This is a genomic window from Pseudoalteromonas sp. Z9A6 (assembly GCF_011378805.1).
GTDB classification, from domain to species: Bacteria; Pseudomonadota; Gammaproteobacteria; order Enterobacterales; family Alteromonadaceae; genus Pseudoalteromonas; species Pseudoalteromonas distincta.
Map to the genome: position 1 here is coordinate 1 of NZ_WTKZ01000011.1, position 57,671 is coordinate 57,671.

At 39.9% G+C, this 57,671-nt stretch carries 43 protein-coding genes and 3 pseudogenes (1 of these 46 running past the window's edge); 18 read left to right on the forward strand and 28 right to left on the reverse strand.

Going from position 1 to position 57,671, the window contains the following annotated elements:
- Window positions 1-78 precede the first annotated feature (78 nt).
- From GQR53_RS06380 to GQR53_RS06390, 3 genes and pseudogenes are all read right to left on the reverse strand, one after another.
- The gene (locus GQR53_RS06380) at window positions 79-288 is read right to left on the reverse strand and encodes a cold-shock protein (protein ID WP_024595869.1); all 210 of its coding nucleotides are present in this window, start codon (window positions 286-288) and stop codon (window positions 79-81) included.
- 426 nt (window positions 289-714) lie between these two features.
- Window positions 715-831: pseudogene (locus tag GQR53_RS06385) on the reverse strand (putative sulfate exporter family transporter); the annotation flags it as partial.
- Window positions 832-1,071: 240 nt separating this feature from the next.
- Window positions 1,072-1,821: a GntR family transcriptional regulator gene (locus tag GQR53_RS06390; RefSeq protein ID WP_165743225.1), complete on the reverse strand. Its 750-nt coding sequence runs from the start codon at window positions 1,819-1,821 to the stop codon at window positions 1,072-1,074.
- Between the two features lie 582 nt (window positions 1,822-2,403).
- Here GQR53_RS06390 and GQR53_RS06395 point away from each other — a divergent pair.
- From GQR53_RS06395 to GQR53_RS06410, 4 genes are all read left to right on the forward strand, one after another.
- Window positions 2,404-3,993: an alkaline phosphatase gene (locus GQR53_RS06395; protein ID WP_007580433.1), complete on the forward strand. Its 1,590-nt coding sequence runs from the start codon at window positions 2,404-2,406 to the stop codon at window positions 3,991-3,993.
- An 11-nt stretch (window positions 3,994-4,004) separates the two neighbouring features.
- Window positions 4,005-5,795 carry an alkaline phosphatase gene (locus GQR53_RS06400; RefSeq protein WP_165743226.1) on the forward strand — a complete coding sequence of 597 codons (1,791 nt, stop codon included), beginning with the start codon at window positions 4,005-4,007 and terminating at the stop codon, window positions 5,793-5,795.
- A 139-nt stretch (window positions 5,796-5,934) separates the two neighbouring features.
- Window positions 5,935-6,648, forward strand: a complete 714-nt coding sequence (locus GQR53_RS06405; protein ID WP_165743227.1) for a hypothetical protein — start codon at window positions 5,935-5,937, stop codon at window positions 6,646-6,648.
- Between the two features lie 315 nt (window positions 6,649-6,963).
- On the forward strand, window positions 6,964-8,022 hold the full coding sequence (locus tag GQR53_RS06410) for a hypothetical protein (RefSeq protein ID WP_165743228.1): 1,059 nt from the start codon (window positions 6,964-6,966) through the stop codon (window positions 8,020-8,022).
- A 128-nt stretch (window positions 8,023-8,150) separates the two neighbouring features.
- Here GQR53_RS06410 and GQR53_RS06415 read toward each other — a convergent pair whose 3' ends face one another.
- From GQR53_RS06415 to GQR53_RS06460, 10 genes are all read right to left on the reverse strand, one after another.
- Window positions 8,151-10,040 carry a monovalent cation:proton antiporter-2 (CPA2) family protein gene (locus GQR53_RS06415; protein ID WP_165743229.1) on the reverse strand — a complete coding sequence of 630 codons (1,890 nt, stop codon included), beginning with the start codon at window positions 10,038-10,040 and terminating at the stop codon, window positions 8,151-8,153.
- Window positions 10,041-10,203: 163 nt separating this feature from the next.
- A complete protein-coding gene (locus GQR53_RS06420; RefSeq protein ID WP_165743230.1) occupies window positions 10,204-12,600 on the reverse strand; it encodes a PKD domain-containing protein in 2,397 nt (798 codons plus the stop codon).
- A gap of 383 nt (window positions 12,601-12,983) precedes the next feature.
- Window positions 12,984-13,877, reverse strand: coding sequence for a DUF4097 domain-containing protein (locus tag GQR53_RS06425; RefSeq protein ID WP_165743231.1), 894 nt, complete (start codon window positions 13,875-13,877; stop codon window positions 12,984-12,986).
- 206 nt (window positions 13,878-14,083) lie between these two features.
- Complete coding sequence (locus tag GQR53_RS06430) at window positions 14,084-16,615, reverse strand: TonB-dependent receptor (RefSeq protein WP_165743278.1); 2,532 nt, start codon at window positions 16,613-16,615, stop codon at window positions 14,084-14,086.
- 279 nt (window positions 16,616-16,894) lie between these two features.
- Entirely contained in the window at window positions 16,895-17,740 is an 846-nt protein-coding gene (locus tag GQR53_RS06435; RefSeq protein ID WP_165743232.1) for a DUF4198 domain-containing protein, read from the reverse strand.
- Between the two features lie 34 nt (window positions 17,741-17,774).
- Window positions 17,775-18,284, reverse strand: coding sequence for a DUF2271 domain-containing protein (locus tag GQR53_RS06440; RefSeq protein WP_024596098.1), 510 nt, complete (start codon window positions 18,282-18,284; stop codon window positions 17,775-17,777).
- Complete coding sequence (locus GQR53_RS06445; RefSeq protein ID WP_024596097.1) at window positions 18,284-18,916, reverse strand: PepSY-associated TM helix domain-containing protein; 633 nt, start codon at window positions 18,914-18,916, stop codon at window positions 18,284-18,286. Before GQR53_RS06445 ends, GQR53_RS06440 begins: the two co-directional genes overlap by 1 nt.
- 124 nt (window positions 18,917-19,040) lie before the next feature.
- Complete coding sequence (locus GQR53_RS06450; protein ID WP_002960192.1) at window positions 19,041-19,436, reverse strand: YbaN family protein; 396 nt, start codon at window positions 19,434-19,436, stop codon at window positions 19,041-19,043.
- 128 nt (window positions 19,437-19,564) lie between these two features.
- Complete coding sequence (locus GQR53_RS06455) at window positions 19,565-20,887, reverse strand: carbohydrate porin (RefSeq protein ID WP_165743233.1); 1,323 nt, start codon at window positions 20,885-20,887, stop codon at window positions 19,565-19,567.
- A gap of 100 nt (window positions 20,888-20,987) precedes the next feature.
- Window positions 20,988-21,470 carry a MarR family transcriptional regulator gene (locus GQR53_RS06460; RefSeq protein ID WP_165743234.1) on the reverse strand — a complete coding sequence of 161 codons (483 nt, stop codon included), beginning with the start codon at window positions 21,468-21,470 and terminating at the stop codon, window positions 20,988-20,990.
- Between the two features lie 427 nt (window positions 21,471-21,897).
- Here GQR53_RS06460 and GQR53_RS06465 point away from each other — a divergent pair, with 427 nt between their 5' ends.
- The 4 genes from GQR53_RS06465 (at window position 21,898) to GQR53_RS06480 (ending at window position 27,794) form a co-directional block, all read left to right on the forward strand.
- A complete protein-coding gene (locus GQR53_RS06465) occupies window positions 21,898-22,746 on the forward strand; it encodes a D-hexose-6-phosphate mutarotase (protein ID WP_165743235.1) in 849 nt (282 codons plus the stop codon).
- A 35-nt stretch (window positions 22,747-22,781) separates the two neighbouring features.
- On the forward strand, window positions 22,782-23,315 hold the full coding sequence (locus tag GQR53_RS06470) for a PH domain-containing protein (RefSeq protein WP_165743236.1): 534 nt from the start codon (window positions 22,782-22,784) through the stop codon (window positions 23,313-23,315).
- Window positions 23,308-24,855: a PH domain-containing protein gene (locus tag GQR53_RS06475; protein WP_165743237.1), complete on the forward strand. Its 1,548-nt coding sequence runs from the start codon at window positions 23,308-23,310 to the stop codon at window positions 24,853-24,855. Before GQR53_RS06470 ends, GQR53_RS06475 begins: the two co-directional genes overlap by 8 nt.
- Window positions 24,856-24,977: 122 nt before the next feature.
- Window positions 24,978-27,794 (forward strand): hypothetical protein, encoded by a 2,817-nt coding sequence (locus GQR53_RS06480; protein WP_165743238.1) that lies wholly within the window; start codon window positions 24,978-24,980, stop codon window positions 27,792-27,794.
- Window positions 27,795-27,810: 16 nt separating this feature from the next.
- Here the strand turns inward: GQR53_RS06480 and GQR53_RS06485 are convergent, their stop codons facing one another.
- Window positions 27,811-28,971 (reverse strand): tetratricopeptide repeat protein, encoded by a 1,161-nt coding sequence (locus GQR53_RS06485; RefSeq protein WP_165743239.1) that lies wholly within the window; start codon window positions 28,969-28,971, stop codon window positions 27,811-27,813.
- Between the two features lie 49 nt (window positions 28,972-29,020).
- A complete protein-coding gene (locus GQR53_RS06490) occupies window positions 29,021-30,154 on the reverse strand; it encodes a PepSY-associated TM helix domain-containing protein (protein ID WP_165743240.1) in 1,134 nt (377 codons plus the stop codon).
- A 290-nt stretch (window positions 30,155-30,444) separates the two neighbouring features.
- Between GQR53_RS06490 and GQR53_RS06495 the strand changes: the two genes are divergently transcribed.
- The 4 genes from GQR53_RS06495 to GQR53_RS06510 all read left to right on the forward strand — a co-directional run bounded on the left by GQR53_RS06495 (window position 30,445) and on the right by GQR53_RS06510 (window position 36,460).
- Window positions 30,445-31,059 carry a PQ-loop repeat-containing protein gene (locus GQR53_RS06495; protein ID WP_165743241.1) on the forward strand — a complete coding sequence of 205 codons (615 nt, stop codon included), beginning with the start codon at window positions 30,445-30,447 and terminating at the stop codon, window positions 31,057-31,059.
- A gap of 72 nt (window positions 31,060-31,131) precedes the next feature.
- Window positions 31,132-31,920, forward strand: coding sequence for a PhzF family phenazine biosynthesis protein (locus GQR53_RS06500; protein ID WP_165743242.1), 789 nt, complete (start codon window positions 31,132-31,134; stop codon window positions 31,918-31,920).
- Between the two features lie 217 nt (window positions 31,921-32,137).
- Window positions 32,138-33,313, forward strand: a complete 1,176-nt coding sequence (locus GQR53_RS06505; protein WP_165743243.1) for an efflux RND transporter periplasmic adaptor subunit — start codon at window positions 32,138-32,140, stop codon at window positions 33,311-33,313.
- A gap of 12 nt (window positions 33,314-33,325) precedes the next feature.
- On the forward strand, window positions 33,326-36,460 hold the full coding sequence (locus tag GQR53_RS06510) for an efflux RND transporter permease subunit (protein ID WP_165743244.1): 3,135 nt from the start codon (window positions 33,326-33,328) through the stop codon (window positions 36,458-36,460).
- 90 nt (window positions 36,461-36,550) lie between these two features.
- Here the strand turns inward: GQR53_RS06510 and GQR53_RS06515 are convergent, their stop codons facing one another.
- Window positions 36,551-37,003: a cytochrome c gene (locus tag GQR53_RS06515; protein ID WP_165743245.1), complete on the reverse strand. Its 453-nt coding sequence runs from the start codon at window positions 37,001-37,003 to the stop codon at window positions 36,551-36,553.
- 92 nt (window positions 37,004-37,095) lie between these two features.
- On the reverse strand, window positions 37,096-37,566 hold the full coding sequence (locus GQR53_RS06520) for a DUF2721 domain-containing protein (RefSeq protein WP_024605414.1): 471 nt from the start codon (window positions 37,564-37,566) through the stop codon (window positions 37,096-37,098).
- A gap of 189 nt (window positions 37,567-37,755) precedes the next feature.
- On the opposite strand from GQR53_RS06520, the gene GQR53_RS06525 reads away from it, so the two are divergent.
- Window positions 37,756-39,930 carry a S9 family peptidase gene (locus GQR53_RS06525; protein WP_165743246.1) on the forward strand — a complete coding sequence of 725 codons (2,175 nt, stop codon included), beginning with the start codon at window positions 37,756-37,758 and terminating at the stop codon, window positions 39,928-39,930.
- 43 nt (window positions 39,931-39,973) lie between these two features.
- Here GQR53_RS06525 and GQR53_RS06530 read toward each other — a convergent pair.
- The 4 genes and pseudogenes from GQR53_RS06530 to GQR53_RS06545 form a co-directional block, all read right to left on the reverse strand.
- Window positions 39,974-41,462: pseudogene (locus GQR53_RS06530) on the reverse strand (HAMP domain-containing sensor histidine kinase).
- A 34-nt stretch (window positions 41,463-41,496) separates the two neighbouring features.
- Window positions 41,497-42,198 carry a response regulator transcription factor gene (locus GQR53_RS06535; protein ID WP_165743247.1) on the reverse strand — a complete coding sequence of 234 codons (702 nt, stop codon included), beginning with the start codon at window positions 42,196-42,198 and terminating at the stop codon, window positions 41,497-41,499.
- Between the two features lie 62 nt (window positions 42,199-42,260).
- Entirely contained in the window at window positions 42,261-42,998 is a 738-nt protein-coding gene (locus GQR53_RS06540; protein WP_165743248.1) for a spondin domain-containing protein, read from the reverse strand.
- Between the two features lie 10 nt (window positions 42,999-43,008).
- Entirely contained in the window at window positions 43,009-43,710 is a 702-nt protein-coding gene (locus GQR53_RS06545) for a spondin domain-containing protein (RefSeq protein ID WP_165743249.1), read from the reverse strand.
- A gap of 185 nt (window positions 43,711-43,895) precedes the next feature.
- Between GQR53_RS06545 and GQR53_RS06550 the strand changes: the two genes are divergently transcribed.
- Window positions 43,896-44,261: a DUF4870 domain-containing protein gene (locus tag GQR53_RS06550; RefSeq protein WP_165743250.1), complete on the forward strand. Its 366-nt coding sequence runs from the start codon at window positions 43,896-43,898 to the stop codon at window positions 44,259-44,261.
- Window positions 44,262-44,489: 228 nt separating this feature from the next.
- Window positions 44,490-44,927, forward strand: coding sequence for a YqaA family protein (locus GQR53_RS06555; RefSeq protein WP_149594638.1), 438 nt, complete (start codon window positions 44,490-44,492; stop codon window positions 44,925-44,927).
- Window positions 44,928-44,939: 12 nt separating this feature from the next.
- Here the strand turns inward: GQR53_RS06555 and folX are convergent, their stop codons facing one another.
- The 7 genes from folX to ycaO all read right to left on the reverse strand — a co-directional run bounded on the left by folX (window position 44,940) and on the right by ycaO (window position 53,630).
- Window positions 44,940-45,296, reverse strand: a complete 357-nt coding sequence (folX, locus tag GQR53_RS06560; RefSeq protein WP_002962340.1) for a dihydroneopterin triphosphate 2'-epimerase — start codon at window positions 45,294-45,296, stop codon at window positions 44,940-44,942.
- Window positions 45,297-45,300: 4 nt separating this feature from the next.
- The gene (gene folE, locus GQR53_RS06565; RefSeq protein ID WP_002962341.1) at window positions 45,301-45,855 is read right to left on the reverse strand and encodes a GTP cyclohydrolase I FolE; all 555 of its coding nucleotides are present in this window, start codon (window positions 45,853-45,855) and stop codon (window positions 45,301-45,303) included.
- A gap of 22 nt (window positions 45,856-45,877) precedes the next feature.
- Window positions 45,878-46,597, reverse strand: coding sequence for a dihydromonapterin reductase (gene folM, locus GQR53_RS06570; protein ID WP_165743251.1), 720 nt, complete (start codon window positions 46,595-46,597; stop codon window positions 45,878-45,880).
- 222 nt (window positions 46,598-46,819) lie between these two features.
- Window positions 46,820-47,650: an ammonia-dependent NAD(+) synthetase gene (gene nadE, locus GQR53_RS06575; protein WP_165743252.1), complete on the reverse strand. Its 831-nt coding sequence runs from the start codon at window positions 47,648-47,650 to the stop codon at window positions 46,820-46,822.
- Window positions 47,651-47,718: 68 nt separating this feature from the next.
- Window positions 47,719-48,348 (reverse strand): YceH family protein, encoded by a 630-nt coding sequence (locus tag GQR53_RS06580; RefSeq protein ID WP_002962344.1) that lies wholly within the window; start codon window positions 48,346-48,348, stop codon window positions 47,719-47,721.
- A 43-nt stretch (window positions 48,349-48,391) separates the two neighbouring features.
- Window positions 48,392-51,754 (reverse strand): ATP-binding protein, encoded by a 3,363-nt coding sequence (locus GQR53_RS06585; RefSeq protein WP_165743253.1) that lies wholly within the window; start codon window positions 51,752-51,754, stop codon window positions 48,392-48,394.
- 115 nt (window positions 51,755-51,869) lie between these two features.
- Window positions 51,870-53,630: a 30S ribosomal protein S12 methylthiotransferase accessory factor YcaO gene (gene ycaO / locus GQR53_RS06590; RefSeq protein WP_165743254.1), complete on the reverse strand. Its 1,761-nt coding sequence runs from the start codon at window positions 53,628-53,630 to the stop codon at window positions 51,870-51,872.
- A 156-nt stretch (window positions 53,631-53,786) separates the two neighbouring features.
- Between ycaO and GQR53_RS06595 the strand changes: the two are divergent.
- The 3 genes and pseudogenes from GQR53_RS06595 to GQR53_RS06605 form a co-directional block, all read left to right on the forward strand.
- A pseudogene (locus tag GQR53_RS06595) lies at window positions 53,787-56,071 on the forward strand (penicillin acylase family protein).
- 58 nt (window positions 56,072-56,129) lie between these two features.
- Window positions 56,130-56,978 carry an MBL fold metallo-hydrolase gene (locus GQR53_RS06600; RefSeq protein ID WP_039486908.1) on the forward strand — a complete coding sequence of 283 codons (849 nt, stop codon included), beginning with the start codon at window positions 56,130-56,132 and terminating at the stop codon, window positions 56,976-56,978.
- Window positions 56,979-57,066: 88 nt separating this feature from the next.
- Window positions 57,067-57,671, forward strand: partial view of a bifunctional GNAT family N-acetyltransferase/carbon-nitrogen hydrolase family protein gene (locus GQR53_RS06605; RefSeq protein WP_024595458.1) — the beginning only. The gene runs 928 nt beyond the window's last position; the window shows 605 of its 1,533 coding nt (coding positions 1-605); its start codon is at window positions 57,067-57,069; its stop codon lies off the right edge, out of view.

Sequence of the window (57,671 nt, forward strand, 5' to 3'; positions counted from 1 at the left end):
GTACTAACAAATAAAACAGAACTTCTTTCAAACTAGTATTCAAAATGGGTTATTGCTAACCCATTTTAACGAAAGCAATTAGATGCTAACGATGTTTTCAGCTTGTGGACCTTTTTGACCTTGAGTAACAGTAAACTGTACACGTTGGCCTTCAGCTAGAGTTTTGAAACCGTCGCCAGAGATTGCGCTGAAATGTGCGAAAACATCAGGACCAGATTCTTGCTCGATGAAACCAAAACCTTTTGCTTCGTTGAAAAATTTAACTGTACCAGTTGTAGTTGTAGACATAATAGTATCCTAAGGATTAATAAAAGTGCGCCTTAAATTAGGCAATTTAACAGGAAGAAAACATACATTTAACTGAGGATAACGCGAAGGATTATTACTAAAACAACGTGGTACTTACAAATAAATAGGGTTTTCTGTCAACCCGATGCGAGGCAGGATAACAGTAAATTAAAGTATATACCAAGCCCTATTGTAAATTTATTTTAGAGTAAGTACTTTATTTGTTTGTTGTTTTTTTAACTAATTAGTTATGATTAAGATGATATTTTATACTTTTAAAATAAAGGTAAGCTTTGTTTAATCAATACGTTAAGCCTGTTTTTGTGCGTAGTTTTAAAGTAGGCAAAACACAGCTTTTAATTGGTTAAAACATGACCTAATTACCTACTAAATTTTTTTTAGATATACCCTAAATAATGTAATTCTTTAGCTCCAAATTACAAATCCAAGTATTAATAACGCAATCCAAAGTGTTTCAGCCACAATTAAAATAATGGGTTTCATACCTACTTCGGTTAGTTTTCCTAAATTAGTTTTCATACCGTTTGTACACAATATTATTACTCTAAGCTTAATAAATAGACCCTACTGGAAGGTAGGTACTTAATTATTTCAATAGGCATTTATCTCGAAGATGCGTTATGTAATAAGTGAATCATGCTGCGTTTACAGCAAAGCGGCTGATTAGTGGGTGGAAAGCCATCAAGGTAAGGCTTGCTATCTTTAAAAAATATTTAAAGGTTGTGCGCTAAGATTGCTAATTAGTAGTTTAAGTACGTTTAACTAGTCGAGCTCAATTTGGTAATGATAGTGATCGCTACGGCATTTACTTAGGCGGTATTCAATACGCTTACCTTCGATTGATTCGGTAATGCGCGATACTAACAGCAGTGGATCGCCTGCTTTTATAGCAAGCATTTTTGCATCATCTATTGTAGCAAGTACGGCTTTAATACTGTCTTGGGTTTTGTGTACCGTTTGGTTAAATTTACTCTGATAGTAATGATATAGAGTGTGCGGTATATCACTACTTTTATGTATATCAGGAAAGTAGCTTTGCGGTAGGTATATAGTTTCGCTCATGCAAAATTCGTTATCGAGAGTACGTCTGCGAACTAGCTTAGTAACCTTGTCTTTTTTATTTAGCTGCAAAGCCTTTATAGCTTCAGCAGGCGCTGCACAAAGCTCAACCGATAGCAGTTCTGCCTTTGGTGAGTTGTCACTTTTACCGTCGGCTTGTAAAGGAAAAAACCTGAATAAGGCATCTTGCGAGGTATGCTCAGATACAAATGTACCAACGCCTTGGCGACGAGTTACTATTTTATTGTCGGTTAATAAATTAAGCGCTTTACGAACAGTACCTTGGCTTACGTTAAATTCTTCAGCAAGGCGAAATTCGCTTGGTAAAGCCTCGCCGGGCAACCAATGCCGTTTAACAATGAGTTGTTTTATACTATCAGACACTTGTAAGTAGAGTGGTTGAAAATCCAAGCTTGGGCTACTTAATTTGTGATCAAACATAGAGTTACTCATTGTTATTTACCATTAAATTTAATCCACTTGTAGTTATATCATAGGTGAAGCCTTTTACGCATATTTGCGTTTCTTGATTAAACGTGAGCTACCGCAGTAATTTCTTATTGAGGCAAACTGCATATTATGTTTAAAAATCGTCCTCATTCATTTTAATCTCAGGTGGAGTAACCACATTACTTGAAGGATTGTTTGTTCACTGGGTTTGCCACTTGTTTTTCAGTGTTATAAATACAATTACTCGATTAAATTTACCCGTAGTACCGGTGATACCACTTACACTAAAGCTGAAGTTGACGAATTTAACTCTCCGGCAAAGGTAGTAGTGGTTTCATGTACAGGGGCTCTGGGTTAGATATAGCATTTTCGCCAGATTTTAAATAACTCCCTCAATAATTTCCCTTAAAAGCGCAACGTTTAACACGTTGCGCTTTTTTTGTGACTTATTTTTGTAATAGTTTAGTCATCTTACTTTCATCAAAATTACCTTTATCAGTCACATCTGTTTTCTATAGTGCAGCGGTTGATCTTTTTTGTGTTTACACATTTCAAAAAATAACCACTAAACAATGGGAATTACGGATGAAAATTAAAAAAGTCGCTGCGGCAATCGCGCTAACATTTGCGTTTAGCGCAGTTAGCCATGCTGATGTACTACCGCAAAGCCAAAAAGACAGCAGCTGGTATAGCGCTGCGCAAACTAAACTAACAACAAAAACAGCACAAGCGCAGGCTACACAAGCCACTAAAGCTAAAAATGTCATTTTATTTGTGGGCGATGGCATGGGTATTTCTACTCTTACCGCCGCGCGCATTTTGCAAGGGCAGCGTAATAACCAATCTGGCGAAGAAGGTTATTTAAGCTTTGAAGAGTTCCCATATTCTGCACAAGTTAAAACGTATAACGTAGATGCGCAAACTCCCGATTCAGCAGGCACGATGACGGCTATTATTTCGGGTGTGAAAACCGATGTGGGCGTTATTGGTGTAGATGAAGATATTGAACGCGGCGTGTGTTCAACAGTAGCTGGTAACGAGCTAATAACCGCAACTGAATTGGCTGAAATTAAAGGGCTATCTACCGGTATTATTTCTACAGCACGTATTACTCATGCTACCCCTGCTGCCACATATGCTAAATCGGCTGACCGTAACTGGGAAGACGTATCCGATATGCCAGAAGATGCAGTAACAGGTGGCTGTGAAGACATTGCATCGCAACTGGTTAACTTTGAAAAAAACCTAGAAGCACGATTTGTAGGGACCGACGTAGACGGTCTTGATTTTGTAATGGGTGGCGGTCGTCGTCACTTTTTACCAAAAGACGAAACAGCTAACTCAACAGATGCAGTAAGTGCTATAGAAGGCGACCGCACTGACGAGCGCAACTTAGTAACTGAGTGGCAAACACAATACCCAGATGCTACGTACGTAATGGATCAAACAGGCTTTGATGCAATAGCAGATGACGCCACTAAAGTATTTGGTTTATTTAACGAATCCCATATGCAATACGAAGCTGACCGCGCAAACGATGTAGCGGGCGAGCCTTCACTTACCGATATGACCACTAAAGCAATTGAAGTGCTTGGTAAAAACGATAATGGATTTTTCTTAACGGTTGAGTCGGGAAGAATTGACCACGCGCACCACGCGGGTAATGCATACAACGCGCTTAACGACACCATTGAGTTTGCTAAAGCCGTGCAAGCAGCGGTAGATAACACCAACCCAGAAGAAACCCTTATTTTAGTAACCGCCGATCACAGCCATGTATTTACTATTGCAGGCTACCCTAAGCGTGGTAATCCAATTTTAGGTCAAGTAGTTGCAGTAGGTGCAACTACTCCAAGCCTAGCCGCCGACGATATGCCGTACACCACAGTCGGTTACGCAAATGGCTTAGGTTTTAGAAATCTAGGCGACGAGACTGATGCTGATGCAAGTTACACAAGTGCTGCTGTAGCAGGGCGTGTTGAGCTAAATGGGGTTGATACAACAACCCCAGGTTTTCACCAAGAAGCAACCGTACCAATGGGATCAGAAACACACGCAGGTGAAGACATATCTTTGCATGCTAAAGGTCCTGGTGCTCAGCTAGCACAGGGTGTAATTGAACAAAACGTTGTATTTCATTTAATTAATCAAGCTCTTGAACTAACTCAGCAATAATGGCGGCTAACATGAACAAATTAACGGTACTTTCTTTGGCAGTAATGGTCGCGCTAGCAGGTTGCTCGAGTGACGATAACAAAAATGAAAATAATATTATCGCAGTAGATAACGCTATTGCAGTGGGCTCTGAGCAGTGTATTAACGGCGGTGTAGAGACGCAAGTAGGCGCAGATACCAATAATAACGACGTGCTAGATAGCGACGAAGTTAACTCAACTAATTTAGTGTGTAATGCACCTGCAACGTCGTTAACAAGCGAGCAGTTAGCCTCGCTCACTAGTAATACTTGGTTTAGTGAAGCACAAACAAAATTGGGTGCTGCACAAACAGCCAGTAGCAACATTGTTACTGAATCAGGCAAAGCTAAAAACGTTATTTTATTTGTGGGCGATGGTATGGGTATTTCTACCATAACCGCAGCACGTATTTTAGCGGGTCAGTTAGAGGGTGAAATGGGTGAAGATCACCAGTTAAGCTTTGAAACCATGCCTTTTTCGGGCTTTGTAAAAACATACAACGTAGATGCGCAAACGCCAGATTCGGCAGGCACTATGACCGCAATGGCATCGGGCGTTAAAACCGATGCGGGCGTTATTGGTATTGATGAAGTGGTTGAACGTGGTAATTGTGCATCAGGCAAAGGGCACGAACTTGTTACCTCGTTAGAGCTTGCTGAAATTGCAGGCAAAGCAACAGGGATTATTTCGACAGCGCGTATTACTCACGCAACACCCGCTGCAACGTATGCTAAATCGGCAGAGCGTAACTGGGAAGATATCTCCGATACGCCAGAAAGTGCCGCAACGTGTGAAGACATTGCATCGCAACTGGTTAACTTTGAAGCCAACCTAGAAGCACGCTTTAGTGGTGTTGATGTAGACGGTATTGACGTAGTAATGGGCGGCGGTCGTCGTCACTTTTTACCAAAAGATGCCGCGTTTAATTCAGCCGATGCAGTAAGTGCTGTTGAAGGGGATCGTACAGATAACCGCGACTTAACCGCAGAGTGGAAAACGCAATATCCAAATGGCACTTACGTAATGGATCAAACCGGTTTTGATGCAATAAGTGACGACGCCACTAAAGTGTTTGGCTTATTTAACGAATCCCACATGCAGTACGAAGCTGACCGCGTAAACGATGTTGCAGGCGAGCCTTCGCTTTCACAAATGACCGAAAAAGCAATAAACGTACTTGATAACAACGAGCAAGGTTTTTTCTTAACGGTTGAGTCGGGTCGAATTGACCACGCGCATCATGCGGGTAACGCTTATAACGCGTTAAACGACACTATTGAGCTTGCCAAAGCCGTTAAAGTGGCAATGGAAAACACCAACCCAGAAGAAACATTAATAGTTGTAACTGCCGATCACAGCCATGTATTTACCATTGCTGGTTACCCTAAACGCGGTAACCCAATTTTAGGTAAAGTGGTTGCAGTAGGCGCTACTGAGCCAAGCTTAGCTGCCGACGATATGCCTTATACAACGGTTGGTTACACCAATGGTGGTGGCTTTAGAAACCTAGGTAGCGAGACCGATGCCGATGCAGGTTACGCCTTTGCACCGGTTACAGGGCGTGTTGATTTAACAGATGTTGATACAACAACACCTGGTTTTCATCAAGAAGCACTGGTACCAATGGGCTCAGAAACACATGCCGGTGAAGACGTAGGCGTTTATGCAATGGGGCCCGGTGCACACTTGGTAACAGGCACAAACGAGCAAAGCTTTTTATTCCATGTAATGGACTTTGCCGCTGACTTTGTAAAAGCAGCAGACGAAAAACTAGCGCAATAAATACCGCCTAGTTATAAATTTAGTTAAATATATCTAAATAAAAAACCCCGCATACTTTGCGGGGTTTTTGTCATTAAACTGACATTTATAATCGTTATGTTATTGCCATAAACTTGAAATATAAATAAGAGATAGCTAAATGAAAAAAGCGTTATTAATAATTGCCACGCTTGTAAGTACAAGTAGCTTTGCCTCGCAATGTGATATTGATGCCAAGCATTTAAAAGCCGATTATAAAATTACCAACAGCCATAAAGCGCAGCAAAGTAGCGAGTCACTTACCCTTTGGCGAAACAATCAGCAAGTAGCGCATCAAAGTGAAGTAATAACCGAGCTTTGGCAGCACTTAGCCAATAATCAAATACGCCCAATACGTTACTTTAATGCCCAGCAACGCGGCATTGAATACCAACCATCTGAGGTACGCGGCGTACAAAATTGGAGTGCTAAAAGTCAGCTGGTGGATAACCACTTAATCGAAAAAATGACCTTAGTAAGCACACAAGGCACAGGCTGTGATGAAGTAAAAAACTATACACTGAGCGAAAATGGCAACGACTTTAACCTCGCCTTTTTTACGCATTCAAAATTAGTTAAAACATTTAGTATTAGTAATAAAAAAAGCCAAACAACTACATTGCTAAGCCTTAATAATGTAAGCACTGATGTGCCATTAATTACCGCTCAATTTGCACAGTGGGATCGCTTTCAAACCACCGATTACGCCGACATTGGCGATAACGAAGGCGACCCATTTTTAGCTAAAATGATAAACCTTGGTTTTATAGAACACAGCGCAACAGGTTTTTACAACCAGCAGGGCGAGGCTATTCAAGGCGGACATCACCACTAGGTCTTTAAATGTTGAAGTTCATAGCTGACTTACTGTGTTGGGTTAACCTTAACCTTTAGATAGTGGCAGCTACGGGCTACAAACCATTTTTTAAAAATTAATTTGAAAATACTTCCGTCCAAATAATACCTCGGAGAGCCGCCTCTTTTTATAAATAAAAACCACCTGCGGACAATTATTTATAGTTGGCAATAACTTACGCTATTTGATATTAATAGAAGTTCACACTATAGGGACATTTTCGTGAAAAGAAGAAAATGCCCTCTAATAGTTCTATTAGTCGTTATTGTTGGATTTTAAACTGGAGGGATCGAATTGAGTTCGCCAATATTAGAAGCTCTTCCCGGATTACATGTCACTGTGATTGGTGTTATTGCAGCTTTCTTTTCAGCTTTCGCTATTTATGCGTATCAAAAAGTGAATGATGCGAAAGAAAAGCTAGATGAAGCTTTACATCACAGTATGTCCATTAGTATACCCAATTCAATGATGTTCAGTGGTAACAATGTTTTCTTGAGTCAAGATGGAACTTTAAACTGGGACGATAGAGGAAAGGAAGCGTTACGTAGGGCAGTAATGTTGTATTCATACCTAGACTATGAAGAAAAGTATGGAGTACCACCGAGCCCTTATCAAAGAGAACCTAATCCAGAGGAAGTAATTGCAGCATGCAATGATCTTTTTTCTCTATTTACAACAATCTTCACGACCTACCCATTTTGGAATAACAACGTTGTGCACATTATGGGGCAGACAGATAAGGTAACTCAGTTGTGTTCTAAGGAGTTTGATACTAACCGCATTCATGAAATGCAAAGAATCGTCGGATATTTGAATTGGACCTGGAGTACGAGTAATCGCTCTCTTATGACACTAGCGAGCCGAGGTATAGAGTTTACCCGTCAGAAACAATTAAAAGAACAAACCGAAATGTTTGAAGAGCAAGTACTTAATATGCAACACCAAATGCCTAAAAGTGAACAAGAGCGAATTTGGAAACAGTTTTATTTACCTCAGGTAGATAGAGTTAGCGATTTTCAAGAGGTATTTGCCAGTTACTTTGAAAAAGCGCATGTTGTTGAAAGGGATGTAATTCCATTGCTTTCTTCTTCTATTTCTAGTTTCAACACTTACAATGAGACTTTTAGAGTTAAAGAAACAACGCTCAAGGTTATTACCCTGATTATGTTTAATATGGTGTTTGGTGTACTACTGCCTTTAGTGACTTTAAATTTACTCGTCGGAGTTAATGTTGATTGGTCAAACTTATGGTTTAGTGCGTTTGAATACTTTGTTTTATTTTCAACAATATTTCCTTATTTATGGGCCTGTAATTTCTTGTTTAAAAAGGTTAAGAAGCTGAACTTCGCATAAATGACTAATAATGTATTAAACGAAGTAAATGTTACGTCATGCTTTATTTCATATTTAACCCACTATTTTAGTCCGAACAACGATGTGCTATTAACTTTTCGCTAATAGCACATATCAGTTTTTAGACGCTACTCAAGATGAGCATCATCAGGCTTTTTGGGTCTATCAGCTAGCTCTGTTAGGCCATCTTCACAATCACCGCTATCGCAGGTATTTAAATCGCTTTGTGCTTGTTTATCTTGTTGCAGCACTTGTTTTAAATCTTCCATGCGTTGGCGCACTGCTACGCCGTAGCTGGCGTCGTCTCCCCATAATGCAGCAAGTTGCAGTACTGCAGCGCGGTCGTGGTCTCTAAATAGCTTACCAGCGCGCTCTGCATCTTGTTTAGTGTTACCTAGTAACTCGAGTGCTTCTACGGCAAGGTTAATAGCTGAGTCGACTGTTTCGCGGTTAAACGCATCTACTTTTAAATTAAGTAACTGATACGCATGGCGGCGGTCGATTGCGCGAGCAACTATTTTAAGTTGCGGGTAGTTTTTATGCGCGAGCTTAATTATCTCAATAGTTTTATCGGGGTTATCGATTGCGATTACCAGCATTTGCGCGGTGTGTGCGCCTGCGGCTTCAAGGAGTTCTTGGCGTGCGGCATCGCCATAAAATACGGTATTGCCAAAACGGCGTAGTAATTCTATTTGGCTAGGGCTGTGATCAAGTACGGTAATTTCGTAGCCTTGCGCGTGCAGTAAACGCCCCATAATTTGACCAAAACGTCCGTAGCCCGCAATAATTACGTGCTTAGCGGTGCTAATTTGTTCTGGCTTATCAAACTCAGGTAAAGCACTGCTGCTGCGTTTTTGTATTTGCTCATAAACCATAAGTAATAACGGCGCTATTAGCATTGATACCGCTACAACTAAGGTAACAAGGCTGGTTTGCTCGGGCGTTAAAATACTTAAGGTGGTGGTTACGCTTAAAAGTACAAAGGCAAATTCACCCCCTTGGGCAAGCGCTAGGGCAAATAATAATTGCTGTTTGCTGTTAATTTTACAGGTAACGGCAAGGGCAAATAAAATGCAGGCTTTAACTACAATAAGTAAAACCACTAAGCCAATAACGGTACTAAACTCGTTAAATAGCAGTTCAAAGTTAATTGATGCGCCAACAGTTATAAAAAACAACCCTAAAAGTAAGCCTTTAAAGGGTTCTATATCGGCTTCTAATTCGTGTCTAAATTCGCTCTCGGCAAGTACAACGCCTGCTAAAAAAGTTCCCAATGCAGGCGATAAACCAATACTTTGCATAACCAGTGCAATAGCGACCACTAAAAACAGTGCAAAAATAGTAAATATTTCACGCATGTGCGTTTGGGCAATGTATCTAAATAACGGGGCCGATACGTATTTACCGCCGGCAATAATAGCGGCAATAACCGCAACCGATACACATACTTGTTGCCATACCGGCCAGCTTGCAATAATTGAATCGCTGATTTCTTTTGTGTTAGTTTGCGGGGCAAATGCAAGCAGTGGCAATAGGGCTAAAATAGGAATAATTGCGATGTCTTGAAACAGCAATACCGAAAACGCGTTTTGTCCGGCTTCTTGCTTTAGCCAGCCTTTTTCTTCAAGGCTCTGCAGCACAATAGCAGTAGAGGAGAGCGCCAGCATTAAACCAATGGCGAGTGCGGTTTGCCAATGCATGGCAAAAAACCAATAACAAAATGCAAAAATTGCCGCTGCCGTTAACACAACTTGCAAGCCGCCAAGCCCTAAAATAGAGTGGCGTAATGTCCATAAACGCGAAGGTTGTAGTTCAAGGCCCACTAAAAACAGCATCATTACTACGCCAAATTCAGCGAAGTGCATTACATCGGTTTGATCGCCCACAACACCCAGCGCATAAGGGCCAATGAGTATGCCGGCAATTAAATAACCTAACACTGAGCCAAGTCCGACTCGTTTTGCAATAGGGACAGCTACAATGGCTGCTGCTAAGTAAATTAAAGCAATTTCTAACACGCGTTTATCCTAATAACATCAAGGCTTTTAGAATGGCTTAGCTGCTTATAAAATACAATGGATTATATGGCTCAAAGTTGCTTATTTATCAGTAGCTATAACACTAATGGTTATAACTACTGGGCTAAAAATAGCACTTTATGTTTAAGGGCTTATTTGGGGGCTAAATATTACAAATACTTATAATTGCTGAGCTCGGTTGGCCTGAATCAGAATGGTAAATAGTAATGTTTGAGCTTATTGTATTTTCGACGTTTGTTTCAATTGCTGTTACTTCAAATTCGGCAGATGCAGGTAGGTCGATATCCAATTCGCTATCGAGGTAAGTACTTCCGCTTTTTTGCAAAGTAAGTGGTTTTGTTTGATCAAAGCTAAATTGAAAGCTATCTGACGCTAAAAGTGTATCTACCATGTTAAAGCGTAGGTTAACTGTGTCGGGGCCTGAAAACTCAGCACACACAAATACCGAAACCTCAACAGCTTGTAAAACGGGCATGCTATTTTGGCCTATATCCACAGTAAAGTTGCTTTGTGTAATAGCTACAGAGTTGTATTCCCCTGCTGCAATCCTTTGATCTGCTGTTGTTATCGTTATTTTTTCACCTTGCGCTAAATTAACCTCTTCATCAAAAAAGCCATTTGTATTGGTGCTGTACTGCTGTCCATTAATTGTTAGCTGTGCATTGCTTATAGCCGCTTTTTGCACATTAGTGAGTTGCCCTTTAATACGACCGGTAAGTTGTGCAGAGTTAGTTACTGTAATTGAAAATTGCACACTTTTTGAAAAGCCATCAGCATCAGTTGCTATAACGGTTAGCGTGTAACTACCTGTCATATCGGCGATAAATTCGGTAATACTTTGGTTTGTATTGCTTAAGCTGGTGCTCGAGCCTGAAGGGGCTGATAGTGTCCAAGCGTAATCGAGAGAGGTTCCCTCTGGGTCGTAACTTTGGCTTACATCAAATTTAACTGTATTACCCACTACATCGTAGCGCGATTGCTCCCCCGTGAAACTAATTACTGGCAGTGCATTTTGTATTACATCAATTGTTAGGGTTTTTGTGTCAGAGAACTGCACACCATCGTTAGTGCGTAACGAAATAACAACTTGCCCCTCTACTGATGCGCTAAACGTTGGTTTTGGTATTGTATTACTGCTAAGCGTTGCTTGGCCTTGCGACGAAATGATTTCCCATTGGTAACTTAGTGGCTGGCCTTCTGGATCGTAACTATTTGAAGCATCAAGTAAAACTTGTTCATCAACCGTTATAGAGGTTTCATAAGTTACCAAAGTAACAGGCTTTTTATTGCTACTGGCATGCAGTGCTGAGGTTGCTTGGTTTGAACTTAATTGCCCATCAGACACTGTAAGCCTTACAACGTAGTCGCCTTCTTTATCGGCAACAATAGAGGGCGTTGCTGATGTGTTGTTAGTTAGTTGTGATGTACTATTTAAAGGCTTGGCTTGTAACTGCCAGTTATAACTCAGCGTATCTCCGTCTGGGTCGCTACATTGTTGGCACTGCAAAGTGGTTGATTCGTTTAACGTAATATCACGTTCGGATTCAAGTGTTGCAACTGGGGCTTTATTACTTGTGGTAACAGTTAAAATAACTGATGCGGTATCACTTTCGCTTTGTTGATCGGTAACAGTGAGTGAAAGCGAGTAATCTCCAGCTGTTGACGCTGAAAATCCAGCGGTATGATTTTGCATGTTTGAAAGAGCCGGCGTGCTGCCCTGGGGTTTTGATGTAATTGCCCACGCATAACTAAGCGTATCGTTTTTATCGGGATCAGTGCTTTGGTTACCATAAAGTGTAACAACTTCATTTGGGGCAATTGTTTTATTTTCTACGTTAATAACCGCTTGTGGTGATGAGTTAGAATTAAGCGATTCACTTTTTATGAGTACGACAGTGCTTGCTGTATCACCTTGTGAATTAGTAACGGTAAGCTCAACTTTAAACTCGCCTATTTCGTCTGCAACAAACTGGCTTTTTACTTGAGTCGCATTTTCAAGCGTTGCATTACTTGCTACGGGCTTGGTAATAAATTGCCATTTGTATTGATTAATGGCGCCGCTGGTTGTGCTACTTTGCGCGCCATTTAAAAGCACAACATCACCTTGTTTAACGGTTTGTGTGCTACCTGCGTTAGCAATTAGTTGGGTATTTGCAGTAACGGTGAATTGTTTTTGTGCAGGTGTGCTTGAAAGCTTGCCGTCATTCACGGTTAATACTAATTGGTACTCTTGTGCTTCAGATACTGAAAACTCAACGGTACTTTCATTATTAACCGTAATCGGTATTTCTACTTGCGCATTTTTGCTGGTTAATTGCCATTGATAGGTGAGTGCATCGCCATCGGGGTCACTACTTTGTGCTGCGCTAAAAACGAGGGTGGTATTTACTTTAAACCCCGATTGCTCGGTGGTAATAACCGCAATAGGCTTTGTGTTAGTGCTGAGCGGTTTAGTTACTGTTTTGGAGTCTGAACCTCCAGAGCCACAAGCTACGAGGGTGAATAAAGCAGTAATTAAAATTAATAACTTCCATTTCATAATATTAATATGTACCTAAATTAGCTATAAAGCAAAAAAAATAAATCAAATAAGTAAACTTTCATTATTTTAGGAAAGAGTTAACGCGAAACAGTGTTGCTTTTAAATAACTTATACTTTGAGGGGAGTGCTTTATGCCCAGATTGAGAGGGCATAAAGTATATAAAATGGTAGTTAAATAACCTGAACTCTGGATAATAAATCTATCTCGAGCAGCTATTTTCAGCGCTAACTGCGTTGAATTTACTTGCAATAGGCCAGCTATTGACGCGTAAATTCGCCTTGTTTTCACTGAAAACCTCTGGCTAGAGAAAATAAATTTAAATATCATGATGATTCAATATGGTAGTACATCTCTTAACCAGAGTTCAGGTTAAATAAAGTTAGTCAGCTACTTTTACTGAACCGCTAATATTATCGATACTTACATCGCCCGAGCCCGACTCAGTAATAGTCAGGCCCTTTGCATGATTAACGCGAATATCACCCGAACCGTCTTCAATTGTTACGCTTGAACCAATATGCTCAATAAGCAGGTCGCCAGAGTTATCATCAACATTAACTGCACCGCTAATATGGCTTATTACTATATCACCCGATCCATCTTCAACGTTTAGCGAACCGGTTATGTTGCTCACGTGCATTTCGCCAGAACCATCGTCAATAGTTGCATTGCCACTTACGTTGTTTATATGAATACTGCCAGAGCCGTCGGTTAATTCTAAATTACCTGCGATGTTTTCAAAGTTTACTTCACCTGAGCCATCGTCAACAGTTAGGTTTTTAGCACCGCTTATAGTTAAATTTCCTGAGCCGTCTTTTACATCAATATTGCTTTGCATAGCATTTATTAAAATGTCGCCAGAGCCATCATCAATATCTAAATTTAGATTACTTGGCACAGTAACCACTAAATTAATACTTGGAGATTGGCCACTGTAAAAGCTAATACCATTACGACTTTTATTTTGGGCAACAAGCTTTGCCTGTTTACCGTCTTGCTCTAGCGTTAGTTCGTATTCGTCTTCAATGTCGGCTGTGTAAATAGTGGCATCAACACTGATGCTGGTGGCCGTTTTTGAGCCTTTTATTTCAAGGCTACCTGCACCGCTTAATACATTTAAATACTCAAGATTATTGCTTGGCAGTGATAGCTGTTGAGTTTGCTTTACTGAGGCAACGCTTGGCGATATGTGAAATACACAGCCACTTAATAATAAAATGCCGCCAACAAGTGAAAGTGGTTTTGTAATGCTTAATTGTGTTGATGAGCTCATGTTTAGTCCTTTGGTATTTATTGTTTGTATTTATATAAACAATATAGAGCAAAAATGAGGCCGAAATGTAAGCTATTGTTTTATATAGGGTGGTTGTTTTTTATGAAAGTTGAAATACTAATAAGTGGTTAAAATAACTAATTATTAATATAAAAGGATGCGCGATGCATCCTTTTATAATTGCTCAGCTTTTATTAGGGAACTAATTAAAAGCTGTAAGTAATATTACCGTATAAAAAGCGTCCGTCTAATCCGTAAGGTGCATACGGGGTGTACGGGAATATTTGGCCAAAGTCAGAGTAACCAATGTTATCCACAGTTGCTTGTGGGTATTGATCGAATAAGTTGTTTGCACCAACGGCAAATTTCCAATATTCGTCTGGACGGTATGCCACTTCTAGGTCGGTGATCCACTTAGGGTCTAGGTATTCATCGCGATCAGCTGTGGTTGATATATCAGCGACTTCACCATAACGTGTGGCACGAAGCGTTGTTTGCCATTCGTTAAAGTTCCACACTGCTGATAGATTCCATTTGCTATCTGGCGTGCCTTCTTCAAAGCGACCTACTTCACGACGTGCAAACACTACGTAGTCGTCACCTAGTGAGTTAAGTTCGCTTGGGTTGTCGTTTACGTGTGTTACTTCGGTGTCGTTAAAGTTAGCGGCTACGTTTAGGCGTAAGTCACCTAAATCGCTTAAATCTAAGTTGTAAGTAGCAACAATATCAACACCTTGAGTACGTGAGTCGATTGCGTTAGTAAAGTAACGTACGCTTTCTGTATTTAACTCACCAGCATTTTGCAGTATTTCTACTACGGCATCGCCTTCTAGGTTTTCAGACAAACCAATACGGTCATCAATATCAATGCGGTAGGCATCTACTGTTAGGCTAAAGCTGCCTTGCGTGTACATAAAGCCCGCTGTTACGTTTACAGATTCTTCTGCGTCAAGCGGCTGCGCACCAAGTGCTTGCGCTGCGGCTGAATCGGTTGGGAATAAACCAACTTCAAATGGTTGGTTGTTCTCAAGTACAGTAGAGATTTGGCGGTACGAGCTTTGCGCTAAAGATGGCGCACGGAAACCTGTGCTAATTGCACCGCGCAGTGATAGGTTTTCAGTAATGCTGTAACGCGAAGCAAGCTTAGAAGTAAATGTGTCACCAAAGTCGCTGTAATCTTCATAACGACCCGCTAAAACTACGTTCCATTTTTCTGTTAAGTAGGTATCAAACTCAACAAATAAAGCGATGTTATGACGGCTTTCGTCAGTCGCACTTTCTGGTCCAAAACCAGCAAGTACTTGCGCGCCACCGGCTGCAATTGGGTTGCCGTCGCTGTCAAGTGCGGTGATGTAAGACGCTTCTTCGCCTTCTTCAATTTTGTAGCTTTCGTGGCGGTATTCAGTACCTACGGTAAAAAATACGTCATCTGGTAAACCAAAATCTAGAACTGTATTTGCCGTAGCGTTAACTAAAAACTGATCGTAAACCAGTGCGCCGTTGTCAAATTCGGTTGGGCTGTCGGCACCTAGCGATGTATTAATGCTATTTACAACGCCAAAGCCAAAGTCGTTACGGCCGTAGTTGGTACTTACATCCCAAGTCCACTCGCCTGTTTCGCCTTTTAAACCTAGTGCAAATGAGTAATCTTGTACATCGGTTTCAATTTGCGGCAAAAAGCCGTCTGGGTATACTTCTAACACGTTGCGGTCGTCTTTTGCACGGCGGTAAAAACCACCTGAATTACCTTCGCGTTTTGAGTAACTACCAAACGAGTATAGGTTTAAGCCATTATCTAAATCGTAACCCATGTTGTAAAACAAAGCGTAGTCTTCAAGGTCGGCTTTACCAAAGCGGTGGTTGTAACGGTCGATAGTAAACTCGCGTGGGTCTAAGCTGCCGTCATCAAGTTTGGCGTATTGTGGGCGCGGGTCAAAGCCAGAGCGTTGAGTTGAGTCGTTATCGCGGTACTCAATAGATACGTTTACAAAGCCGTTATCAGATAACGCAAAACCAGAGTTTGCACTAACAGTGCGTGTTGCGCCGTCGTTTACTTCTCTATCGCCGCCGGTATTAAATGCAAGGTTACCGTTTGCATCTGCGTAGGTGCTTTCTAGCTGAGATACGCCAGCCATTTGTGTATCGTATTTACCGTACGTTACGCTTACGCTACCGCCTTCTGAGGCATCTTTAAGTACAATGTTAATTACGCCTGCAATGGCGTCTGAGCCGTACTGCGCTGCAGCACCGTCACGCAGTACTTCAACACGTTTAATAGCTGAAGTTGGAATCATGTTTAAATCAACAGCAGTAGAGCCACGGCCAACAACACCCGCTAAGTTTAATAACGCGCCTGCATGGCGGCGTTTGCCATTAATTAGCACTAGGGTGTGATCGGGTGCTAAACCACGTAAAACAGCTGGTTTTGCATGGTCAGTACCATCACCCATAGTGGCACTTGGGTAGTTAAAGCTAGGTACTTGGTTTGCTAGTATTTGGCTTATTTCTAGCTGACCCGTACTTTGCATATCACCGCTGGTAATAATATCTACAGGTACGGTACTTTCGGCAATACTACGTAAACTTCTACGTGTACCAGTAACCGAAATGACTTCAATACTTTCTTGAGCTTGTGTGTCTTGCTCAGCAGCAAACGCTGGTGAATAAGACGCGCTAAGCGCAGAGGTAACGGCCAGACTAAGTGCTACTTTTTTGGCTGATAATTGCTTTAACATGATGTTGATTCCCTTGAGGGCTGCTGACTATTGATTTTTAGAAGGAGCGCATCATATAGAAGCGGCTACCCTAGTGCAAAGATAAAAACTATCTAAGATATTCTAAGTTGTTAACACATAAGGTCAGTGTTTACGAACGATAGAGACGTTTGGATCGTTTCAGTTGCAATCTTGTGTCGAATGGTTGCGAATTCAAGGGGAGCGTGGATAAAAGTTATTAAAAAAGTAAAAAGGCCAAGCAAGTGCTCAGCCTTTATAAGGTGCTAACCTACGTGAATAAAATTATTCAGGGGCAACTTCAAGCGTTGTAAATAATGCATAACGGCCAGCGTCTACGCCTTCTTCGTTTACTTCAACATCGTTAGATGTTTCTATTAGGTATAAGCCAGGCTCTTTCCACGTAGTTGTGAACATACCATTTTTATCGGTAGTTACTTTTACTTCGCCACGCTCGTTACGGTAACGAGTGTCACCTTTTAAAATACTTACTTCAATGCCTTCACCAGCAGATTTACCATCTTGTAGTAATTGAAAACGTGCTTGCTCACCTACAAATAAATCGTTTGGATGCGTTGGACCGCTAAGCTCTAAGCCTAAACCTAACTGTGCAGGCTTTGAGGTGCCATTTCGGCTTACAAATGTATCTACTGTTGAAACAACCTTCGTTGTAGTTACATCTTTTGCATTGCTAGGTAACTCGGCGTCTGTTTTTTTACCAAATACGCGCTTGCGCTTACCTTCTTCGTTTTTATAGAAGGTCATGTACATTGGCTTTTGGGTCATTGCAATATGGTAAGTGCCTTGCTCTGTTAAGCTTACTGCAGCTGAGCTTTTACGCTTTAAGTAATAAGCACGAATGGTTTCAGATACTGGCTCACCATTAGGCGCAAGTGCCATTAATAATGTGTCGTCGTACTCGGCGCCTTTTTCTTTAGGTTTAAAGGCTTTGTCTGGTGCAAACATTTCGTTTGAAATACTTGCGTCAATCATTACGTAATGCGCTTTATCGCCTGATAAAGATGTATGCGAAGGTAGTAACCAACGTCCGTGTGCACTTGCTGAAGTTGACACTAAAGCAGATAAGCTCAATGCGCCGATTAATGCCGTTTTTAATAAATTAATTTTCATTGTATTTCCTTAAATTCAAATGATTAAGTAGCAGCTACTTAGTGCTTACAGTGACGAAGCTTTTAGAAAACTCGTTTTTACCATCAATTGTTAGTTTGCCTGATTTAGTTAAATCAAGCTCAACGCGGGTGTAGTCTCTGCCGCCTTCTTCGCGTACAACTTCAATATTTAGTAAGTATTTACCTGGTTTTACTGGGTTACCGTCTAAATCATTACCTTGCCAATTTATGGTGTAAGTACCTGCGCGTTTTGTTGCGCCGCTAATGCCGTCAAAGTTGGCATCGCTTTTACCGGCTTTACGCCACCATTGGCGTAAGTCTTTAAACCATTCTGCTTTTTGCACCCAAAGTGCAAGCGTTGTAACGTGTTTGCGCTCTGGTGTTTCAAGCCAAACTGCAACGTATGGGCGGTGATACGGTTGTACTTCTAAGTCAGGAAGCGTTAATTCAACCTCTAGCTGTGGTGTTTTTGCATGCGCCGTTGTTTGAAAAAACGCAGCTACGAGCAGTAATGCGGCGCTTATAAATAATTTAAATTTAACCATTAAGACACTCCTTTTATTTGTGGAACCCAACATAAATAAATAACCAGTGGAGTTGCCACTCCTAGTACGGTTATCCATATTCCTGCTAAGCGTTTTTTTCTATTTTGAAACAAAATAATCATGCCGGTGATGGCAAATAAAATCATTAGTACGGCAGATATATCAATTACCCAACTCCATACTTCACCGCTGTGGCGGCCTTTATGTAAGTCGCCAATAAGGCTTAAAAAGCCACCTGTTTGGTAATCAAGATTTAGCTCGCCAGTTGTAAAATCAAGCTCTGCATAGGCAAACCCAGCAGGCAGTGGGTAGTCGAGCATGACAAGCGCGTCTTCTTTTTCCCACTCAATGCTTTTTACTTTTGTAAGTGCATATTGCTCGGCTAGGTAAGCTTCTATTTCAGGGTAAAGCGTTGGCAGCGTATTTAGCTGCTCATTCGCTTTGGTAACTAGCTCTGCTGGAATTACCGCCGTTACTTGGCCATTATTTTTATCGTTTTTAAGCCAATCAATATGGTTGAGCACAATGCCGCTAACGCAAAATAAGATAAGCAAAAAAAACAAAGCTGTAGAAATATAAATATGTAGAGCACGGCTTGTGCTATACAAAGCCCGCTTGTTAATAAACGACATAAAAACAGTAAATAAATTAAATTTACAACATGATAATGATTTGCATTAGCCATTACAAATTTACTTACTTATCTTTACATAAAAACTTTAAAACAAAGGTGGTATGCAGGTAAAAAATGAATATTTAATGCTTAGGGGGGCTGGAAGGTCTTAAAATAAGGTAAATCATTACCAATACTTCTATTACTGCAACGAGATAAATAACCCAAATAGGGGCGGCTGAATACAGTAAAAATGTAAATCCAATTAACATGCCAATGGCGGCGTAGCATTTGGCTTTTACAGGCACTACTTTATGGGCTTGCCATTGCTGCAAAGTTACACCGTAACGAGGGTGGTTTAACAGCCATTGTTCAAGCGCGGGTGATGAGCGAGTAAAGCAGGTGAGCGCTAAAATAAAAAATATAGTCGTAGGCATAACGGGCAGCACAATACCAATAATGCCCAAGGCTACAAGTATTAAGCCAAGTGCTTTAAACCATAAGTTTTTATAACAAATAAACACTGCTTTTATATTCACTTAGGCTCTTTTTAGTAATGGCTGATACTTTCGATTGTAGGTCAAATAGCTATAAAATCGAAGTGTAAAGCGTAAAAAAGGGCAAACTAAGTTTGCCCTTTTAAATTTATAAAATAGGTTTTACTTATCTAGAAGTAGTAACCTACGTTGATGTTAAAGCGACGCTCTGTATCGCCATCACCAATAATTGTTCCGCCAATAAATGGCTGGTTACGTGCTTGAATAAAGTCAAAGTACGTAAATAACGGGCCTGCTGATACGCTCATACCGGTTACGTTCATCCATGTATCTGCACTGTCGTCAGGTTTGTCGTAAATGATGCCGTAATCGTTGTAAAACTGTACGCCTGTTATAGGGCCTAAATCAACCGATAGGTCGTAAGCTACGTTAAAGTTAGTCATGGTAGCTTCGCTTGATACGGTATCGTAGTAGTCAAACGCACCTACAACAAAGCGGTTGCTGTTGTCGTCTAGGTCGTAGTCGTACTCACCGTGCTGAAATTGAATATTCCAATTATTAATTTGGCTGTTTATGTGGAACGCCCATGCGCTGTAGTTACCTGCACGGTCATTACCATCATGTAGGCCACCACTTAATAGTGATACACCCACATCTGTTTTAGCATTTTCGCCATGCTCAATTTGATACACTGTGCGGGCTGCAAACGTGTTGTATTCACCAAGGCGAGAACCTGGGGCATCGTATGTGTCTTCGGTTGCTGCACGGCTACCAACTATATCAAAAGAGTAACGTTCGTTAACTTCAGAGCTGCCATCAACGCCGCCTACTTCATCATTTTTGAAAAAGCCGAGGTCTAGTTTCCAGTTGTCTTTAAGTTTACGGTTTACTGTTACACCCAAATCAAAGTCATCTTCTAGGCCAACATAGTAGTTAGTACTAAAAAAGTAGTTGTGTGAGTTGTAAGGGCCGTTACCAAAAGGTACAGGTGCAATACCTGCTTGTGCTTCCCAGCCATCAGTGAATTCGTAACCTAAGTATGCATACTTAACAACGGTCATGTAATCGTAAAAACGAAAATCACCATTTACAGAAATATCGTTTATTTCGCCAGATAAGTTAATGCGAAATACTTCGAAGTCTAAATCGCCGCCACGGTCTTGCGTGTCTTCATCGTATGAATTAGTGCTGTAGTTGAAACGTACTGCGCCCCCAATTTTAATGCCTTCGTCTTTTTTCTCAGATTCGGCGGCAGCAACAACAACTTCTTTGTTATCAGCTTTTTTACTAATTTTTGCAACTTCTTGCTTGTGTTGCTCATTAATTTTTTGCTGTTTTGTTTTTTCATCAGCTAACTTATTTTCAAGCAGTTGCATTTGTTGCTTTAACTGCTTAAGTTGGCTTTGTAACGTGTCTAGATCATCAGACGCATAAGAAGTACTTGTAACACCACCTAGAACTAGTGCTAGTGTTAATTTTGAGAGTTTAGTCATAATTGCCGCTCAGATTTTGATTAAAAAATAAAAAATTCAAGACGTAAAAAAACGCCTTACGTTTAGGGTAAGTACAAAAACTATGTATTTTTTTTATTATTTATTCTTTAGGAGCTCGAGTAAGTGCACCAACTTCTAGAAGGGGCGATGCATCTAATTTATCTGCATCCATCATTGCGGCTACACGCTGCATTGATGAGAGTAAAAGGCTCTGTTCCCATTCAGCAAGTGCAGAAAACTTTTCAATAAAGTGTTCTTGCAATGGCTGAGGTGCTTTATCAAGTAACTCTTTTCCTTTATCGGTGAGGTATAAGCTCACTCTGCGTTTATCCATTTGACTGCGTACGCGTGTTACTAAGTTTCTGCTTTCTATTCTGTCGAGAATATTGGTGACCGTTGCTGGGCTTAAATTTACATTTTGAGCAATACGGCTCGCCGTTATTCCATCGGTTTTTTGCACTTCTTGCATTATAAGCAATTGTGGGCCAGTTAAACCCGAAGTTTTATTTAGCTGCTTAGAATGTAAGTCAATCGCGCGGATAACTTTACGTAAAGAAACCAATAGCTCGTCATATTTTTGCATTTGCTTATCTCGTCGATGGGGCGGTAGTTTGCCGTAATCGCGAAATGTTACACATCAAATAAATTGAATTCAAATAATATATTGTACTTTAGCCCGCTTTTATTGGTTTTTAATAGTTAGAGCAGTAACTAATGTAAAATTATATTGTTTAAATATTGGTAAATTTTCTTAGCACCTTGTGTGCATTAAGTTGCGCACAGTACGTATGTTGTGAATAATTGGCAAGTCTTATTGTATAGACTTTAGTATTATTCATTTACAGCTGTTAGTACAAAGTAATTATTTGTGAGTTTACTGTATATGTATTAATCGGTAATGAACAAATTCAGCAATCAATATTTAATATCAATAGCGTATACTTTAAGCATGCATTATTGTTTAGATGTAAACATTAAAAATCTTTAGTATCAGTATTATAGGGGAAGGTATGAAATTATCGCCATCAGTTAGCATTGAGCAAAGCGAATCCGGACTTGAGTTTATTAAAGTAGCTAGTGAAAAGTGCGACGCAAAAATATTTTTGCAAGGTGGGCAAATTACCGAGTTTATCCCTAAAAATAACAAGCCACTTATTTGGGTTTCACAAGAGGAAACCTATCAAGAAGGGGCGAGTATTCGAGGCGGTATTCCTATTTGTTGGCCGTGGTTTGGTACACACGCTAATGATGGGTGGCCTGCCCACGGTTTTGCGCGCACAAGCGTATGGCAAGCCGATGAAGTACACGAATCTGATGAGCAAATTACAGTTAGTTTAAAGCTCCCCATGAAACTTGTTCATACAACGTATTGGCCGCATCAGTCCGCATTAAAAGTTGAGTTTATATTAAGCGATAAATTACAGGTTCGCTTAACGACCACTAACTTAGGAAGTGTGTCATTTAGCTTTACTCAAGCACTGCATACCTATTTTCCAACCTCAGATATTACAAATACCCATGTTGATGGTTTGCAAGGCGCGCAATATATTGAGTTTAGTGAAGGGCCATTTGTACAAAATGATGTTGTAAGCTTTAATCGCGAAACCGACATGGTTTATACACAAGCAAGTACAATGCAAACCATTTATACGCCAGAGGGTGTTATTAATGTGAGCCGCGAAAACTCAAGTTCGTGTGTACTTTGGAACCCGTGGATAGAAAAATCAAAACGCTTATCTAACTTTGCTGACGATGAATATAAAACAATGCTCTGCCTAGAGGCCGCTAATGTACTGACAGATAAAGTAACGCTTGAGCCAAAACAAAGCCACACCTTAATAACCACCATTAGTTGGTAAGCTAGTCATAATTAAAGCAGAAATAGGGACAAATAGTGTTTAACAATCAACAAATAATGGATTTACCAAAGCATAGTGATATTAGCTTTAAGCCATTGGCCGATAAAGCCTTATTACATACACAACTTAGCTCGCTTCTGTTTTATATACCGCTAATTGGAGCGCTTATTGCTGTTTGTTATTTTAATGAAGCCTTTGCTAATAATGCACAAACGTATTTGCTAATTGGTATGCCAATTTTGGTGGCCGTATCTATGGCGTACAATATAATAAGTGTGAGGTTGCGAGGTTTTGCAGTGCGAGAACATGACATTGCTTTTAAAAAAGGCGTTATTTGGCAACAAGTGACGGTATTACCTTTAGCGCGCGTACAGCATATGGAAATACACCAAGGGCCAATAGAGCGAAAACTTAGCCTTGCAAGCATTAAATTATTTAGCGCTGGTGGTGTAAGTGCCGATTTACAAATTAGTGGGCTAACCCATGATGATTGTAAAAATATGCGCCAATTTGTACAAAACTACCGCCAAGACGACGCAACTACTCAGGCAGCTTTAGTCGATGAGTAATACAACTATCGAAGATAAAGCCAGCCCTATTTACTGGCAAAAAGTATCGCCCTGGGCACTTTTATACTTTGTTGTGCACTTTAGTGTGCGCTTTGTAAAAGATGGCCTTTTAAACTTACTACCTATGCTTGTCGTGTTTGTTACTCAAGTAGAAAATAAATTGTTTTGGGCGCAGGTTGCAGGCGGTATTGCACTAATTTTGCTACTTGTTTACTCATTTTTATATTATTTAAATTTTAAGTTTAGTATTAGTAGCGACAACGAAATATTGCTTAACAAAGGTGTATTTAAAAAAGAGCGACTTACGCTTAAATTTGGCCGTGTGCAAAACGTTAATATTGCCGAGCCGTTTTATTTTACCCCCGTAAACTTAGTTAATTGTATTTTTGATGCCGCTGGCAGTGTGTCGCAAGAAGTTGTTTTACCTGGTGTCACTAAAGATTATGCACAGCAAATGCGTAAACAAATATTTGATTTTAAAGCGCAGCAACAGCAAGAAGCACCAAATACTGAACAAAGCGAAACAGACACTATCGAAAACAGCCTAAGCATTAGCAATAAAGAAATAGCCAAATTTGGTTTGATGTCGAATATGGCCATTTTTGCAATGGCTGCTTTGGCCCCTTTTATAAACCTAATTGTTGATTTTTTAGAGAAGCAAATTATTGCGAAAGTAGAAGGCTTTTATCAACAAGAGCTTGGTATGCTGGCAAGTGCTGCTACCTTTGCGATGATCACCTTAATTGTTTTGTTAGTTGTGGTGGCTGTAATGCTATCGGTGACTATGTCGCTTATTCGCTTTTATAACTTTGAGCTTTATTTTAAAGGTCAAAAGTTTAAACGTATTGCTGGCTTGTTAGAGCGCCATCAGCTTTCTATGAGTATGGATAAAGTACAATCTATTGTTATAAAGCAAAACTTAATGGGGCGATTACTAAAGCGATTTACCGTTGAGTGTTTACAAGCAAGTAGCGGCGGAATAGCAGCCGGTGTGGCGGCTAAAAAAAATAAACAAACGTTAGTATTACCTGTATTAAATAGCGAACAAGTTGATAGTGTATGCCAATGGATTTACCCGTGGTTTAATAGTAAAAAACTCGCTTTTAAGCGCGCAGAACGCGCGCTTTTGTATAAAAATTTAGGCTTTTATTCACTGCTACCCAGTGCACTCGTGTTTGGCTTTTGTTTTATTGCTGATATTAATACTTTGATAAGCCTTGGTGTTTTGGTGGTGTTTTCTGGCTTGGTTACTTTGTCGTATCAGCGTTATGGTTATTACATGCATGAGGATAATGGCCGATTTTACATGGTTGTACGCAAAGGTATGATTGGCGTTCATTACCGTGTTTTTGAGCTTTATAAAGCGCAAAGTGCGCGCAGTATAAGTACGTACTTAATGAGAAAATCAGGCTTAAAAAGCCTGTATATACAACTTGCTTCAGGCTTTGCATTTATGCCCTATATAAAGCAGCAAGATGCTGACTTTATTATTGATTTTACAATTAAGCAGATTGAGTCAGATACTCGCAGCTGGATGTAAATTACCCTAATAAAGCATGTGTAAATACCCATTTTCACATGTTTTATTACACTTTCTTACTGCCCATGAAAGACATTTAATAATACCCTAGATGGTATTAAGGAATTCTTTTAGGGACGCTCATGAAAAAAACACTTATCGCATCAGCTTTATTACTAGCAGCACCGAGCTTTGCAGCCGATTGGCAAACTATTCATACCGAACATTTCAACATTCACTACAGTGTTGAGCATGCTGATTTTGCTAAATCAACTGCAGCAGAGCTTGAAATAGTACGCAACAAAGTGCTTGAGCAGCAAAACCGAGTACTTGATAAAACAGTTGATGTAGTGGTGTTTGATCCCCTAAATGCGGCAAATGGCTTTGCGCTACCTACCTCAAATAATCCTGTAATGGCGCTTTTTACAACCCCACCACAATCCGACACCGTTATATCAAACAGCGCTGGCTGGCAGCAGTTACTTGTACTGCATGAATATATTCACTTAGTACACTTAGCACAGCCTACACGCAATGACTGGCAGCAAAAAGTACGTGGCATATGGGATTTATACGACTTAACTTACAGTGATACACCGCGCTGGGTAGCCGAAGGTTATGCCACATTGATTGAGTCTAAAATGACGGGCCGTGGGCGTTTATTTGATAACTACTCAGAGTCAATACTGCGAGAATTTGCTCAGCAAGGTGCTTTGCCAACCTATGGGCAATTAAATGGCGAGCAGGGCTTTATGGGCGGCTCAATGGCGTATTTAATGGGTAGTCGCTTTTTAAATTGGTTAGAGCAAAACTATTCAGAGCAAACACTCGATAGTGTTTGGACGCGAATGCAAGGCGTAAAAACGCGTGACTTTGATGAGGCATTTAGCGGTGTGTTTGGCCAAAGTGCAGCCAAGCTATATCGTCGATTTATAGCTGAATATACCTATAAAGCAATGCAAATAGAGCAAGGAGAGCCGTTACTTAATAGTGAGCTTTGGCTTGAGCTAAATTTATATGCAAGTAACCCAGCACTTTCAAAAGATGGTAGTAAAATTGCAATTGTTGAGCGAGATAAAGAGAGCAATACCAAGCTTATAATTTATAGCACGGATGACAACATTAAAGCGCAAGAAGAGTTTACTAAAGCGCAAAAAGAGCTACTCGAAAATGATGCACAAGACATCCCCGATACAGCGCCAAGTGTGTTTAAGCGCGAACAAAAACAAGTGCTTAATCAAATTAATCTAGCCGGTATTGCAAACCCGCAATGGGTAAATACTACAACGTTGTACTTTAATGCGTACAGCAATGAAGAGTCGGGTATTTATAACAAAGTGTCTGACATATTTAGCTATAACACTGACACTGGAAATATTACACAACTTACCGAACTTGCTGGTATACGTCGTTTTAACGTAACCAGTAACGGCGAAACCTTGTATGGCGAGCAAATAAGAGATGGCTACTCTGAATTAGTAAAGGTTGATCTAAATACGCAAACCATCACACCATTATTTACAAAAAGCCTTGAGACAACTTACGATTACCCAATACTCAGTCCTGATGAAACTAAATTAGCTTATTTATCAACGTCATTAAATGAAAACTGGCAGTTGTATATACAAGGTGTAAGCGGCGAACAACAGCAACTAGTACCTATGCCAAACGGGTATCAATATTTAAGCCAGCCGAGCTTTAGTTTTAATGGCGAGTCACTTTACTTTGTTGCAGGCTTAAATAGCACTACTGATATTTATAACTACAACATAGAGAGTAAAACACTTACCAAGTTAACTCAGGGGCAGGAAGCCGTTGCCCACCCGATTGAAATGGCCGATGGCTCGTTACTCTATTTTTCGATAACCGCAGATGGGCCAAATATAAAAACACTGCCAAAAGCTATAAACAGCACTGTAGTTACTGAATTTTCGGCTAACAAAAAAGCACCGCTGCTAATTGTAAACGAACATACGCTTCCAAAAGCTAAAATATATACGCACCAAACAACGCAGCAGACAAATTACAACGCACTCGATCAGCACGCTACTTTTGCACTAGGAACACAGTATTATTCGGCTTCTACCAGTTTGTTAGATTTAAGCATTAAAAGTAGCGACTTATTAAAGCAGCTCGACTTGCAAGCGGGATATAGCACTGATTTACACGATGGAGCACTGCACGGTGGTTATGTGCAGGCAAAATATAATGCGCTTGATGTAAAACTGAAACTTGCACTGTTTGACTATAATTTAGATACATCGCGCCAGTATCAACAAAGCCTAAATGCAGATATGGATGCCCGTGGTGGTTTTGCTGCAATAAGTTACCCCGTTAAATTTGGGCAGTTAAGTATAACGCCAGAGCTTGCCTACAATTACACAGATTATAAACAAAGCCATAAAAATTGGACGCGTTTAGGCGTTGCTCAAAATTGGCAATATGATCGTCAAGATTTTGCTATAGGCCAAAGTATTTATGCGAGTTGGTACGATGGCAGTAGCAAAAGTAATAATTGGCAAGGTTATGATTTAGCCGCCAAAATTTTTGGTAAAGCCTTTGGTATTCCTCTTTATGCAAACTTTTCTCAAAAGCAGCGTGACGACAGGAGCCTTGCATTAGGTGGCTTTAGCTCAAATCTTATTAATCAGCAGCAAAATAGTGAATATGTACTTACATCTGAGCTGCCTTTTTACAGTGCAACTGCAAAGCGCTATCAAGGCTACGGTGGCGGCTTTAGCTTTAAAGAAGGCATGCCGTGGCTTTATTATAAGCAACATCAACTCGAGGGCACTGTATATGCACAAAGTTACGGGATAAAACACCAAGGTGATTTTAGTTTTGGAATGGGGCCTGCTGGTATAAATGACTTAACATTTAATATGGGACTGTCGCGAGTAGAGGGCGACAGTTTTGAAGATGAAATGCGAGCGTGGCTGAGCTTTTATTATTCGTTATAAATATTAATTGGCTAAGTTACTTATCCATCTGCAAGGATAGTAACTTAGCTTGATATACATCGAGTTTTTGATTATCACGTTCTAGTTCAATTGCTTTCTCAAGTAAGGTTTGTGTTTGTTTAATATTACCTTGTTGATAGCGAACTTTTGCGAGTTCCAAGTATAGCTCAGCAATGTAAGGCGCTTTAGTAATCGCTTGCTCAAGGTGTGCTTTAGCTTGATGAGCGTGGCCAGCTTGTAAGTTGTTTTTAGCGATCACTAGTAATTCGTATGGGTCTTTTTCTTTATTAACTAATTGTGAGGTGAGCTCTTTAACAAGCTCTTTGTCGCCTAACTTTTTAGCTAAAAGCTGATAGTTGCTGATTAAATTAATGCTTATTTCATTATTACTAAGAGCTGTTTGATAGATGTTTTTAGCGCTTTTTAAATCACCAGCCCGACGATGCAAAACGCCCGCTATATTAAATAATTCAGGATCATTGGGAGTGTATTTGTTTGCTTGTAAAATAAGTGAGTAAGCAATATCCAGCTGTTTTTCTGCTAATGCTGTTGCAGCTAAATTACTATAAAACTTAGAAACTAAATCGTTATAATCTGCACTGCTTGAATAAAAGCTGCGGCGGGTAGGAAAGTAGTCGATTAAGGTGCCCGCTCTGAAAAATTCAACAATATTATCATCTTTTTTCTCTACTTTTGGGGCGTATACTCTCGTTCTAAAGTGGCTTGCTACATAAACAACATTATTTTCTTTTGCGTATATGGGCTTACTTGTAACTTCTTGAAAGCTTGTTTCTAACCCGAGAGCTTGTGCATAGCTTTGCGTTAAAATGGCTAAACTAATGCAATTACCTTGCGAAAGTTTTAAGGCTTGGGCTGAAGTAAGTGTATCGCCGTGGTATTTAAAGTTAGCTAAGTTGCTTTCGAGGTAGTTGTAAATAATGCGGTCATGACGGATTTCAGACTGTTTTTGTTTTTCGGCATAGGCTAAAAATTTTTCTTTTTCAGCATTTGGTAACTCAAAAATACTGTACTCAGAAGGAGTGTCGAGTTTATTAAACAAAGAATGGTTTAATAGTTGTTCAAGCTCTATTTGTTGTTCTACTTGCTGAACCTTGGTTGTGTTACATCCAACTAAATATAAAAAAGTAATACAGACTGCTATTTTATAAAACATCATAAACCCACTCCATTGTTAAATTTTACATTACAATGTGGTGGGTTTTTAATCAAGCACTTGCTGTGCTGCGTTTACTTGAGCGATTTTTTTGTGATTGTTTTTTACGTTTACGGCGGGTAAACCACAAGTAAAAACCAGTACCTGCTAGCCACACTGGGCTCAAACCAATTACGCACCACAGTATTTTACTTATTAGCCCTGCAAAGTAGCCAAAATGAAGTTTTCTAAAGCTATCAATTACTTGCCAGCCAACGCCTACTTCGCGAATATCCCAGTTAGTTAAATGTTCGCCTGTTTGCTTATCGTAGCTAACCGTATTAGCGTATTCGCTCGCAAGCGGGTTATTTGTATCGACTTCGCCGAATAAGGTGATATTTTCGTCAGGCTCGAGTGGCATAACTAAAAACGTACCATTAAAAGTGGGTATTTGCTTTTTACTGTCATCGAGTATGTGTTGAAACGAAATATCGCTATTGTGCAAGTTTTTGGTTAGTACAAAGTGCTCTTCCTCAGCGTGTTCAATAACTTCGTGATACCACACCGCCCAGTTAAAGTAGCCACCTGTAATAGCTAAAATAATAATGATGGGCGACCCTATCACCCCCGTCATTTTATGAATGTCGCTAAGTACAATTTGCAGTGTTGCACGCCAGCGCACACTAAATAGGCGCTGCCAAAATTTACGATAAATAATAAGCCCAGTAATACCTAATACCAATAAAAACAGAGCAAAAAAGAAGCCTAGTACTGTGCCTGTTTGCCCTGGCAGGTTTTTAAAGTCGTTAAGTAAAAAGGTGTAATGCAGTTCTAAAAACCAATCAGTAAAATAATGGCTGGTACCAACAGGCTCTGACAAAATGTCACCCGTATACTGGTTTAAATGAAACTTATACCATTGCTCTGTCCCGCGTTTAACTAAGTAAACCCGATCAGCAGTATCATCGTTAAATATTTCCCAACTACCTACTACATACTCAGGGTAAGCAAGCTCTGTTTTTGCGATTAATTTGTCGATTGGCATGCGCTCTGGCAGTGCTTTTATAACATAGTGACTGCTTGGCATAAGTAAGCCATCTATTTCACTTTTAAAAACTAATACGCTCCCTGTAATACTAATAACAATCAAGGGAATGAGAGCTATAAGAGCGATCCAACTGTGAATTTTAAAAAGAGTTTTTCTCATAGATAGTTTTATATATTGCAGTTAATGACTTGCGCATGATAACAACTATCATTTTCATTTGATAGCTTGTGAGTAGGTTTTCTATTAAATAAGTAAACCGTGAACTTAATTCTACGGTTTTTGTATACCTAGCTTGCCAGTACCTAAAATAAGAATGTCTTATTTAGTTGAGTTAAATTTACGCGGCTCTACAATGCCGCGCTCATAGTAAAAGCCTTTTAAAAACAGATGTTTATTAAATGTTTTTATTTCTGTTTTTAATTAACATTTATATAACGAGCGAGGTTGCTTTGGCGCATTATTTGCCTATATTGTCTTCTTTTATTTTAGTTTTTAGTTTTTTACCATTACTAAACAAAATTCGAAAAAATCGTAGTGTCTCTGGTTTGTCACTATTAATGATGACATTTGGATTAGCACAAAGCCTTTATTTTATAACCTACAATATTTTCTTTGAGCGCTATTATATTGCGTTACCATTTATTGTAACCGGTGCATTAAGCGGGCTTATTTTATATTTTTTTGCACGTTTCAACGCAGCTAAACGAGAACGTGTACAGCTGGTTACTATGCTAGGCTTTTCGTTACTGCCGTTTTCACTGCTTTTAAATTCAAGCCTTGATACTGCAACGGTATTAAGCGCTTTAACGTATGTTGGCCTTGTGATGAGTTCTGTACGTGTTATGCCGCAAACTTATAAAACATTGCGTACGGGTAATGTGAGTAATTTAAGCGCGCGCTATTTTAGCTTGCAGTTTATTGCTGGTATTTGCGGCTTAGTTGTTGAGCTTACAACAGTTGCTCCAAGCACGGCGCACTTACTTATGTTTATTATGCTATTGCTTACCAATGCTGTGCAATTTGGTTGTATGCAATACTATAGAATACGACCTGTAATGGCTTAAAGCAAAAATAAAAGTGCTAATTTAGTTTAGGTATGGCAGTTTTAAGCTATTAATCATTACAAAGTTTAAACAATGCAATTAGCTATTCATCAAATTGATGCGTTTACGAATGAGTTATTTAAAGGTAACTATGCGGCAGTGATCCCACTAGAATCGTGGTTAAGTGACGATTTAATGCTTAAGATTGGCGCTGAGAATAACGTATCTGAAACGGCTTTTACCTGCCTGCAAGCCGATGGCAGTTTTGTTATTCGTTGGTTTTCGCCGTTAATGGAAATCGACTTTTGTGGTCATGCCACACTTGCGGCTGCTTATGTTTTATGTGAAGAGCATAACATATCGCAAATTCGCTTTATTGCTGATGCGGTGGGCGAGCTAATCGTTAATAAAAACGCTGATGGCAGCTTTGCAATGACCTTTCCTAAACAAGCACCGGTTGAGGTACAAAATGTACCGCAGCAATTGCTTGACGGCTTGTCTATACAACCGAGTAAAGTGCTTAAAAACCGCCAAGCTTACTTTGCTATTTATAAAAATGCCGATCAAATACTTGAATTAATAACTAACTCCGAGCTTTTAAAAACGCTTTATCCACTTGATGTAGTAGCTACAGCACCTAGTGATGATTATGATTTTATATCTCGTTATTTTTGGCCCGCAAGCGGTGGCGACGAAGATTATGTAACAGGTTCTATTCATACTGGCTTGGCACCTTACTGGGCGCAGCAATTGGCTAAAACTACGTTAAGCGCTTATCAGGCTTCAAGCAGAGGCGGGCATTTAATTTGCAAAGTGGATGATACAACCGTCACCTTAACGGGGCATGCTGTAAGGTATTTAAAAGGCACTATTTATATTTAATTAGGAACTTTATATTTGACAAGGAATAATGTTTAACTATTCATTTCAAAATCATATTAGCAAGTTGTTTTTTATAATCCCACTAGTCGTTTTTGAATTACCGTCTTTATTTTATCTATTAATACACGCATTTGTAACAGTTGCTTACAAATGTCACCTTAATGTTTCATAAGGCTCTGGTATTATGATGTTAATAGAGTTTTGGGGATAATAGAATATGCAAACAAATTCACTTAGATGGGTTTTTCCATTTGTAGCGCTCATTGTTGGTGTTGTTGGCTTTATGGGAATAAATGCCATTGCACAAGAGCCAGAAAAAAAAGAAGTAATTGATACTCGTCCAACAGTGCAAGTTGAGCCAGTGGCTGCAAACGATCATCAAGTTATTATTAATAGCTACGGTGAAGTAAAGCCTCTTGAAAATACACTGCTCTCGGCGCAGGTGTCGGGTGAAGTGTTAAGTTGGCATCCTAATTTTGTAGCTGGTGGCATAGTTGCTCGCGGTGAAACGTTATTCACTATCGAAAAAGATAATTATGAAGCAGCAGTACTTGTTGCAGAGGCTGAGCTTGCTCGCGCGCGCGCGGGTTTAATAGAAGAACAAGCTCAAGCTCAAGTAGCCGAAGACGAAGCCAAGCGCTTTCCAAGTAAAGCGCGCACAGATTTATTTTTACGTAAACCTCAAGTGTTAAGTGCGCAGGCATCTGTAAAGTCGGCGCAAGCAGCATTAAAGCGCGCGCAACGTGATTTGGATAATTGTGATGTTACAGCCCCTTACGACGCATTGGTGATTAGCCGAAATATAGGTGTTGGACAATTTGTCACTATGGGCTCACAAGTTGCTGAACTCAATAATATTGAGACCGCTGAAGTGATTATTCCTATCGCAGGGTTCGATAGCGTGTTTTTACCAGAGCGTATTAAAGGCATTACCGCTACAGTGATTCAAAAAGGGCTAAATAGCTTTACGCGCGAAGGGGTAATAGACCGCGACTTAGGAATTGTAGATAGCGCTACGCGCATGAGCAGTTTAGTTGTGCGAATTGAAGACCCTTATGGTTTAAAAACAAAACAACCATCTATTAAATTTGGTAGCTACGTACAAGTTAATTTTGCAGGGGCTACGCTTAATAATATTTACCGCTTACCGCAAGCTTTAGTGAATAACCAAACCGTATGGGTCGTAAACAAAAGCCAAGAGCTTGAGCCACGTAAAGTAACGGTTATTCGTGAAGAAGGTGAATACTTTTATATCAGCAGTGGCTTAAATGCTGACGACCAACTCGTTACTACTTTGCCTGAATACCCACAAAAAGGGATGCAGGTTAAAATTGCCGGTGTAGCTACACCTGAAAGCTCAGAGTTGAGCACCTCAAACACGCAACAGCTGTAAGGTGTATTAGATATGAGCGAATCAATACAAAAAAAACAAACAGGACTCATTGCCTACTTTGCTAATAACTCGGTTGCTGCAAACTTAATGATGTTTTTTATCATTGTTATGGGGGCTATAAGTTACTTCACTATTCAGCGTCAAATGTTTCCAAATATAGAAGTTAACTATATTAACGTTGAAGCTAACTACCCAGGTGCCTCTCCTCAAGAAATAGAAGAAAGTATTCTTATAAAAATTGAAGAGTCACTTAAAGATATAACCGAAATTAAAAAAGGTGTGTACCGCGCTTTTAGAAATGGCGGCACTGCAAGCCTTGAAATAAACACTGATGCTGAACTTACCGATGTGCTTGATAAAGTAAAGTTACGTGTTGATGGTATTGCGACTTTTCCGGCTGGTATGGAACCGGTCACCATAAGCCAAGTTGAATTTAGGCAAGATGTAATAGGTATGACACTCGTTGGCGATTTACCGCTTACAGAGCTTAAGCCTATTGCTAACCAAATAGAAGATGAGTTACTACAGCTATCTAATGTTTCACTCGTTGAAAACGATGTACCGCTTGACGAAATTGCAATTGAGATAGACCCCGATACGCTTCGCCAATATAACCTTACCCTTAGTGATGTTATGAATGCGGTGCGTCGTTACTCAGCTAACTTTTCGGCAGGGCAATTAAAAACCGATGCGGGTGTTATTTCTGTTCGAGTAGAGAACCAATTTTACTCGGGTGAAGAGTTTAGACACATCCCGGTAAAAATTGGTGAGTATGGCGCTAAAGTTTTACTGCAAGATATTGCCGTTATTAAAGATCAATTTACCGAAGGTGAGCGTTACTTTAAATTTAACGGTGAAAATGCCGTTTATATGTCGGTTAAAGCAACACAAGAGCAGAATATAATTCCTGTGGCCGATTCGGTTAAGACATTTATTGATCAAAAAAATAAGCAGCTACCGCCAGGTATTAGGTTAGAGCCATTAATGGACATGACATATTACCTAAACGCACGCCTTGATATGATGAAGGCTAACTTGTTTCAAGGTGCAATTTTAGTGGCCATTATGCTGTCTTTATTCTTGCGCTTTAAACTTGCATTATGGGTAATGATTGGCTTACCCGTTTGTTTTTTAGGGGCCATGATGATGATGCCGCTATTTGGCATCAGCATTAATATTATTTCGTTATTCGCGTTTATTATGGTGCTTGGCATAGTGGTGGATGACGCCATAGTAATAGGTGAAGCCGCCTATACCGAGGTAGAAAAAAGCGGTGGTGGTGTTGAAAACGTTGTACGTGGTGCAAACCGCGTAGCAACTCCCGCAACGTTTGGTGTACTAACAACAATTGCTGTGTTTGCGCCGTTTACGCTTTCAAGCGGTCCAGAAAGTGCCTTTTTTTATGGTATAGCTGTTGTAGTTATGCTGTGTTTAGTATTTAGCCTTGTAGAGTCAAAGCTTATATTACCGGCTCATATTGCACATACACACTTTTCACCGATTAAAAAAGGTGGCTGGCGCGATAGCTTTAACACTCGCTTTTTTGGTTTTGTAAATGGTCCATATAAACGTTTTATTGCGAAATGTGTAGATTGGCGCTGGACAGTGTTATTCGCTTTTATTGCTATGTTTATAATAAGCATTGCACTTATTACGTCTAATAAAGTACGTACAGTACCTACTCCTAAAGTGCCGCACGACTTTCCGCAAATACAAGTTGAAATGAACGATAACGTTTCTGACTTACAAACTATTGCGGCTATTCGTGAAATAGAAGCCATGGTACTTAGAGTCGATGAAGAAACTGAGCGTGAATTTGGTCAAAAAATTATTCGTGATGTGTTGGTATTTAACCAAGGCAGAACTGAGTCTCAATTACTTGCCCCTTTAGTTGACGAAGATTCACGCCCGTATAATGCATTTGAACTTTCACGTCGTTGGCGTGAAGCTATGCCAACTATTGCCGGTATTAAGTCGTTAACTATTCAAGACGATGTTGGCGGCGGCGGTGGTGGCAATGGCGGCGGCGAGTTTGGTTACTTACTGTTTGGTTCTGACATAGAGACTTTAAATGAAGCCGGTCGTCGTTTTATTCAATTACTGCAACAGCAAAAAGGACTGTTTGATATAAGCTCAACAATTGACCCCGCGAGCAAAGAAGTGCAAATGAGCTTAAAGCCGGTCGCTTACGACCTGGGCTTAGATTTAGCAAGTATTGCTAATCAAGTAGGTGCCAGCTTTTATGGTGGTGAAGCGCAGCGCGTGATCCGAAACGGTGAAGAAGTACGTGTAATGGTACGCTACCCTAAACTAACTCGTGAAGCATTTTCATCGCTTAAACATACTGTAGTGACCACCCCACAGGGGCGAGAAGTATTACTTGGTGATGTTGTAGAGCTGACCGAAACACCTGGCATTAGTTATATTCGTCGTGAAGGTGGTTATCGTACCGTGTATGTTTATGGCAATATTGATGAAGAGCAAATTGAACCTGGTGAAGTAGTTAAGCAGGTAAAAGAAAACTTACTTCCACAGCTAATTGAAGAATTTCCAAGTGTTAAATCAGAACTTGGTGGCGCAATAGAAGAGCAGCAAGCTCAAGCCAATGAGCAAATAATGTTTTTCATTGGCGGAATGATTTTAGTATACATACTGCTAGCTGTGCCGCTTAAAAGCTATTCACAACCGCTTATTGTAATGTCGGTTATTCCGTTTAGCTTAACCGGGGCTATTTGGGGTCATTACTGGTTTGATTTAGATATAAGCTTAATGTCGGGCTTTGGCTTAATTGCTGCTGCTGGTGTTGTTATAAACGACTCACTTGTAATGACCGATTACGTAAACCAAGTGCGCCGCGAAGGTGTTAGCGTTAAAAATGCAGTAATAGAAGCAGGGTGTGCTCGCTTTAGAGCAATACTATTAACGTCGATAACAACTTTTGCCGGTGTACTACCTATTATGTTTGAAACAAGCCTGCAGGCTAAGTTTGTAATACCAATGGCAGTAGCGCTTGGCTTTGCTGTTATGTTTGCAACGTTAATAACGCTTATATTGGTACCGTGTTTATATATGATTTTAGGTGATATTGGCACGTTATTTAAGCGCCCATTTAAAGGGCGAGCTACGAAAGTATCAATAAATAGTTAATAGACAATAAAGTTAAAAAAAGCCCTGAACGGTTAACCATCCAGGGCTTTTTTATTATCTTTTTAATGCAGCTTAGATGCTGCAGTAAAATTAATCTTTAAATTGCTTATGGCAATCTTTACAGCCTTTAGCCCATGCGCCAAAAGCTTTACCAATTACGGCCTTATCGCCTGATTGAGCCGCTACTGCTAGCTCATCTGCGTATTGTTGGAATGCAGTTGCTTTTTTCATAAAAGTATCGTTTTCAGACCAAACAGCAGCAAGTGCAGCTGTGTCGCCTTTATCTGTTCCTTCGTAAAACGCTTCCCATGGCATTTTTGAAAGTGCAGCTGCGTTGTTAGCACGCTTTTTAAATTGCTCTGCGTTAAAAGGTACTTTACCTTTTAGCATTGCGCCCATGTCACCAATTTGTACTGAGATCATTGAAAATGCTGCTTGGCGGTATTCAATCGCGTCACTTGGCTCTTTAAATGCAGAATTTGCCGATACGCTAAATGCACACGTTGCCAGTGCTATTGTTGCTAATACTTTTTTTAATTTCATGTTTGCCCCTGGTGAAAATTGTAATTCTTAATTTGATATCTTGTATCTAACATCGTATTTATTCAAGTGAATGCGATAGATTTAATTAAAACTTAGTCATTAAGACCTATATCAGCAAATATCATTCCTCGACGCATGCTTCTGGTAGCCAAAAATACTTCTCCAAGTAGTGAAATAAATGCACATATAAGTAATGCCATTGCGGCAACAAAACAACAAGCAATAGTCACGCTTAAGTTAATTGATTGAATGTGCGACAAGAATAAAAACATGACCACAGCACATACAAGTAAGGCACTTAATACACTTAAACTAAAAGCAATATGTATACATCGAGATCTTTTTAATAAAGCGCGGAGTTCTGTTGCTAGCGACTTATTAAAATCATCATCTGTATTTACTTTTAATCTTCGCTCCAATAAGCGCGCTCTGTCGGTAATTCGCGCTAAGCGATTAGATAAAACACCTAAAGTTGCTGCTATACCTGTGATTAAAAATACGGGAGCAACGGCCGTTTGAATTACTTTTGCCATAGTTAAAATATTTATTACTTCGCTATTCATTACTACCCTTAATCAGTTGAGCTTAAAAATGACTTATATATCTACAGAGTACCTGATGTAGGCTTATTAAGAAAAGAGGAATTACGTTGATTTACTTTACATAGCTTCACAAAGTAAATCACAACACAGGTTATTTTTAGGTATATTTAATTACTTAATAAAAAATAAAAAACAACAAGGATTTGACTGATGAAACGTACTCCATTCGCTCTTGCTGCACTATCGCTCGCTATTTTAAGTGGCTGTAATCAAGCCCCTGAAGAAACCAAAAAAAATAATACACAAGTTAAAACGGTTCAAGTAGCCCAAGCTGTAGCCCCAGTTGCTAAAAAAGTGCCTTATGAGATGACTATTCATGGTGACACACGGGTAGATAATTACTATTGGTTACGTGATGACGAACGTAAAGCGTCAGAGGTGATTAACTATTTAGAAGCTGAAAATACATACACTGATGCCATGCTTGCACATACTAAAACGCTGCAAAGTGAATTGTTTGAAGAGCTAAAAGGGCGTATCCAAAAAGACGATGATTCAGTCCCAGTTAAAAACGGTGATTATTTTTACTCAACGCAAACACGTGGCGATAACGAGTACACTACTTACTTACGCAGCAGCGATTTTACAGGTACGGATCAGCAAGTTATTTTAGATGTAAATGAGCTTGCGAAAGGCCATGATTATTATGCAGTAAGTGGCTTAAATGTAAGCCCGAATGGCAATTTAATGGCTTATGGCGAAGATACTGTTAGCCGTCGTATTTATAGTATAAAAATAAAAGATTTAACAACCGGTAAACTACTCGAAGATACACTAGAGGGCACCAACGGTGGCATTGTGTGGGCAAACGATAACAAAACGCTTTATTACATTAAAAAAGATTTACAAACCTTGCTAGGTTACCAAGTTTATCGTCATACATTAGGTACACCACAAGCTGATGATGAGCTAATTTACGAAGAAACTGATACCAGTTACTACATGGGTATGAGTAAAAGCAAAGATGAGTCAGAAATTTATATTTGGCACAGCAGCACAGCTGCATCAGGCGTATCGGTACTAAGTGCTGATGATGCTAAGGCAATGCCTAAACGCTTAATTGAGCGCGAAGCAGGGCTTGAATATGAAATATCTAAACTAGGGAATACTTACTACATTGTAACTAACTTAGATGCTGTAAATTTTCAGCTGATAAAAGTGGATATTGATAAAGCTGGTGACAAAGCAAATTGGCAAAGTGTGATCCCAGCGCGCGATGATATTAAGCTCGAAGGCATTGATTTATTTAATGACTACTTAGTTTACCAAGAGCGTGAAATGGGCCAATCAAAGTTGATTGCGCGTGATTTAAAAACAGGTAAAGAGTTACCACTGAGCTTTAACGATAGCGCTTATACAATTGGTACTTATGGTAATAACGATATAGATAGCAGCACGTTACGAGTTTACTACACAAGCATGACTACACCTGGTTCATCGTACGATGTAGATTTAGCGACTGGCGATAAAAAACTACTTAAACAGCAAGCTGTATTAGGTGATTTTGATGCTGATAATTACGCCTCAGAGCGTATTTTTGTAACAGCACGTGATGGCATAAAAGTACCGGTAAGCTTAGTTTACCGTAAAGACGCGTTTAAAAAAGATGGTACTAACCCGCTACTGCAATACGGTTACGGCTCTTATGGCGCAACCATGGATCCTACTTTTTCAAGCACGCGTTTGAGTTTACTTGACCGTGGCTTTGTATTTGCAATTGCCCATGTACGTGGCTCACAAATGCTAGGTCGCCCTTGGTACGAAGACGGCAAGCTACTCACTAAAAAGAATACGTTTAATGACTTTGTTGATGTAACTAAAGCATTGGTTTCTCAAAAGTATGGCGCAAAAGATGAAATATTTGCGTTAGGTGGCAGTGCTGGTGGCTTATTAATGGGCGCAGTAGCAAACCAAGCGCCTGAGCTTTATAAAGGCATGGTTGCTGCGGTACCGTTTGTAGATGTAGTAACCACAATGCTTGATGCGAGCATACCGCTTACAACAAATGAATACGGCGAGTGGGGTAATCCGAACGAAAAAGCGTATTACGATTACATGCTGTCTTACTCGCCATATGACCAAGTATCTAAGCAAGCATATCCTAATATGTTAGTGACGACTGGCTTGCACGATTCACAAGTTCAATACTTTGAGCCTGCAAAATGGGTTGCTAAGCTGCGTGACTATAAAACTGATGATAATAAGTTACTGTTTAAAATAGATATGGAAGCAGGGCACGGCGGCGCATCGGGTCGCTTTAAACGCTTAGAAGATACCGCGCTAAACTATGCATTTATGCTTGATTTAGCAGGTATTAAAAAGTAGTTACTCTTTATATTTAAATAGATTTAACTCAATAAGGTGCTTTTTAAGAAAGCACCTTTTTTTGTGGTAAATTAAAGCTAAACATAGTGCCTTTACCAATTTCACTTTGTACGTAAATTTCACTATCCATCAGTTTTAATAACCCTCTGCAAATAGCCAATCCTAAACCACCTTGCTGGCGCCCCTCTTTATTAGAATTACTTGCTTGGTAGTGCGGGTCAAAAATAGCATTCAGCTCATCTTCTTTTATGCCTACGCCCGTGTCTGATACATGCACAAATAGTTGATTATCGTCACTGCGTTTTACATGTACTGCAATGCTGCCGCCACGAGGGGTATGCCTAATTGCATTGTCAATTAAGTTACTTAACACGCGCTCTAATTTAGCTATATCGGCAACCACAGGAAAGTCACAAATCGCAGGTTCTACCGACAAACCAATGCCTTTTTTATCAACGGCTAAACTAAATTTTGCCATGCAATCGTAAATGAGTTCACCTAAATTAAAGGTTTCTTTATTTATACTTATTTCGCCATTTTCTAAGTGAGCAAGTTCAAATATTTGCTCTATGAGTAGCTTTAATTGCCCACAATTATTAAGCGATACCTGTAAGTATTCTTGCTGCTCTTGTTTACTTAATTGCTCACCTGACTGATTTAGTACTTCTAAAAACCCCTGCAGTGAAGCAAGTGGGGGTACGTAGGTCGTGCGATAAGTGAGTTAGCAACTCTTTGCGTTGTTTATCGCCTTGTTCAAGCGCTTTAAACTGCTCATTAATACGCGTTAACATGGCTTGAATACTTCGCCCTAAACTATGCACTTCGTTACTTTTTTGCGTTGAATAGTTACTTAGCTTGGTGTCGGTAAGGCTGTAGTTAGCGGCTTCAATATTACTAACATCGCGTGCTAAGCGCTGAATTGGGTTGGTAAAAAAACGTAGTAAAATTAGCATCGCAATAAATAAAAATGCGAGTGCAGAGCCAAGCCATAAAGCGGCTAGCCATAACTTATCATTATTTTTTACAGTGCTTAGTGAGGTATCGTAAGCCTCGCCACCAATAATTACATATAAATAACCTTGTAGCTTATCTTGATTAAATACTGGCGCGGCTGAAAATATTTTTTGTTGCTCTTTATTACGAGGGTTATCACCATAAATAGGTGCAGCGCTTGGGTCGTTAATCAGCCTTTTTAAAGGCGTTAAACTAATATGCGTGCGTTTAACTTTACCCGGCTTTGCTGAGTAAGTAAGAATTTTTCCGGTTTCGTCTACAAAATAAAATTCAAACGCAGGACCTAATAACATTAAGGTATGAAAGAGGTTTTCAAGCGCTTTATAGTCGTAAACACCTTCCTTTATTAATGGATTATCTTGTACTAAGTGCTCGGCAAGCGCCAAATGTAAATTTTGCTCAGCATGGTGTTTTGAAGTCAGTTCTAATTGCTTGCTCCAGCCGTAAACAAGGGCGCAAATAAAACAAAAAATGACGACTAGCGATATAGCTAATTTTTGATACAAAGAAAGTTTCATAATAGGTGTCTTAATTGAGTTGGCTAGGGTTTAGTTAGTAACCAACACCCCAAACGGTTTCGATGATAGGTGCTTGTTGGTGTTCTTCTAGCTTGGCACGTAAGCGGTTTATGTGTGAATTAACCGTGTGCTCGTAGCCACTGTGTTGGTAACCCCATACTTTATCGAGTAACTGCTGGCGACTAAAAACATGATTAGGATGACGTGCAAGGTAAACGAGTAAATCAAATTCGGTGGCGGTAAGGTTAAGGGCTTGTTTACCTAAATACACTTGGTGCGAACTAAATTCTATATTGAGTGAGCCTATATTTAGTGTTTGTTCGCTATCAACGGGAGAGTTGTCGTTGTTTTGGCTCGCGAGTAGTTGTGCTCTGTGGCGTAATTGGGTTTTTACTCTGGCTTGTAATTCGCGTGCAAAAAAGGGTTTACAAATATAATCATCGGCGCCCATTTCAAGGCCAATAACTCTGTCCATATCGCTACTAAGCGCGGTGAGTAAAATTACGGAGATAGTAGGGTAATGCTCTTTTATTTTTCGGCATAAGCTTAAGCCATCCATTTGGGGTAAGTTTATATCGAGTAAAATAAGTCCGTAGGGATGCTTAGCTATTTTTTTTAAGGCAAGTTCTGCGCTCACAACATGATCAACATGTAAGTTAAGCGACGTTAGCTGCGTGGTAATTAACTTACCTATTTCTCTGTCATCTTCTACTACTAATATTTTTTCGTGACGCATGTATTACCTCGTAAAAAGGGGGGCATCCGTGCTCCCTTACTTTCCCATTACAAGCTGGAACGTTACTGCGTGCGCGTAATTACTATTTTCGATACTGGGTTATCACACTTATGTTCAACACCAAGTGCTGATGTAGATAATCCATCTTGATTTGAAACAATGCCTGGATGCATCGTTATTATATCGGCTGTATCGTCACGTATTTCGTTAAACCCTTCACCGCTAGCGGCAGGACCTGGCACAGTTTCAGCTGTTTCTGTATTTGCTTCCGTACCCGCATCATAAGCAGTCGTAGTGCGTGATAACGAACCGCCAACTTCTAATGTTGATACATCTAAAGAACTAAGACCGGTAAAAGCATCATTTGTATTCCTAAGCATGGCAGCAAATGACAAATTAAGCGTTTCTTGCTCTTCAACAGTAATTATTACTGTGGTGGTTTCACCAGGGCCAATAGCACCTTCAGCTGAAACTGCAGCAAGTGCACTTTCGTAGCTGAGGTATTCTTCATTTGCACCGCTTTCTGCAAGCATTTCTAAACCAACAGAAGCTGTGGTACCGAATGACCAAGGTGCTTCATCTTCAAAAGCAATGACAGAGAGTGGTGACAAAGGCTGTCCTGCAGTTAAGTTACTAAAAGTAATAGTAAACTCACTGATCACAGGTTCTACAACAATTGGCTCAACAACGACCGGTTCTTCTATTATTGGATCGTCATTATCGTTATCGCTACACGCTGCAAGTGTGGTTGCAAGTGCAAGCACTAGTAGACTTTTTTTAAGGTTGTTAGCAGATGACATAATCATGCTCCTACTTAACTGTAACGGTTAATTGTGCTACTGGGTTTAACCATCTGTGTACTGTATTACTTAAATCGCTATTACCCGCTTCTAAATCGTCATCACCTAAGCTACCCGGGTGAATATGAATGCTAGTATTTGTATCACCACTTAATACACCTGTACCGCCAGTGCCAGCGTCGCCACCTGGAGCTGCAGGAATACCTGGAGTACCTGGTGCGCCAGAGCCTTCAACTACAAGCTCATTGTTTTGTTCTGTGCCTGCATCGTAAGCATTTAAATTAATTGTGTAAGTACCCGCTTCTGTTGGGATTTTCCAGCTGTTTAAGCCTACAAAGCCATCATTAGTTGGTAGCATCATTGCAGTTAAAGATAGGTACTCATTACCGTCAGTCGTGCTCAGTGTTGCCGTTGTAGATGCGGCTGGTGCAAGTAAACCTTCAACTGGATTTGCAGCCATATCACTGCCCGCAGCAGTTGCTTGTGCAACTAACTCTGCAATATTGCCGCCTTCAGCCATTGTTTGTAGTGCTGTAGATGCTTGCGTTGCTACTTCAAACAGTGTGTCTTCGCTGTTGTGTGCTGTAATTAACAGTGGAGTAAAGTGAATACCTTTGGTTAGGTTAGTAACTTTTAGGTCTAATTCTGCGGCCATAGTCGATTGGCTAGCTGCCGCTAAAAGAATTGCGATTGTTAATGTAGAAGTTTTCATTATTATTTCCTGTAAGTGATGATTCGAATTAAGTATTGAATAATCGTCTCCAGAAACTCTCACAAACTTATCACTTTTTTATCACAAGATTTCACGCTGTGATTTTTAAACATAAATACGTTGGTTGATTTGTAGACATTTGTTTAGTTAAGAGGCAACATACATAAAACAAAAAGGAGAGTGTTATGGAAGAAAATCAACAGGTTGAACCAGTTAATAAAGATGACCGTACGTGGGCTATGTTATGCCACTTAAGTGCGCTTGCTGGGTTTGTTGTGCCGTTTGGCTCAATAATTGGGCCATTAATTGTGTGGTTAATTAAAAAAGATGAAATGCCAATTGTTGACGTGCACGGTAAAAAGGCGCTTAACTTTCAAATAACGATGGTAATTGCATATGTAGTTTGTTTTGTACTGATGTTTGTAGCAGTCGGCTTAATATTACTACCTATAGTGGCAATTTTTGGGTTTGTAATGGTTGTAATGGCAAGTATTAAAGCTAACGAAGGTAAAGAGTTTAATTACCCGTTTAGTTTAAATTTGATAAAATAAACACACAGTTTATTTTTATACCAATTGCATTAAATTAGTGATCTATTATAGCGATAAGAAAATAGCTCAATAACAAGGCTAAAATTATGATATGTAGTTGTTCTATATAAATAATTTTTAACGTAGTTAGTGAGTTATTTGATACGCTAGAATGATCATGTTTTTAATAAAATTGGTATTATAAACCCAGCTATAGGCTGGGTTTTTACGTTTAGCCATAAGGGCATTATGCTTTATCTCACGTTATTTATTAGCGCATTTATATCTGCGACATTACTGCCTAGCTCTTCTGAGGTGATAATGGTGGGAATGATTACTCAAGATAAAGTTAATTTATGGCTTATGTGGTGCGTAGCAACACTTGGAAATGTGTTAGGGAGCTGTGTTAATTACTGGTTAGGCACGCAGGTACTGCGTTTTAAAGATAAAAAATGGTTTCCTGTATCGCAAAAAGGGCTTGATAGCGCACAAAAGCAATTTAATAAATATGGAGTGTATAGTTTGTTGTTTGCTTGGCTGCCAGTTGTGGGGGACCCATTAACGGTGATTGGAGGTATATTTAAAGTACGATTTAGTACCTTTTTACTGTTAGTAACACTAGGCAAAGGCGCACGCTATTTAGCGGTTATCGCCCTTGCCGTAGGATTCGAAAGCTTTTTTAAATAAGTTTTTAAGACCTTATTTAGCCCAATCAAGCGTTAACGACACTGAATCGGCAAAACGCAGTGCATGTGGTTTATCAACACGTGCTTTAGCGTAATGAACGCTTGGGTGCGCGTGACAAACGGCAAGAATTTCAGCCACTAATTTTTCGAGCAGTAAAAAGTGCCCTTGCTCTACTAAGCTAATTACTTCTTTGGTAATCACTTTATAATTAAGTGCTTGGTCAACTTCATCCGTTTTACACGCGTCATCAGCAGGGTAGTGAATCTCTAGATTGATCACTACATCTTGCTTTTTTTCACGCTCATCGGGGTTAAAGCCAATAAACGTACGCAGGCGTAAATTAGTAACGTTAATAATTGCATTAGCCATAGGGTTAACCTTTTATAAGCTGCAAAAATTCGTTACGTGTTTTAGGATCGCTTCTAAAGTTACCTAACATTACTGATGTACGCATGCTTGAATTTTGCTTTTCTACACCGCGCATCATCATACACATGTGTTTTGCCTCAACAATAACGCCTACGCCCTTAGCGCCAGTAACTTCTTCAACTGCTTTAGCGATTTGATGCGTTAGTTGTTCTTGAATTTGAAAACGGCGTGAAAACATATCAACAATACGTGCAAATTTAGACAAGCCTAATACTTTACCGTTTGGTATATAAGCAATATGGCAACGGCCAATAAAAGGCAGTAAATGATGCTCACACATAGAGTAGAGCTCTATGTCTTGTACTAACACCATGTCGTCAGCGTCAGATGTAAATACTGCTTTATTAGTTATTTCATCAAGCGTTTGACGATACCCTTGCGTTAAATATTCCATTGCTTTTGCAGCACGTTTTGGCGTATCAAGTAAGCCTTCGCGGTTAGCATCTTCACCTACAGCGGTGATGATTTTTTCATAACTTTCTTTTAATTCATTGTGCATAAATATCTCAGTTTATTTATATTTACTTTAAATGACGACCGCCATCAATAGGCAAAGAGCGCCCTGTGATGTAGTGGCTTTGTAATAGTAAATCAATGCTATTGATAATTTCTTGGCATCCGGGTTCAATGCCCATTAATGATTTTTTAAGGGTCTTAGCTCGATATTGCTCATCGTCATGTTCATTAAAAATAATGAGCGATGGAGCAACCGAGTTCACTTTTATATTTGGCGCATATTTAGCGCTAAACGATTTGGTTAGGTTGTCGAGTGCTGCTTTACTTGCTGCATAAGCTAAGTGTTTAGGGCTGCCTGTTTCAACTACATAATCAGTAAGATGTATTATATCGGCAGGTACTTTTTCAATTTGCTGATAGTTTAAAAGCAGCTCTGCGCACATTAAATTAATTAAATACGGTGTTTTGGCATGTATTCGCATCATATTATCAAACAGTGCTGCAAAGTTAGGGTTGTTAGCTTCGCAGTCCCAGCTTGATGCGTTATGAACAATAGCGCGCAGCGATGTTGTATGCTCTTTAAGCGTATTTATAAATGCACTAATACCTTCATCGGTACTAAAATCGGCATAAATACATACAGCGCCTTGTTGCTCTAATTTATCAACAGCGGCGTGACGAGTACGATACGTGATAATAATACTCTGCCCTTGGGCTATATAATGCTGAGCGAGTGCTAAACCAATACGTTGGCCTGCGCCGGTAATTAAAATGGGCGATGTCATATAAGGCAGTGTTCTCTTTGGCGGGTAGTTATACCAATATCATTAAAAATATCATTGTTCTATCGCTATTTCATAGGGCTATAATAGCTCACTAATTTAATGCAATTGGTATTATAAAATTCAAAGCGTTAATTTATTAAAATATACGCAGCTTCTTAATCTGTCGATCAAAAAAGCAATTAATCCTCAAAGCATTAATTGCTTTATTTTAGCTACTAAACATTAATCGTAAATTGTCGGAATTGGTTGACGCTTATGTTGTGTACGCGTGTAAATGCTTACAAGCTTTTGTTCAACATCATTAGACACAGGTTTACCTTCTAAAAAGTCATCAATTTGCTCATAGCTCAAACCAAGTGCTTCTTCGTCTGTTAAACCTGGGCGGTCACTTTCTAAATCAGCTGTAGGTGCTTTATCTACCAATAAAGCTGGCGCACCTAGCGCAGTAGCAAGTGCACGAACTTGGCGTTTTGATAAACCAAACAGAGGGGCTAAATCGCACGCGCCGTCACCAAATTTAGTATAAAAACCAGTAATGTTTTCAGCACTATGATCGGTACCCACTACTAAGCCTTGGTAAAAACCTGCAATTTCGTACTGAGCAACCATACGTTGACGCGCTTTAACATTACCTTTAATAAAATCTATTTGAGCTTGCTCAGGCAGTGCTTCACCACAGCCAACTACAGCAGCTATCGCTTGCTCATGCAATGCATCAGCCGCAGGTTGTACGTTTACGGTCATACGTTTACTTGGTTGAATAAAATCAACCGCCATTTGTGCTTCATCTTCGTCAGCTTGTACACCATAAGGTAGGCGCACTGCAATAAACTGATACTTGTCAGTATCGTGTTCTTTATTTAGCTCGTTTACAGCAAGTTGACATAAGCGGCCGCAGGTTGATGAGTCAACACCACCGCTAATACCCAGTACTAACGAGCGTGAATGAGCTGCTACCAAACGTGTTTTAATAAAATTAACTCGGCGAGTTATCTCAGCATTTACATCAATCGTTGGCTGAACCTTCATTTCAGCCATAATTTCGGCGCGCATTGCCAGCTCCTTATAAAATTTAATATGTGATACGCAATAAACTTATTATGTGATTTAGTTTTAGTTAATTAAAGTTTTAAATGAGCTTTTATTTGGCGAAGCTCTGCTTTTAATTTTTCTACTTCTTCAAGTAAATCGCTTAATTCTTTGTCTTTAATTACTTCGCTTGGTAGAGCAACAAAGGCATCGGCGGGATTATTTTGTTGTTCGCCAAATAAATGAATATATCGGCTGTCGCGTTTACCAGCTTCACGCTCTAGCTTTGTGACGTACTCGCTTTCAATCAGTTTATTGAGCGCTGCCTCTACTTCATTTACGTTATTAAAATCAGCAAGCCTAGCACTGCGGGTTCTTAATTCACCAGGAGTCTGAGCACCACGCAAAAGTAATAAACAAACAATGGCACGCTGCTGAGCAGAAAATTGCAGATTACTAAATTCAGTGTTGCAAAAGCGGTGGTCGTATTTATTTACGCGACCCGAAAGACCTTCATCTATTGTAACCAAACGCATTTCTATTAGTTCATCGAGTGCGTTTTGCACGTCTTCATCTGTAAGACTTAACACAGGATCGCGATTAGATTTTTGGTTACATGCGTTCACTAGCGCGTTTAACGATAGCGGATAATGCTCTGGCGTTGTGCTTTGTTTTTCTAATAGGCAACCAAGAATACGTTGTTGATTTGTTGATAACTGCATAAATAATCTCAAATTAGTAAGCGTATTTTATTAGCTTACACCTTTATTGAATGCCAAGCCATTGTTGAAGCTTTGGTTGTAATGCAGCTAAATCGAGAGGCTTACTTAAATAGTCGTTCATGCCTGCGGCTAGGCATTTTTCTTTATCGCCCTGCATGGCATTGGCTGTTAGCGCAATAATAGTAATATTTTCATTATCTTTACCTGCATCACCTTCTCTAATGGCTTTAGTGGCCTGGTAGCCATCCATTTCGGGCATTTGGCAATCCATTAAAACTAGCTTATATGGTTTCCCTTGTTTTGCATTGAGCTTTACAATTGCCTCAAGTCCATTTTCGGCAATATCAAAAGTAACACCCGCCTGCTTTAATAGCGCAGAGGCAACCACTTGGTTTATTTTATTGTCTTCTACAAGCAGTAGTTGTGGCTCTGATGAGTCGAGTGCCGGTGCTTTAGTTAGCTTGTTTTGCAATTGAGCTTGTTGCTGCTGTTGTTCAATGTATTTATCGTTTGTAAGTGAGTCAAACAAATCAGACGGTGTGAGAGGTTTGAAAATCATACAGTCGACTTCCATACCTACTTTAGACTCCTCAGGTGAATAACTCATTGGCGCCATAATAACTAACTTGCAACTATGCATATTTATAAAGTTTTTGAGCGCGGTGATATGCGTTTGTGGGGCTTTTTCAAAAAAGTAGTAGTCAACTAAAATAGCACCAAGGTGGGTGGTTACATTATTTAAGTAATCATCAACCTCAAGATAGTTATGTATACAATTAACTTTTGCACCCCAAACAGTGAGCTGCTTATTAGCGGTGTTAGCATTTAACGAGCACTCATCAATAATTAAAATATGTTTGTTTTTAATTAAATGACTCGGTAAATCTTGTTCTTTACTTAAGCGCGGTTGTATTTGTACTGTGAAAGAAAATGTACTTCCTTCACCTTGCATACTGTTTACACTTACTTCACCGTTCATCAGTTCGCACAATTGTTTTACTATGGCAAGACCAAGCCCTGTGCCCCCAAATTGGCGTGTTGTTGAAGCATCGGCTTGTGTGAATGAGTCAAATAACGACGCTTGTTTTTTAGGGTCAATACCAATACCAGTATCAATAATCGAACACTGTAGGAACGAGCCATCCGTTGTTTCATCTATTCTGGCAGTAATGACTACTTCGCCATCAATAGTAAATTTAACTGCGTTGCCAATTAAGTTATTTAAAATTTGGCGCAAGCGGTTAGGGTCACTAATTATCTCGCTAACAGTTATTTGAGTCGCATCTAGAATAAGTTTTGTATTGTTTTGTTCTACCTTTAAAGCAAAGGATTCCACCACTTCGCCTAATAACCGAGGTAAATTAAATTGCACGTTTTCAATATCGAGCTTACCGGCTTCAATTTTAGAAAAGTCTAATATGTCATTAATTATATTAAGCAAAGATTGAGCTGATGATTGAGCAAGTTCAATATGATGTTTTTGCTGTAGGTCCAATTGAGTTTGCTTAATTATGTTAAGCATACCTAAAACACCGTTCATTGGGGTGCGAATTTCGTGGCTCATACTCGCTAAAAATTTACTTTTAGCTTCAACAGCTTGTTCGGCGGTTTCTTTGGCAGAAACTAGTTTTTGTTCGGTTTCAATTCGCTGTTGGCTTGAGTGCAAGCTGCCTATTAACGCTGCAACGGCAATTAAAAAGCTTTCTTCGTTTTTAGACCAGTAGCGTTTTGATTGGCATTGCTCTGCGCAGACGACTCCTATAGCGCCACTTCCTGCAGGGATTATTACGCACAGCATTGATTTAATCTCGAGAGTCATTAAATACTGTTCTTTAATTGGCGCGAGTATTGGGTGTTCTTGGGCGTCAGGCACATTAAATACAGGCTGGTGATCTATTGCATTAAAAAAGCCGGGAAGATTTTTTCTTAGCCAAATAGAGTCAATTTTATCACTAGACGAATGTTTACTATGTATGGCAAAAGGGCTTAGTTTGGATTTGTCTTCATTAAAAAACCAAATACTGGCACGTTTAATATCAAATGCTTGGCAGATTGCTTCAGTAATAATATCTTTTGATTGGCTCAGTTGCCCAGTTAATATTAATTTATTAACGGTAAGGGAGGCTAAAATTTCGTTGTGTAATGCTGTTTTATTATTTTCTAATTCAATCTTTTTACGGGTATCAATATTCTGTAATGAGCCAAAAATACGTGTGCATCGTCCATTTTTTCGTTCTGCTTCACCATGTACGAGTACCCAAACAGATTCACCTTCTTCATCCATTACTTCTAATTCAACTTCGTAGCTTTCACCATATTTTATAGCTCGTTCAATTAAAGGTTTAATTGTTTCTCTGCTAGTACCTTTTTTAAAGTAATTTAAATCTTTAGGCCATTCTGGTTGGCTATTTAATGGGTATTTAAATAGTTTTTTGGTTATATCAGACCAATACACTTGTTTCGTTTCTAAGTTAAATGACCATGCGCCTATTTGGGCTAGATCACTCATTGCCTCAAGCATTTTTTCGTTTTGTTGCTGGCGATTAAGCATTTTCAAAAAGAATAAAAAGGCCCAAATTAATAACCCGCAAATAATTATAATTGATAACCTAAGTGGCCACACAGCTGAATTTGGTGGGCTCCAACCTATTTTAGGTGCTACGTAAAGTTGCCAATTGCCACCTTGAAAGCTTAACGTAAACTCAAGGGGGTCTTGCTCTATTATGTTTTGATTACCGTAAAAAAACTCCCCTTTGCTGCCAAGTCCATGCCTGCCTTGTAAAGCGACGTTGTATTCTTTTTCTAGCTCATAAATACCTGAATTTTCATAGACTTTTTCAATGTTGAGAACAACTGAAAGTAATCCCCAAAAGCGATTTTCTGGCGGTATGTAAACAGGAACGCGGGCTATAAGTGCTATGTCACCTTGGATTAATTTTAATGGGCCAGCCATTACAATGGTATTTGTATCGCGAGCTCTAATAGCATCAGCGCGTTGGTTTTTTTCTTCTAAAAAGTTTAAACCGAGTGCTTTTTCATTACCTTTTAAGGGGTAAGTCATGCGAATTACCATATCGGGAGCGCCACCAATATTGCGAAGCTCATTTGAGGTTTTAAATAGTGGTTGGGCAATTTGTTCAAACTGTGTTTGCTGTAAATCAGGCTGCGCCGCTACGGCAACACCTAAACCTCGAACTAGTTGGATATTAGAAACTAAAATAGATTCTAATTGAGCTCGATATGTACTTACTTCAGAAAGAATTTGTAGGCGATGAGCATCTTTAACACGATTGTAGTTAATACGATCAAGAACGATACCAACTAGTACAGTTAGCGTAAGCGATAACCAAAAGGTCAACTTAAAGTTATGAACGTTCGTTTTTTTATTGTTAGTAGATGGTGGCATTTGCTACATCGTGGCGTTAATTTAGGCAAATTAACTATAGCTAATTTATTACACAAATGAAAACGGCGCATTAACAAATGCGCCGTTTATTTTTTATAATTAGTAGTTTAGCGAGTTACGAGTCGCTAACTTCACGCGCCCAGTGATTTTGCTTTGCTACATGTAGCTTGCGGTAACCATCAAGTAGCGCCGCATGCTTTTTAAAGCCTTCAAGCGATAAACCAGGGAAAGTTAAACCGTTAAACTGCTTTTTACCTTCGGCAATTTCTATAGCCAGCGCTACATTATTAGCACCAAACATTAAGCCTAGTGCATCTTGGTAATCTGCGTATTCGCGCTCGTCATCGTATTTAATTTCAAGAACTGCTTTTAAACAGCGGAAGTGGCGCATTGCCTCTTCATTTACTTGGCCTGTATGAAGTATCCAGTCAACCCAATCAATGGCTTCTTCGCTGCCTGCAGCTAAACATAGGTGCGCTTTAAGCTCACCTATACGCAGAGTGTGCCATGGTGTGTCGGCATCGGTTGCAAGGCCAATAAATTCTGCGGCGCGGATAATATCGCTGTGGCCTGCTTCTTCAAGGCAGTCGTAAATTTCCATCCATTGCTCTGCATCGTACTGATCAAGCGATAGGAATACTTCGCGAAATTTTGCGCCTTCGTTGTTGTTACGCCAAATAAGCTCATCAACAGGGTAAATGTCAGACATGCCAGGTACTAAAATACGACACGCGTATACGTTTAGGTGCGTGTAATCCATGATATAGATATCATGATCCATGCTATGAATTAGGTCAGTACAGAAGTTATATTCTTCTTCAGTTGTTCCGCTAAAGTCCCAGTGTACAAATTCAAAATCAGGTTTTGCACGGAAGAAATCATGCGAAATCAAACCGCTTGAATCAATAAAGTGCAGTTCAATGTTCTCTGGTGTTGCTACTTCATCGTTATCAAATGTAGCAGGTTGGAATACATCTAGCTGATCAAGACGACGACCTTGTAGTAACTCAGTCACGGTACGTTCAAGCGCAACTTCAAATGATGGGTGAGCACCAAAAGAAGCAAATACAGAGCCATCTGTTGGGTTAATAAGCGTTACGCTCATTACAGGGTATTTGCCCCCAAGTGATGCATCGGCAATACGTAAATGAAAGCCATGGCTGCGAAGTTCTTCACACGCTTCGTGAATTTTAGGGTATTGCTTAACAACATCTTCAGGCACGATTGGTAAACAAATACCTTCGGCGATGATGCGGTTTTTAATAGCGCGCTCAAATACTTCTGATAAACCTTGTACGCGAGCTTCAAATTTGGTGTTACCTGCGCTCATACCGTTAGATACAAAAATATTACCGATAACGTTTACCGGAATGTATACGTCTTGGTTATCGCGTTGGCGTGTGTATGGCAGGGTACAAATACCACGATCGATATTGCCTGAGTTAAAATCAAAAAGGTGTGATGCGTTTAGTTCGCGCTCTGGGTCAAAGTAATCCCATAAGCTTTCATCCATAATGCCCTCTGGCACTTCATCGCCTTCAACTTTAAACCATTTTTCGCTTGGGTAATGAGTAAACTCGCCATTAGCAAATTCTTCACCTAGATAAAAGTCTGCAAAAAAGTAGTTACAGCTTAAACGTTCAAAGTATTCACCGAGTGCTGAAGCAATAGATGCTTTGTCGGTTGCGCCTTTACCATTGGTAAACATAACACCGCAGTCGCTGTCTTTTATATGAACCGAATAACAGTTAGCTACAGGGTTAAGCCAAAGCGCTTCTTCAACATTAATGTTTAGGGCTTTAAGCTTGTTTTGCATGGTAGAGATTGACGATTCTAGGTCGCGGTCTTTACCTTTGATAAATGTTTTTTCAGTCATATTGATCTCAACTAGTTCTGCACGATGTGTGGAGCTGACATTATCGTGGATTTTGATGTTTATTTCACCCTTTGCGAGCAAGAACATTATTATTTAATAAAACTGTGGTTATTATATGTGCTTAACGCTTGGTCAAAACGTGCAAAGGAAACGGTGATGTTTAAAGTAATCAAACGCTTGTTGTTATTAATTGTGATATTAGGGCTGGCAAGTACCGCTGTTGTTTATGGGGTACTTAGTTTAAGTTTACCCGCCCTTGATGGAAACGGACGCAGTAACGCGGTAGCAGAGCCTGTAAAAATTTCGCGAGATGCATTAGGGCAAGCAGTAATAAACGCCAATAGCCGAAACGACGCCGCCTACGGTTTAGGTTATGCGCATGGGCAAGACCGATTTTTTCAAATGGATTTACTAAGGCGTAATGCCGCAGGTGAGTTAAGTGAATTATTTGGCCAAGCAGCGTTGGGGCTCGATAAAAAAATGCGTTTTCATCAATTACGTAAACGCAGCCAAATTATTTTACAAACCCTGCCTGAAGCAGATAAGCAATTACTTAAAAGTTACGCTCAAGGTGTAAACGAAGGTTTAGCGCAAGTAAGGTATTCAAGCTTTGAATATTTACTAACCGGTGCAGCGCAAAAGCCATGGCAAAGTGAAGACAGCCTACTTGTGATATTTAGCATGTACCTTGATTTACAAAGCGCCACATTTGAGCGCGACCAAGCACTTATTCAAATTGAGCAAGCATACACAAAGCAAATGGTTGATTTTTTAACGCAACCGAGTAAGTACCAAGCCGCGCTTGATGGCAGCAAATTAGCGCCTTATAACGGCGGCATACCTACCTTTCCAACTCAAACAAAGCATATAGTTAAAAGTATTGAAGCTAACCAAGAGCGCGGCAGTAACAACTGGGCTGTTACAGGGGCGCTTACTAAAACAGGTGCTGGTATGGTGTCGGATGATATGCATTTATCGATGGCAGTACCTGTAGTTTGGTACAGGGCACAATTAAATTACATGCACAGTGGTGAGCAGACTCAGGTAACCGGAGTATCGCTGCCCGGAGCACCAGCCATTGTTGTTGGCACTAACAACAATGTTGCATGGGGATTTACTAACGGTTATTTAGATACTGCCGATTGGATTGCATTAAACGATGATAGTAAAACATGGCAAGTTGATAAATCGATTGCATTACCCGATGGGGAGGTTGAAAACTATTCATTAATACTCAGTGAATACGGACCTGTAAAATATATTAACGAAAAACCTTATGCGTTGAGCTGGGCTGCCCATCAGCCTTATGCCGTTAATATGCAGTTATTAAAATTAGAGCAAGCCAAAACGGTAGATGATGCACTTGCTGTAGCAAGCGATGTGGGCATTCCGGTGCAAAACCTAATGGTGGTAGACAGCCAAGGTAGCGCAGGGTGGAAAAACATGGGCGGTATACCTGCTCGTAAAGCGCCAAGTGTGCTTGGCGTAAATGCCGATGACTACTCAGCGCTTTGGCAGCAAAATGAATTACAACGCCCCTTTATTAAAAATCCGCAAAACGGTCGATTATGGACTGGTAATTCTCGCGTGGTATCGGCTGAGGATGACGCACGTTTTGGTAATGGTGGCTATGCACTCGGCGCACGTTCGAGTCAAATTCGCGATAGATTATTTGAAAAACAAACATTTGCTGAGAGCGACTTTTACGCATTACAACTTGATAATCAAGCTCGCTTTTTAATGCCTTGGCATGCTTTGCTATTAAAGCAATTAAAAGCCGATACAACTAAAAATCAGCAATATATAACAGCGCTTGAAAACTGGCAGCAATGTGCGTGTTCAACCTCCATAGGGTATACCTTAGTTAAGCGCTACCGCGATGAAGTGATTAATATTTTATTTAGCAGTATGGAAGATGAATTAAATAAACAACAAGGCACACTTAAATACGTAAAACGAGATTTAGAGCCCGCTGTTTGGCAGCTTATAAACAACAAGCCCGACACATGGATAAACCCACAATTTAAAAGCTGGGATGAGCAGTTACAAGGAGCATTTAGCCAAACTATTACCAAGCTTACAGAACAATTTGGTAATAACGTACAAAGCTGGCAGTGGGGCAAGGTAAATGAGTTAGTGATAGAGCATCCGTTTGCAAAGCAAATGCCGTTACTTGCTAAGTTATTAAATATGCCCACAGCAGCGGGTTTTGGAGATAGTTATATGCCCGCCGTACAAGGGCGTAGTTTTGGCGCATCGCAGCGTTTTATTGCTCAACCTGGGCATTTAGAGCATGCAATTTTAGCTATTCCTGGTGGGCAATCGGGGCACCCTCTTTCTGAATTTTACAGAGCGGGGTTAGTGATTACGTTGAAGGTAAGCATACACCTTTATTGCCTCAAGAATTAATACATCAAATAGTAATAAAGCCGACACGATAAACTAAAGTATAGCTAAACACGTTCTATATAATTACCAATAAAACAACAGAGAACTAAAATGAAAAAAATACTACCCGCATTAATAACAGGTTTATTACTAAGCACTACAGCGCAAGCAGATGATGGCCCAGTAACAGCACAAAAGCTAAGTGAGCATGTATACGTACTATTTGGGCAAGGCGGTAATATTGCAGCAAGTGTAGGTGATGATGGCATTTATATTATTGATGATCAGTTTGCCAAGCTCTCAGATGATATTAAAAAAACCATTAGCGATTTAAAACCAGGCAGTGCAGAGTTTGTCATTAATACTCACCATCATGGCGATCATACCGGTGGCAACGAGAACTTTGCTAAAGCGGGTGCGCATGTTATAGCGCACGACAATGTACACAAACGTTTAGAAGAGCAGCACGGGGAGGGGTCAGACTTTTTACCGCGCATTAGTTTTGGTCACGACTTAAAACTACATTTTAATAACGAACACGCCCATGTAGTGCATTACGAACATGCACACACCGATGGCGATTCGGTTATCTTTTTTAGTAACGACAACATAGTGCACATGGGCGACATTTACTTTAATTTTGGCAGCTTACCGTTTGTTGATGTAGATAGCGGCGGCAGCGTTGATGGTATTTTAGCGGCAGTAAACGATGTAGTTAATCAAATTGACGACAACACTAAAGTAATACCAGGACACGGCAAGGTAAGTGACCGTTCAGGACTGATAGCGTATGGTAAGCTAGTTCAAAACGCGAAAGACGTAATGCTAAAAGCAATGCAAAATAATGCAAGCTTAGAGCAAGTACTTAAAGCCGATCCATTGGCTGAGCTGAATCTTGAATACGCAGGCTGGTTACCAAAAGAGAAAGTAACCACACTTTTTTATCGTAGCTTAAAGTAGTACGCGTAACGTAAAAAACATGATACAAAGCTGAGTGTACTTTAACGTACATTCGGCTTTTATTTTCTTATGCCCAAAGGAGTTGTGTATGTCGGCAGAAAAAACCCATCTTGAAATTTGTAACTTAACCAGAGAGCAATATCCGCAAATTAAAACCTTGATGGATCAAGCGTATCCCGACTTAGGCGGTGCGTGGCCAAGTCATACCATTTTTAGATTAATAGACCAATTTCCTGAAGGGCAAATAGGTATTGTAGATGACGGTGTGCTGGTGGGCTTAGCATTAAGCGTGCAGGTTGATTACACGCGTTTTTCAAACCCACATACATACGAAGATATTGCAGACGGTCACGACCGTGTATTTAGCGATACCGACGGCGATGCGCTATACGGCTTAGATGTTGCTATTAGCGAAAGTCACAGAGGCATGCGTTTAGGTCGTCGCCTTTATGATGCCCGTAAAGAATTGTGCCGCCAATATAACTTACGCGCTATTTTAGCAGGTGGGCGTATTCCGCGTTATTATAATCACAGTAGTGAAATGACGCCAATGGAATACATTGCAAAAGTAGATCAAAAAGAATTATACGATCCTATTTTAAGTTTTCAGTTATCTAACGATTTTCAGGTAAAACGCTTACTTAAAAAGTATTTACCGGAGGATCAAGAGTCTGTTGGTTACGCCACTCTACT

Excerpts from the sequence above, each read along its gene's own strand:
- GQR53_RS06380 (WP_024595869.1), bottom strand. The coding sequence starts at position 288 with ATGTCTACAACTACAACTGGTACAGTTAAATTTTTCAACGAAGCAAAA.
- GQR53_RS06390 (WP_165743225.1), bottom strand. The coding sequence starts at position 1,821 with ATGAGTAACTCTATGTTTGATCACAAATTAAGTAGCCCAAGCTTGGAT.
- GQR53_RS06395 (WP_007580433.1), top strand. The coding sequence starts at position 2,404 with ATGAAAATTAAAAAAGTCGCTGCGGCAATCGCGCTAACATTTGCGTTT.
- GQR53_RS06400 (WP_165743226.1), top strand. The coding sequence starts at position 4,005 with ATGAACAAATTAACGGTACTTTCTTTGGCAGTAATGGTCGCGCTAGCA.
- GQR53_RS06405 (WP_165743227.1), top strand. The coding sequence starts at position 5,935 with ATGAAAAAAGCGTTATTAATAATTGCCACGCTTGTAAGTACAAGTAGC.
- GQR53_RS06420 (WP_165743230.1), bottom strand. The coding sequence starts at position 12,600 with ATGAAATGGAAGTTATTAATTTTAATTACTGCTTTATTCACCCTCGTA.
- GQR53_RS06425 (WP_165743231.1), bottom strand. The coding sequence starts at position 13,877 with ATGAGCTCATCAACACAATTAAGCATTACAAAACCACTTTCACTTGTT.
- GQR53_RS06435 (WP_165743232.1), bottom strand. The coding sequence starts at position 17,740 with ATGAAAATTAATTTATTAAAAACGGCATTAATCGGCGCATTGAGCTTA.
- GQR53_RS06440 (WP_024596098.1), bottom strand. The coding sequence starts at position 18,284 with ATGGTTAAATTTAAATTATTTATAAGCGCCGCATTACTGCTCGTAGCT.
- GQR53_RS06445 (WP_024596097.1), bottom strand. The coding sequence starts at position 18,916 with ATGTCGTTTATTAACAAGCGGGCTTTGTATAGCACAAGCCGTGCTCTA.
- GQR53_RS06455 (WP_165743233.1), bottom strand. The coding sequence starts at position 20,887 with ATGACTAAACTCTCAAAATTAACACTAGCACTAGTTCTAGGTGGTGTT.
- GQR53_RS06460 (WP_165743234.1), bottom strand. The coding sequence starts at position 21,470 with ATGCAAAAATATGACGAGCTATTGGTTTCTTTACGTAAAGTTATCCGC.
- GQR53_RS06465 (WP_165743235.1), top strand. The coding sequence starts at position 21,898 with ATGAAATTATCGCCATCAGTTAGCATTGAGCAAAGCGAATCCGGACTT.
- GQR53_RS06475 (WP_165743237.1), top strand. The coding sequence starts at position 23,308 with ATGAGTAATACAACTATCGAAGATAAAGCCAGCCCTATTTACTGGCAA.
- GQR53_RS06480 (WP_165743238.1), top strand. The coding sequence starts at position 24,978 with ATGAAAAAAACACTTATCGCATCAGCTTTATTACTAGCAGCACCGAGC.
- GQR53_RS06485 (WP_165743239.1), bottom strand. The coding sequence starts at position 28,971 with ATGATGTTTTATAAAATAGCAGTCTGTATTACTTTTTTATATTTAGTT.
- GQR53_RS06490 (WP_165743240.1), bottom strand. The coding sequence starts at position 30,154 with ATGAGAAAAACTCTTTTTAAAATTCACAGTTGGATCGCTCTTATAGCT.
- GQR53_RS06500 (WP_165743242.1), top strand. The coding sequence starts at position 31,132 with ATGCAATTAGCTATTCATCAAATTGATGCGTTTACGAATGAGTTATTT.
- GQR53_RS06505 (WP_165743243.1), top strand. The coding sequence starts at position 32,138 with ATGCAAACAAATTCACTTAGATGGGTTTTTCCATTTGTAGCGCTCATT.
- GQR53_RS06510 (WP_165743244.1), top strand. The coding sequence starts at position 33,326 with ATGAGCGAATCAATACAAAAAAAACAAACAGGACTCATTGCCTACTTT.
- GQR53_RS06515 (WP_165743245.1), bottom strand. The coding sequence starts at position 37,003 with ATGAAATTAAAAAAAGTATTAGCAACAATAGCACTGGCAACGTGTGCA.
- GQR53_RS06520 (WP_024605414.1), bottom strand. The coding sequence starts at position 37,566 with ATGAATAGCGAAGTAATAAATATTTTAACTATGGCAAAAGTAATTCAA.
- GQR53_RS06525 (WP_165743246.1), top strand. The coding sequence starts at position 37,756 with ATGAAACGTACTCCATTCGCTCTTGCTGCACTATCGCTCGCTATTTTA.
- GQR53_RS06535 (WP_165743247.1), bottom strand. The coding sequence starts at position 42,198 with ATGCGTCACGAAAAAATATTAGTAGTAGAAGATGACAGAGAAATAGGT.
- GQR53_RS06540 (WP_165743248.1), bottom strand. The coding sequence starts at position 42,998 with ATGTCATCTGCTAACAACCTTAAAAAAAGTCTACTAGTGCTTGCACTT.
- GQR53_RS06545 (WP_165743249.1), bottom strand. The coding sequence starts at position 43,710 with ATGAAAACTTCTACATTAACAATCGCAATTCTTTTAGCGGCAGCTAGC.
- GQR53_RS06550 (WP_165743250.1), top strand. The coding sequence starts at position 43,896 with ATGGAAGAAAATCAACAGGTTGAACCAGTTAATAAAGATGACCGTACG.
- GQR53_RS06555 (WP_149594638.1), top strand. The coding sequence starts at position 44,490 with ATGCTTTATCTCACGTTATTTATTAGCGCATTTATATCTGCGACATTA.
- folX (WP_002962340.1), bottom strand. The coding sequence starts at position 45,296 with ATGGCTAATGCAATTATTAACGTTACTAATTTACGCCTGCGTACGTTT.
- folE (WP_002962341.1), bottom strand. The coding sequence starts at position 45,855 with ATGCACAATGAATTAAAAGAAAGTTATGAAAAAATCATCACCGCTGTA.
- folM (WP_165743251.1), bottom strand. The coding sequence starts at position 46,597 with ATGACATCGCCCATTTTAATTACCGGCGCAGGCCAACGTATTGGTTTA.
- nadE (WP_165743252.1), bottom strand. The coding sequence starts at position 47,650 with ATGCGCGCCGAAATTATGGCTGAAATGAAGGTTCAGCCAACGATTGAT.
- GQR53_RS06580 (WP_002962344.1), bottom strand. The coding sequence starts at position 48,348 with ATGCAGTTATCAACAAATCAACAACGTATTCTTGGTTGCCTATTAGAA.
- GQR53_RS06585 (WP_165743253.1), bottom strand. The coding sequence starts at position 51,754 with ATGCCACCATCTACTAACAATAAAAAAACGAACGTTCATAACTTTAAG.
- ycaO (WP_165743254.1), bottom strand. The coding sequence starts at position 53,630 with ATGACTGAAAAAACATTTATCAAAGGTAAAGACCGCGACCTAGAATCG.
- GQR53_RS06600 (WP_039486908.1), top strand. The coding sequence starts at position 56,130 with ATGAAAAAAATACTACCCGCATTAATAACAGGTTTATTACTAAGCACT.